This is a genomic window from Pleomorphochaeta sp. DL1XJH-081, assembly GCF_049310885.1.
Lineage (GTDB): Bacteria > Spirochaetota > Spirochaetia > Sphaerochaetales > Sphaerochaetaceae > CAYZJV01.
In genome coordinates, this window is the sequence record NZ_JBMDYO010000012.1 from 1 (window position 1) to 49,050 (window position 49,050).

General features: G+C 44.7%; 44 protein-coding genes. 17 read left to right on the forward strand and 27 right to left on the reverse strand.

Annotation, left to right across the window (positions count from 1 at the left end; translation table 11 throughout):
• Nucleotides 1-444 precede the first annotated feature (444 nt).
• The 16 genes from pgsA to groL form a co-directional block, all read right to left on the reverse strand.
• Complete coding sequence (gene pgsA, locus ACODJP_RS13015) at nt 445-1,041, reverse strand: CDP-diacylglycerol--glycerol-3-phosphate 3-phosphatidyltransferase (protein ID WP_422482206.1); 597 nt, start codon at nt 1,039-1,041, stop codon at nt 445-447.
• A 1-nt stretch (nt 1,042) separates the two neighbouring features.
• Complete coding sequence (locus ACODJP_RS13020) at nt 1,043-2,557, reverse strand: carboxypeptidase M32 (protein ID WP_422482208.1); 1,515 nt, start codon at nt 2,555-2,557, stop codon at nt 1,043-1,045.
• Nucleotides 2,558-2,569: 12 nt separating this feature from the next.
• On the reverse strand, nt 2,570-4,321 hold the full coding sequence (gene thrS, locus ACODJP_RS13025; RefSeq protein WP_422482210.1) for a threonine--tRNA ligase: 1,752 nt from the start codon (nt 4,319-4,321) through the stop codon (nt 2,570-2,572).
• 473 nt (nt 4,322-4,794) lie between these two features.
• Complete coding sequence (locus tag ACODJP_RS13030) at nt 4,795-5,298, reverse strand: GAF domain-containing protein (protein WP_422482212.1); 504 nt, start codon at nt 5,296-5,298, stop codon at nt 4,795-4,797.
• The gene (locus ACODJP_RS13035; RefSeq protein WP_422482214.1) at nt 5,291-6,757 is read right to left on the reverse strand and encodes a monomeric [FeFe] hydrogenase; all 1,467 of its coding nucleotides are present in this window, start codon (nt 6,755-6,757) and stop codon (nt 5,291-5,293) included. Before ACODJP_RS13035 ends, ACODJP_RS13030 begins: the two co-directional genes overlap by 8 nt.
• Nucleotides 6,744-7,013, reverse strand: a complete 270-nt coding sequence (locus tag ACODJP_RS13040; RefSeq protein WP_422482216.1) for a (2Fe-2S) ferredoxin domain-containing protein — start codon at nt 7,011-7,013, stop codon at nt 6,744-6,746. The genes ACODJP_RS13035 and ACODJP_RS13040 overlap by 14 nt, the downstream gene beginning before the upstream one ends.
• 22 nt (nt 7,014-7,035) lie before the next feature.
• Entirely contained in the window at nt 7,036-8,229 is a 1,194-nt protein-coding gene (locus ACODJP_RS13045; protein ID WP_422482218.1) for a SpoIIE family protein phosphatase, read from the reverse strand.
• On the reverse strand, nt 8,226-10,079 hold the full coding sequence (locus ACODJP_RS13050; protein WP_422482220.1) for a [Fe-Fe] hydrogenase large subunit C-terminal domain-containing protein: 1,854 nt from the start codon (nt 10,077-10,079) through the stop codon (nt 8,226-8,228). Before ACODJP_RS13050 ends, ACODJP_RS13045 begins: the two co-directional genes overlap by 4 nt.
• Nucleotides 10,072-10,335, reverse strand: a complete 264-nt coding sequence (locus tag ACODJP_RS13055) for an NAD(P)H-dependent oxidoreductase subunit E (protein WP_422482222.1) — start codon at nt 10,333-10,335, stop codon at nt 10,072-10,074. Before ACODJP_RS13055 ends, ACODJP_RS13050 begins: the two co-directional genes overlap by 8 nt.
• Nucleotides 10,336-10,452: 117 nt before the next feature.
• Complete coding sequence (locus tag ACODJP_RS13060; protein WP_422482224.1) at nt 10,453-11,097, reverse strand: redox-sensing transcriptional repressor Rex; 645 nt, start codon at nt 11,095-11,097, stop codon at nt 10,453-10,455.
• Nucleotides 11,098-11,937: an HAD-IIA family hydrolase gene (locus ACODJP_RS13065; protein ID WP_422482226.1), complete on the reverse strand. Its 840-nt coding sequence runs from the start codon at nt 11,935-11,937 to the stop codon at nt 11,098-11,100.
• Nucleotides 11,930-12,841, reverse strand: coding sequence for a hypothetical protein (locus tag ACODJP_RS13070; RefSeq protein ID WP_422482228.1), 912 nt, complete (start codon nt 12,839-12,841; stop codon nt 11,930-11,932). Before ACODJP_RS13070 ends, ACODJP_RS13065 begins: the two co-directional genes overlap by 8 nt.
• Nucleotides 12,842-12,906: 65 nt before the next feature.
• On the reverse strand, nt 12,907-14,214 hold the full coding sequence (gene secF / locus ACODJP_RS13075; protein ID WP_422482230.1) for a protein translocase subunit SecF: 1,308 nt from the start codon (nt 14,212-14,214) through the stop codon (nt 12,907-12,909).
• A gap of 2 nt (nt 14,215-14,216) precedes the next feature.
• Nucleotides 14,217-15,941 (reverse strand): protein translocase subunit SecD, encoded by a 1,725-nt coding sequence (secD, locus tag ACODJP_RS13080; RefSeq protein WP_422482232.1) that lies wholly within the window; start codon nt 15,939-15,941, stop codon nt 14,217-14,219.
• 27 nt (nt 15,942-15,968) lie between these two features.
• Nucleotides 15,969-16,484 carry a preprotein translocase subunit YajC gene (gene yajC / locus ACODJP_RS13085; RefSeq protein WP_422482234.1) on the reverse strand — a complete coding sequence of 172 codons (516 nt, stop codon included), beginning with the start codon at nt 16,482-16,484 and terminating at the stop codon, nt 15,969-15,971.
• Between the two features lie 201 nt (nt 16,485-16,685).
• The gene (groL, locus tag ACODJP_RS13090) at nt 16,686-18,332 is read right to left on the reverse strand and encodes a chaperonin GroEL (RefSeq protein WP_422482236.1); all 1,647 of its coding nucleotides are present in this window, start codon (nt 18,330-18,332) and stop codon (nt 16,686-16,688) included.
• A gap of 186 nt (nt 18,333-18,518) precedes the next feature.
• Between groL and ACODJP_RS13095 the strand changes: the two genes are divergently transcribed.
• The 4 genes from ACODJP_RS13095 to ACODJP_RS13110 all read left to right on the forward strand — a co-directional run bounded on the left by ACODJP_RS13095 (nt 18,519) and on the right by ACODJP_RS13110 (nt 21,109).
• A complete protein-coding gene (locus ACODJP_RS13095; RefSeq protein ID WP_422482238.1) occupies nt 18,519-19,463 on the forward strand; it encodes a DMT family transporter in 945 nt (314 codons plus the stop codon).
• A 77-nt stretch (nt 19,464-19,540) separates the two neighbouring features.
• Nucleotides 19,541-20,083, forward strand: coding sequence for a TlpA family protein disulfide reductase (locus tag ACODJP_RS13100; protein ID WP_422482240.1), 543 nt, complete (start codon nt 19,541-19,543; stop codon nt 20,081-20,083).
• A complete protein-coding gene (locus ACODJP_RS13105; RefSeq protein ID WP_422482241.1) occupies nt 20,041-20,205 on the forward strand; it encodes a CD1871A family CXXC motif-containing protein in 165 nt (54 codons plus the stop codon). Before ACODJP_RS13100 ends, ACODJP_RS13105 begins: the two co-directional genes overlap by 43 nt.
• Nucleotides 20,198-21,109 (forward strand): 4Fe-4S binding protein, encoded by a 912-nt coding sequence (locus ACODJP_RS13110; protein ID WP_422482243.1) that lies wholly within the window; start codon nt 20,198-20,200, stop codon nt 21,107-21,109. Before ACODJP_RS13105 ends, ACODJP_RS13110 begins: the two co-directional genes overlap by 8 nt.
• On the opposite strand, the gene ACODJP_RS13115 is transcribed toward ACODJP_RS13110, so the two are convergent.
• From ACODJP_RS13115 to ACODJP_RS13125, 3 genes are read right to left on the reverse strand one after another with little or no spacing between them, the layout of a single operon-like run.
• Entirely contained in the window at nt 21,063-22,196 is a 1,134-nt protein-coding gene (locus ACODJP_RS13115) for a glycerate kinase (RefSeq protein ID WP_422482245.1), read from the reverse strand. The genes ACODJP_RS13110 and ACODJP_RS13115 overlap by 47 nt on opposite strands.
• Nucleotides 22,197-22,208: 12 nt before the next feature.
• A complete protein-coding gene (locus tag ACODJP_RS13120; RefSeq protein WP_422482247.1) occupies nt 22,209-23,027 on the reverse strand; it encodes a DUF92 domain-containing protein in 819 nt (272 codons plus the stop codon).
• Nucleotides 23,024-23,692 carry a diacylglycerol/polyprenol kinase family protein gene (locus tag ACODJP_RS13125; RefSeq protein ID WP_422482249.1) on the reverse strand — a complete coding sequence of 223 codons (669 nt, stop codon included), beginning with the start codon at nt 23,690-23,692 and terminating at the stop codon, nt 23,024-23,026. The genes ACODJP_RS13120 and ACODJP_RS13125 overlap by 4 nt, the downstream gene beginning before the upstream one ends.
• 234 nt (nt 23,693-23,926) lie before the next feature.
• Here ACODJP_RS13125 and ACODJP_RS13130 point away from each other — a divergent pair, with 234 nt between their 5' ends.
• Nucleotides 23,927-24,202: an RNA recognition motif domain-containing protein gene (locus ACODJP_RS13130; protein ID WP_422482251.1), complete on the forward strand. Its 276-nt coding sequence runs from the start codon at nt 23,927-23,929 to the stop codon at nt 24,200-24,202.
• A 79-nt stretch (nt 24,203-24,281) separates the two neighbouring features.
• Here the strand turns inward: ACODJP_RS13130 and ACODJP_RS13135 are convergent, their stop codons facing one another.
• Both ACODJP_RS13135 and ACODJP_RS13140 read right to left on the reverse strand, forming a co-directional pair.
• Nucleotides 24,282-26,162 carry a DUF2207 domain-containing protein gene (locus tag ACODJP_RS13135; protein ID WP_422482253.1) on the reverse strand — a complete coding sequence of 627 codons (1,881 nt, stop codon included), beginning with the start codon at nt 26,160-26,162 and terminating at the stop codon, nt 24,282-24,284.
• A 9-nt stretch (nt 26,163-26,171) separates the two neighbouring features.
• Nucleotides 26,172-26,720: a LemA family protein gene (locus ACODJP_RS13140; RefSeq protein WP_422482255.1), complete on the reverse strand. Its 549-nt coding sequence runs from the start codon at nt 26,718-26,720 to the stop codon at nt 26,172-26,174.
• A gap of 179 nt (nt 26,721-26,899) precedes the next feature.
• Here ACODJP_RS13140 and ACODJP_RS13145 point away from each other — a divergent pair, with 179 nt between their 5' ends.
• Together ACODJP_RS13145 and ACODJP_RS13150 are read left to right on the forward strand one after the other, a co-directional pair.
• Entirely contained in the window at nt 26,900-27,370 is a 471-nt protein-coding gene (locus tag ACODJP_RS13145; RefSeq protein WP_422482257.1) for an arginine repressor, read from the forward strand.
• A gap of 79 nt (nt 27,371-27,449) precedes the next feature.
• Nucleotides 27,450-29,033 (forward strand): glucose-6-phosphate isomerase, encoded by a 1,584-nt coding sequence (locus ACODJP_RS13150; protein ID WP_422482259.1) that lies wholly within the window; start codon nt 27,450-27,452, stop codon nt 29,031-29,033.
• Nucleotides 29,034-29,137: 104 nt separating this feature from the next.
• On the opposite strand, the gene ACODJP_RS13155 is transcribed toward ACODJP_RS13150, so the two are convergent.
• From ACODJP_RS13155 to ligA, 5 genes are all read right to left on the reverse strand, one after another.
• Nucleotides 29,138-30,388, reverse strand: coding sequence for a hypothetical protein (locus ACODJP_RS13155; protein WP_422482261.1), 1,251 nt, complete (start codon nt 30,386-30,388; stop codon nt 29,138-29,140).
• 753 nt (nt 30,389-31,141) lie between these two features.
• Nucleotides 31,142-32,488: an ATP-dependent 6-phosphofructokinase gene (locus ACODJP_RS13160; RefSeq protein ID WP_422482263.1), complete on the reverse strand. Its 1,347-nt coding sequence runs from the start codon at nt 32,486-32,488 to the stop codon at nt 31,142-31,144.
• A gap of 23 nt (nt 32,489-32,511) precedes the next feature.
• Complete coding sequence (locus tag ACODJP_RS13165; protein WP_422482265.1) at nt 32,512-32,874, reverse strand: winged helix-turn-helix domain-containing protein; 363 nt, start codon at nt 32,872-32,874, stop codon at nt 32,512-32,514.
• On the reverse strand, nt 32,865-34,157 hold the full coding sequence (locus ACODJP_RS13170; RefSeq protein ID WP_422482267.1) for an aminotransferase class I/II-fold pyridoxal phosphate-dependent enzyme: 1,293 nt from the start codon (nt 34,155-34,157) through the stop codon (nt 32,865-32,867). Before ACODJP_RS13170 ends, ACODJP_RS13165 begins: the two co-directional genes overlap by 10 nt.
• Nucleotides 34,158-34,161: 4 nt before the next feature.
• Nucleotides 34,162-36,234: an NAD-dependent DNA ligase LigA gene (gene ligA / locus ACODJP_RS13175; RefSeq protein WP_422482269.1), complete on the reverse strand. Its 2,073-nt coding sequence runs from the start codon at nt 36,232-36,234 to the stop codon at nt 34,162-34,164.
• 107 nt (nt 36,235-36,341) lie between these two features.
• Between ligA and ACODJP_RS13180 the strand changes: the two genes are divergently transcribed.
• Genes ACODJP_RS13180 through ACODJP_RS13215 form a run of 8 tightly spaced genes read left to right on the forward strand, consistent with a single transcriptional unit; the run spans nt 36,342 to nt 47,354 of the window.
• Complete coding sequence (locus ACODJP_RS13180; RefSeq protein WP_422482271.1) at nt 36,342-38,318, forward strand: molybdopterin cofactor-binding domain-containing protein; 1,977 nt, start codon at nt 36,342-36,344, stop codon at nt 38,316-38,318.
• Complete coding sequence (locus tag ACODJP_RS13185; protein ID WP_422482273.1) at nt 38,315-38,827, forward strand: ferredoxin; 513 nt, start codon at nt 38,315-38,317, stop codon at nt 38,825-38,827. Before ACODJP_RS13180 ends, ACODJP_RS13185 begins: the two co-directional genes overlap by 4 nt.
• Nucleotides 38,811-39,701, forward strand: coding sequence for an FAD binding domain-containing protein (locus ACODJP_RS13190; protein WP_422482275.1), 891 nt, complete (start codon nt 38,811-38,813; stop codon nt 39,699-39,701). The genes ACODJP_RS13185 and ACODJP_RS13190 overlap by 17 nt, the downstream gene beginning before the upstream one ends.
• Before the next feature lie 53 nt (nt 39,702-39,754).
• The gene (dnaE, locus tag ACODJP_RS13195) at nt 39,755-43,252 is read left to right on the forward strand and encodes a DNA polymerase III subunit alpha (RefSeq protein WP_422482277.1); all 3,498 of its coding nucleotides are present in this window, start codon (nt 39,755-39,757) and stop codon (nt 43,250-43,252) included.
• A gap of 16 nt (nt 43,253-43,268) precedes the next feature.
• Nucleotides 43,269-43,871 carry a YggT family protein gene (locus ACODJP_RS13200; protein WP_422482279.1) on the forward strand — a complete coding sequence of 201 codons (603 nt, stop codon included), beginning with the start codon at nt 43,269-43,271 and terminating at the stop codon, nt 43,869-43,871.
• Between the two features lie 9 nt (nt 43,872-43,880).
• Nucleotides 43,881-45,962, forward strand: a complete 2,082-nt coding sequence (gene recG, locus ACODJP_RS13205; RefSeq protein ID WP_422482281.1) for an ATP-dependent DNA helicase RecG — start codon at nt 43,881-43,883, stop codon at nt 45,960-45,962.
• Between the two features lie 44 nt (nt 45,963-46,006).
• A complete protein-coding gene (gene rsmD / locus ACODJP_RS13210; protein ID WP_422482283.1) occupies nt 46,007-46,561 on the forward strand; it encodes a 16S rRNA (guanine(966)-N(2))-methyltransferase RsmD in 555 nt (184 codons plus the stop codon).
• On the forward strand, nt 46,551-47,354 hold the full coding sequence (locus tag ACODJP_RS13215; RefSeq protein ID WP_422482285.1) for an acyl-[acyl-carrier-protein] thioesterase: 804 nt from the start codon (nt 46,551-46,553) through the stop codon (nt 47,352-47,354). The genes rsmD and ACODJP_RS13215 overlap by 11 nt, the downstream gene beginning before the upstream one ends.
• Nucleotides 47,355-47,362: 8 nt before the next feature.
• Here ACODJP_RS13215 and ACODJP_RS13220 read toward each other — a convergent pair whose 3' ends face one another.
• Nucleotides 47,363-47,560: a SlyX family protein gene (locus ACODJP_RS13220; RefSeq protein ID WP_422482287.1), complete on the reverse strand. Its 198-nt coding sequence runs from the start codon at nt 47,558-47,560 to the stop codon at nt 47,363-47,365.
• Nucleotides 47,561-47,677: 117 nt separating this feature from the next.
• On the opposite strand from ACODJP_RS13220, the gene ACODJP_RS13225 reads away from it, so the two are divergent.
• Both ACODJP_RS13225 and rd read left to right on the forward strand, forming a co-directional pair.
• Nucleotides 47,678-48,655 carry a helix-turn-helix transcriptional regulator gene (locus tag ACODJP_RS13225; RefSeq protein WP_422482289.1) on the forward strand — a complete coding sequence of 326 codons (978 nt, stop codon included), beginning with the start codon at nt 47,678-47,680 and terminating at the stop codon, nt 48,653-48,655.
• Between the two features lie 76 nt (nt 48,656-48,731).
• Entirely contained in the window at nt 48,732-48,893 is a 162-nt protein-coding gene (rd, locus tag ACODJP_RS13230) for a rubredoxin (RefSeq protein WP_422482291.1), read from the forward strand.
• Nucleotides 48,894-49,050 lie beyond the last annotated feature (157 nt).

Below are 49,050 nucleotides of genomic sequence, written 5' to 3' on the forward strand. Positions count from 1 at the left end.
TCTCGCGGCACCTGCTCTCCAGCCGGCGCCTCAAACGTTAGCTTTCACTTCGTTCGTGAATTGACTTGGAAGCCCTTACACTTCCTGAACAACTTTCGTTGTTCGCATTCTGACCAACAACCTTTTCAGGTAATCGTCGTCATGCATATCCTTCCTTCTCTTCTCTCATATCTCTGTCAAAAAACCAGCCATTCAGGCTCACGATCCAAGGAGTTATCCTTGAAGCGCTCGACCTTTATAACAGATTTCAATTCTTAGTGTCAATACTGAATTTCCACTATTTCTGATTTTCATCTGTCATTCGTCAAAACCATCGTGATTGTCGATACAATCTTGAACTGTTTTGCCTGAGCAACGAGGGGGATACTACCCGTTTTATACAAATACGTCTAGGGGGTTTTACAAAAATTTAAAAAAAATCTTGCAAAAACACAAAACTCATGCTTATCGGCTCAGATGAGACAATGCTCCATTGGTAAAGATAGAAACAAGATAGGTGGCGAAAGAGGCTAAAGATGCCAAGGCTGCCAACGCGAATACAACCAACAGCAGCGGTTCTGCCCACACCATCCAATCTGAACTTTCCATGATTCTTGATGCTGAAACATAGAGAATCCCTACAATTCCAGAAATCGCATACATCACTGCCTTGGACTTACCCCAGATATTTGCTGCGACCGCTTTACCAGTTCCCATCATCAACATCCGGAGAAAAACTATTGAGAATTCCCGCCACATGATTATGGCGAAAGCCCACACTGGCATTATCTGGACTCCAAGGAAACAGACAAAATAGGTCAATCGACTTAATGTATCCGCAAATGGATCCATAACCTTACCAAGATCGGTCACAAGATGATATTTCCTTGCAATAATTCCATCGAGAAGGTCTGAAAGTTCAGTAAGCGCATAGAGAATGATCAACAGTACGACTGAAAGAAGGTCCAACTCTCTTCCAAACCATTCAGGAAGAAAAAAAACAATGAAAAACAATGGAGCCATAATCAGCCTGCTGATGGTAAGCTTATTCGGTAAATTCATCTTAGAGACCCCCTACATATTTTTCGGTAAGATAATCATTGAAGTGTCGGGCATCCAAAGCTGATCCCGTGACCTTCAATAGCAGCTCCTTTGGTTTATATAAAGCCCCGAAGCGAAGGATCTGTGTATCCAACCACTCTCGGATAGGAGTGAAATCACCGGTAGATACTGTGTAATCTACATCAATATCCTTTTTCATAGTATGGAGAATTTGTGCTCCATACAAATTACCCAATGCATACGTGGGAAAGTACCCCAATTCACCCATTGACCAGTGCACATCCTGCAATACGCCTTCACGATCAGTCTGCGGCCGGATTCCCAAAAGCGAAACCATGGCATCGTTCCAAGCTTCAGGTAGATTTTGTACTGCCAATTCACCAGATAACAATTTCCTCTCCAATTCAAATCGTAAAATGATGTGGAGGCCGTAAGTTACCTCATCGGCATCGACACGGATACATGAAGGTTTGACAATATTGATGGCATCGACAAAACCATCTAATCCAATTCCCTCCAGTTGAATAGGGAATATGTCCTTAAATCGTGGAAAAAAATGGCTCCAGAAAGCCTTGCTTCGACCTATCATATTCTCCCACAATCGACTTTGGCTCTCATGGAATGCAAGAGACGCCCCATTGGCAAGACATGTTCCCTTTGTCATTTCATTGGAGGCACCCATCTCATACAGAGCATGTCCTCCTTCGTGGATAGATGAGAATAGCGGACTGGTAACACTGGGCTCGGTATATCGCGTAGTGATCCGGATATCATCAGCTCCTAGGCTAATTGTATACGGATGAGCAGAAATACCAGAAATACCCCGATTCCAATCAAAGCCCATGGCATCAAGAACAACTTTTCCAAAAGAGGCTTGCTTATCCTGTGCATAGGTACTATAGAGAAATGTATCATCTATATTGCGCCTAGCATCACCTAACCGATCCAACACGACATGAATATCCCGTTTCATTTGTGTGAATAAAGAATCGACTTCAGCTGTAGTTGTTCCTGGTTCGAATACATCGAGAAGAGCATCATATGGATCATCGCTGTATCCATAACGGGAAGCTTTTTCTTGTACCATTGCGATTATCGAAGTTAGAGTCTCTTGATAAATGGAGAAATCATTCTCTTCCCGCGCCTTAGCCCACACATGGTGGGCTTTCCCTGTGAGTTCAGAAAATTTTTGCACAAAATCGCCATCCAGTTTCCTGTCACGGTTCCATGCCCGAAAATAGTTCCGCACAATGCCTCGGGAACGATCATCCAAAGATTCATCACCTTCATCGTCTGACTCAGAAGCACCTAAAGTCGAAAGAAGCTCTCCCATTTCATCTGAAGAAGTCAGCTCGTATATCTTTCTATCAATCAAACCGAGCTGTCTAGCCCGCTCCTCAGACCCCCCGGATGGAATTACATCCTGGTCCCAGACCAGCACACCATTAATGTGAGAAAGAAGAACCACTTCCCTATCGATCTCTTCCAGTCTCTTCAATGCGTTTTGTAACAACATAGGGCATCCCACCTACAACGACTGCTTGGTGCCAATACGCTCATGGAGCATTGACACATAAGCCGAGAGCTCTATCCCGTTCTCTTGCTTCCCGTCTCTATATCGTACAGAGACAGCCCTAGCCTCCTGTTCTCGTTCCCCAAGAACTAACATATGGGGAACCTTCATTTTCTGGGCATTACGGATCTTTGCATTCATCCGATCATCGCTATCATCCAAATAGACTCTGATACCTTGTGATTTCAATTCTTGGAGCACTTCATTGGCATAGCCGTTAAAGATTTCAGAGACCGGGATCACACAGACCTGTTCAGGAGCGAGCCAGAGGGGGAACGCTCCAGCATAATGCTCGAGAAGTACCCCGAAGAAACGCTCAATGGAGCCAAGGAGAGCTCGATGAATCATGTAAGGTCGTTTTTCGACTCCATCGGAATCTACAAAAGTCATATTGAAGCGTTCAGGCTCATTGAAATCGAATTGGATGGTAGACAATTGCCACTCCCTACCAATAGCGTCCTTGATTTTCAAATCGATCTTTGGTCCATAGAATGCACCACCACCTTCATCGACTCCATATTCCAACCCTTCTGCTTCGATTGCTTTTCTGAGCGATTCAGTCGCCGCATCCCAACGTTGTGGTTCTCCGACGCTTTTTTCCGGGCGAGTTGAGAGATAGGCTCCAATCTCCTCAAACCCAAAAGAACGGAGCATAAACAGGGAGAAACGCAACACTTCGCGGATCTCTGCATCCATCTGTTCGGGAGTGCAGAAGATATGGGCATCATCCTGGGTAAATCCGCGAACTCGGAGAAGTCCATGTAGCGCCCCAGCCTTTTCATAGCGGTAAACAGTTCCTAACTCAGCCCAACGGAAAGGCAAATCACGGTACGAATGCTTTGAATTGCGATAAATCATAATATGAAAAGGACAGTTCATAGGCTTTGCATAATAGTCTGCCTTATCCATCTCCATAGATGAATACATGCTTTCCTTATAAAATCCAAGATGTCCGGAAGTCTCCCAAAGCCACGCTTTTCCTACATGGGGAGTGTATACCATTTCGTACCCATTGGCGTAATGTTGATCCTTCCAGAAATTTTCAATCGCCATACGAATACGTGCGCCTCTGGGATGCCAATAGACCAGACCGGGGCCTGCCTCTTCGTGGAAGCTGAACAGGTCAAGTTCCTTTCCGAGCCGGCGATGGTCCCGCTTCTCGATTTCCTCGAGTTTCTGGAGATAGAGCCTAAGATCTTTCGGATTTGTCCAAGCTGTCGCATAGATACGGGTAAGCATTGGATTGGTCTCCTTCCCTCTCCAATAGGCACCTGCAGTGTTCAGTAATTTGAATGCTTCAGGATTGAGCTCCTTGGTGGATTCCACATGAGGCCCTCGACAGAGATCTGTAAAACCACCTTGATTGTAGAGAGAGACCTCCTCATCGGCTGGGATGGCATCAATCAACTCTTGCTTGTAAATCTGATCAGAAAACATTTTCTTTGCCTCATCCCTTGAGACTACAATTCTTTTGAATTCCTTATCTTCTTTTATGATCTGCTTCATCCGCTCAGTTATTTCGTCCAGATCTTCTGGTGTTAAAGCCCGTGGAAGATCAAAATCATAATAGAAACCGTTGTCAATTGCTGGACCGATAGCAATTTGTGCCGATGGAAACATCTGCAAGACTGCTTCTGCCATAACGTGAGACATCGAATGCCGTACACGATCCAGTCTCTCATTCGCATTCTCTTTATTCTTTGCCATATCAACTCCTCATGCCCCTTAGGGCTTCTATCCGTATGTATAAAAAGACCTCCACAGTCTTGTCCTATCCAACGTACACCCTCGGCGCACGATTTGGTAAGGACGAGAACATGGAGGCCATGTTTCCGCGGTTCCACCTTACTTCCCATAGCGATACAGTCACATCACTATGAGCACTCATTTCATCCTTGTTCGCCAGGACATACGGCAAGCCTACTTGGTAATATTACTGTTCGACTCACAGCTCCGGAGTGGTTTTCATCGACAACCGACAGACATCTCACACCCAACCGGAAACCCGGAAGGACATCCTCTCACAGACGGTTTGGTCCGATTACTCGTCTCCTTCTCAGCTACTAGACCAATAGTGTGGATGATTTGAAATAATGTCAAGCGGACACTTGGGTTAGATTTTTGATTTTGAGGAAACTTCCCAATGATTGGGAATTTTCTTTCAACGCGAAACCATTAGTCTAAGGATAGATGCGACTGATGATATTTGCGGCATCTTGAAAGAACTGGACATCCATATCTGTGAACCTATTAATGGTTGGGCTATCCACATCGAGAACTCCTACGACTTCATCATCAATAAAGAGCGGAACTACCACTTCACTCCTGCTGTTCGCATCACATGCTATATGACCAGGGAAAGTCGTTACATCAGCTACTACTATAGTCTTTTTTTCTTGCCATGCAGTTCCACAAACACCTTTCCCCTTTGTGATAGTGACACAGGCTGGAGCTCCCTGAAAAGGTCCAAGAACCAGCCTAGATTCTCCAAATTGATCATCAACCAGATAAAATCCTAGCCAGTTGATGTCATGCAGATACCACGTCAGAAGCGCACTCGCATTGGAAAGCGAAGAAATTCTTCCAAGAAAAGAAGAGTCCCTGTAAGTTACTAAGGATTCCAATTGATCCAAGATCTCGACATTATCGAATGAATCCTTCACCTTTTCCAATGGCTCAAACATGCTTTTTATCTCCCAAGGGTTTAGTCCCCACTGTAGCTACATTGGCACCTTGACGCAAGCGGGTAGCGATCTTGGGATTCACCAGGACGCCTGGCCCCGCAAGACAACCGCCTTCACAGCACATGACTTCCACGAGATCAGCTTCAGGAGGCCGTTTTATCCAAGTCTTCATGAGCCGAACGGTCTTTCTATCAACACCGTTGATATTCATAGTTCGTACTGATTCGTTTGAACGACGAATCACAGCATGGGCAACCCCAGAGGGAAGTGCGAATTCACGACAATCCGCATAGAGAGACTCGTCAGTGTAAGGTTTTGCAACAACCATTTCCTTAACATCGATATCACGTGCAACGAACAGTGTAGCCAGCTCAGCGAAAGTCAGGACCGCATCAATCGATGCTATATTGGCAGCCTCCACTTTTTTTGCAATACACGGCCCAAGAAACACCTGTCTTGCTCCTGGGAATCTCTCAGAACACATCTGTGCGGTATACCCCATAGGAGAAAGAGCCTTTGAACGTAATGGGCCAAGTGACGGTATATGAGTATCAACCAGTTGCATATAAGCAGGGCAACAACTGGTGGTCATGAATTTCTCACCCTCCTTCAGTCGTAGTTGTACCTCTTTGGCCTCATGTCCGGCGGTAATATGGGCTCCCTCGGCTACTTCAACGACATCATGAAATCCCAAAGCCAACAATCCTGCTTTGATCTGACCTAGGGATCCGGGAAATTGGCCTTCAATGGCTGGAGCAATCATCGCCACTACCCGTTCTTCTTCCTGAAGCATTCTTGCCACGTGCATCACGGCACTCCTCTCGGCAATAGCCCCAAATGGACACGACCGGGAGCAATGACCACAATTAATGCACTTGTCTCGGTCGATCTCCACATATCCATCGGCATTTTTATGGATAGCATCTACAGGACATACGGACTCACAAGGAACTGGAACATGAATTACGGCATGGAACGGGCAAACGTCGAGACATTTTCCACATTTTATACATCGTTGTTCATCAATTTTGGCTTTTCCATCAATGAAAACGATTGCCTCCTTTGGGCAATTAGCAAGACATGGTCGGGCAAAACAACCTCTACAGGAATCGGTGATGCGGTATTGTTCATCTGGACAACTGCTACATCCAGGTGTAATAGTGGTCAAAGTAGGTATCGGGTTATTCTCGCTTGCGAGTGATTCCTTGGCATACGAAGCTAAACTCTTGCATTCATCATCATTACGGTCGATATCGACACCCAACAGTGCCATGATTCGATAACGGACCATTGCCCGCTCTTTATACACACAGCAACGGTTGGGGTCCCTGTCTCGTGGAATTATTCGAATGGGAAGTGTGTCGATATCCTCTTCCAATTTTCCTGAAAAGTAGGCTTTCAATACCTCGGATGCAATTCTACGCTTCATCAAAGTATACTGATTGTTAATTTCGAGCATTCACAGCCTCCCAAAGTAGTTCAGCTAATTTACTTTGTGTCACATTTGGATGCACAATTCCTTCAATTTCAACAAAGGGTGCTTTCCAGTTCGGATCATCAGTCTTACATTTGCCAAGACACGAGGTTCCTTCTATATCGCACAACCCCAATAGTTGCGGATCAAGAAAATCTTCATAGAGAAGTAAATCGGCTCCTCCTTGGACAAAACATGCTGTACCCACACAAATTTTCACTTCTACTCGCTTCTGTCCCATTACACCCCTCCAAAATCCATGATTAGATATATTCTAATTCAGTCTCTTTCAAATACTGGTCTTCCAAAGCCTTCCTGATCCTTCCAACGATAGTTCTCCGAATTCCAATTTCCACAGGAATATTGGGATCCTGATGAGCTTCATTGATCTTTGTTCCTACAATGAAAGATACTTGGTCACTATCGAGCAATATAGAAAGATACCTTCTTACAGCGTCGTTTGGCATCGTATTAAGGGGCGTCTTCTGCTCCAACGCAAAGGCGACTTTTCCCAGCGTCAACATACCCTCAGTGACCAAGTCAACCCCTTCCATGATAGAAGCAGGAGGCACCCCTTCAGACCAAGAAGAAAGATCGACTCTCACACGTCTTTCGAGAATTCGAGAGACTATCTGTGCAGTCGTACCACCAGAAACGATTCGTTTCCCATTGAAGCGATTGATCCTATCAGCCAGATCCTCGTCCCGTTCTTTCTTATAGGGAGGACCTGTGACTATCAACGTCTTACGTGGACGCCGTACATACACGACAGCACAAGTTATATCATCCTTTGCGGCCATTCCATCTAATGCAAAAGCTTTTCGTGTAATCGTTGCTGACAGCTCACGTGAGGAGATGTCGGGGTTCGTTCGCAGGATTTCCTGGATATATCCAGAGACACCAGAGAGTCTCCAGCCTAAAGGATATCTTGTACCCATACCTGATTGTGTAACCCCATCGGTGAATATGATCAAACGATCCCCCATTTTGAGCTGGAATAGGGATTGCCTTATAACCTCTTCCTTGAAGGCGCCTTCACGCTTGAGATCAATATTCTTAGCCTCAATAGCAACTTTTGAATCAGCGGAAAAATGTAAAGCAGGTGGATTGTCATACTCCACTAGTTGGACAGTGATGGAATCCTCGTCTCCATACCGGATATCAGCAATAGTAAAGGTGGAATAGCTAATTTTCCTTTCACTACATACAGGCAAGGTATTCATGATGATTTTCGCAGACTTTGTCAGATGCATGGGACTGAATGAGAGTTTATGAGCCATATGAGCAGTAAGATTTGCCAAGACATTAGCCTTCACTCCACTGCCGAGCCCATCGGAGAGCGTACAGACTATCTGGTTTGATTCCACATTCTTCGACTGGAGAAAGACATCTCCCCCAATCTTCTGCCCCCCCTTGTATGTCTGGTGATAGTCCACATCAAGAAATATTTCCTTCACTGTTGCGTCCTTTGGTCTGAATCGGGAAGAAAACCATCTGCCGAGGAACTATCTGGGACTTGGAACGCATCAATCAGTGAATTCAATGTAATCTCTGTCTCCGCAGCATTCTCTCCAAGCAAGGAAGCTATCTGCTGGACTGTCTCCAAACTTTTCTTAATGACAGCATCGGCTTTCTTTACGACCGTTTCTCGTCTTATGGTAGGGGTTGTTATATCTTGGAACATTGCTCCGACCAAACGATGGTTCTCAATCGTAAAGAAAATGACCTTCAGGTACTTTCCTTTATAATGAAGCCGATACTGTCCTGTCTTGACTGGATTCTTGAATTGTTCAGAAAATTCGCCATGGAAGGGAACAAATCGATGGAGAGGCAATCCGACCACCCGCTCAACCGCCACACTTCCCAAATCACTATCCAGGTCAGCAAATAATGAAAGGAATGCACAATTACAGTCTGCTATCCGTAACTCCCGGTCTACAATGACCACACCCATGGGTAAAGTCCTCAGTAGCACATCTATCTTACTTTGAGCCAATTTTCTCATTTTAGTCACGCACATTTCGGGTTCTGCCATCCCTTCCAGAAATGCTACAGCCATATCCCTACAAGAATTGTAGCCACAGCCTCCACAGTTCAACTCATCTCCCAAAGAAGTCTTACCCATATCAATAAGTGCTTTGGTAATAGCCTCTTCCGTAAGTAATTTTTGTTTAGGGGGCAATATTGGTTGTGCCTTATGTTCTCCATAGGGACCGATATTGAGTAACCCATACCCCATGTCGACAATTTCTTGTACATACGACGCTGGGGGTATGAAAACTGGTCTAGAAGCCTTGATTCGGGCTTTCGTGAATTGTGAAGCTTTTGCTTTGCTCACTGCAGAGGACCTGAAGTTGGCTTTGCCCGGACCGTTTATACAGCCACCTTCACAGTTTAGCAGCTCTAGGAATGGCATGGATTCCGTTTCGGGGGCATGCTGCAGATCCATAAGCGTTTCGGTAACAAATTCTACACCCGATACCGAGACCGCCCTATCTTGGAAGACATCCTTCCCTATACCAAATGTTGCAACCATCCCCCCTTCTACAGGATAAAGCGTGCTCTCGCCGGCTTCGGCAGGAACCAACTGGCCAACAGTTTCCTCTGTTATGCCATGTTCTTGAATGGCCTTTAGATCAAGACCTTCTTGATCAAACCAGGTTCTCAACTCACGGAATGTCAATGCGACATCCGGAAAGCCTGGACTTTGATCTGCCTCCACTTTTTTTGCTATACACGGACCAATAAAGACAATTCCGATGTCATTGCCATAGAGCTGCCTAAGATAGGCACTATGACACTGCAACGGTGAAGGGATTGGAGCTAGATCCTTTATCAATTCCGGATGATACCGATATACCAACTCAACTACCGATGGGCAGGCAGTAGATATCCATGACCTACCAACATCCTTCTGCATATGACAATCGATAGCAGCAGAGACAAGGGAAGCCCCGATAGCAGTCTCTGAGATCGCTGAGAACCCTAATTTTCGTAAAGCGACCATCACCGCTTCAGGAGTTTGGGAAAATTCGGAAGCATACGAAGGTGCTAAGGACACGAAAACCTGATCCCTAGATCGTAATAGCTCTCTTGCGACCTCTACATCGTTACGGATTTTCTTTGCATGAGAGGGACAAGTATCGACACACCTACCACAGGAGATGCATCGATCCCTCACTACGACAGCACGAGCTTCTTTTACTTGAATCGATTTTACGGGGCAAGCCCGAACACATTTGTAGCAATCCCTACATTCGGTAAGTTCGGTATAGATGGGGTAAAGCTTTGCATTTCCATTACCCATTGGAAGTCTCCAGATTCTTGAGGGCTTCCTGGACCAAAGAGACAACGGAATCGGGATTTACGTTCTGATGTAAGGTTCCACCAATTTTTATATTAGGGCCGCCAGAGCAGGTCCCAAGACATAGATGTCCAGTAATATCAATACGCTCGGCAAGATTGTGTTTCTCGATATACGACTCCAGAAATCCGAGAGCCTTGGCGTTTCCTCTTGCAAAACAAGAACTTCCCATACATAGTTCAACAGTCAGATTGTTCATGTAAAAAAGGATAATAAACTATCGATAAAAAGTCAATTAATATCCCCCTAAGTGTATTTAGATAATACATTGAGGGGGATTATTGTATTATAATGTTCTTATTTTCACATTATTAAACTAATCGAGTTCTTGACAACCACATCCATCAGGTGAACGACGGCATTTAGCTGATAATACTGCAAAACTAGTGGCAAGATCTGTCCGTTGCAAGACGATAGTCTCAGGAAGACGAAGATCCTTCGGGGCAAAATTCCAAATTGCCCTTATCCCCGCTTCTACCAACCGATCAGCAACATCCTGAGCAGCTTCCGAAGGCACGGTAATTACAGCGATATTGATACCATGACGTTTCACATAATTTTTCATTTCATCCATAGGCAGTACTGTCGTCTTTCCGATAGGTCTACCAAATTTTTCAGGATCCTTGTCAAATACGGCGACAATCCGTAATCCATAACTAGCAAAACCTTCATACCTAGATAGTGCAACACCAAGATGCCCAGCCCCTATCAGTATAGCATCAGTAGTACTGTCCCACCCAAGGTTTTGAACGATAGCCAGAATCAACGCATCGATCTCGAATCCGACTTTTGGACGACCTTCAACACCAGTTCCGGCCATATCTTTCCGTACTTGAATAGGTGTTAAACCCAGTTCTCCAGCCAGCTTGGTGGCAGAAACCCACTGCATGCCCTCTTCCTTGTATTGCTGTAAGAGTCGAAGGTACGACGGGAAACGCTTGATTGTTGGGATTGAAATCATCTACTCCTCCTGAGTTTTAGTTAGTTGGTCTGGAACCAATGTCCCAACCGAATCGAGAACCAATAGTGGCCTATAGGCAAATCTTGCCGGAGTCTCTTTGTCTGATACCCCAGATAAGACGAGGACCGTGTCTATTCCACTTTCGATTCCACTTACCACATCCGTATCCATACGATCTCCAATGATCGCAGTATCTTCACGCTTGCGTTCCAAACGTTTCAGTGCTTGTCGCATCATAACAGGATTCGGTTTCCCGATAAAGTAGGGCTCAACACCTGCTGTTTTAGCTATGGGCAAAATTAGAGAACCTGTTGCAGGAACTATTCCTCCCTCGCTCGGGCCTGAGGTATCGGGATTCGTGCCTATCAGCCTAGCCCCGTTTCTTACCAAGCTGACAGCCTTGATCACTGTCTCATAATTATAGGTTTTAGACTCTCCTACCACGACATAATCTGGATTTATGTCATTCATGGAGTAACCGACCTCATATAGAGCATTGATGAGACCAGCCTCTCCAATAACGTAGGCAGTGCCTAGAGGTACTTGCGAGGCAAGAAATCCTGCCGTAGCCAATGCAGAGGTATAGAAGTGGTCTACATCGAGTTCCATCCCTAGCCTACGCATCTTCAATTTCAATTCCAATGGAGAACGTTCGCTTGAATTGGTCAGGAAGAGAAATCGTTTGTTCTCCTCCTTGAGCCAATCGATGAATTTTTTTACACCGGGTAATAGCCGGTTACCATGATAGATTACACCATCCATGTCACATATAAATGCTTGTTTGCTCCGAATCTGCTCAAGGAATTGCTCAGAAGAACAGTAACTCTGATCATTATTCATCACTTGCTCCCGATTTCAATGCGTCATATACGGCGTCGATATCTTCAGGCGGAGTTGATGTTCCAGCGGTAATTCCAACACGCTCATAAGTAAACACCTCCTGGGGAATCTCCCTCGCATCTTCGATATGCCAAACAGGTAAACCATTCTTTTCCACAACATGCACCAAAGCCATAGTATTGGCACTCATCTTCCCTCCTATGACAATAACTGCATCCACCTTTGTACACAAGATATTTATTGCTTCCAACCTACGGGAAGTAGTAGGGCATAATCGATTCCCCATCTGCAAACGAGTTCCATACTTGGCTTCCATATGGCCCTTTAATAAGTCGTATTGGATTATTGGAAAGGTAGTTTGAGTCATGAACATCACGGTCTCATTACCAAAAGAGGGCAAATTATCGACATCCTCAACTGTTTCTATGACAGAGACTGGGACGATCTCTTTATGGGAGTTCCATACATGGGAGAGCGCATCGACTTCACTATGTCCAGGTAAGCCTGCGATTACAACATGCCAATCAGGATTACTGGTCCTGATGATTCGCTGTGAGTAGGCAACCGTTCCACAGGTACCGTCCAACAACTTGAATCCTGCCTCGATGAATTCAGCTCTCAAAGGATCTCCGATACCATGTGCCCTAATCAGCGCAACCCCTGGACGGTTATCTTCGGGTCGATCAATATGTTGCATACCCGCATCGGCAAAACGTTTTACAACATTTGGATTATGGATAAACCACCCGATTGAATAGGCAGGAAGATTGTTCTCCTTCGCGATACGAAGACATTCTTGGGCAATCTCGATTACGTGGGCTACACCATTGCAATAACCCATGATAAGCGATTTCTCTATTACCAAAAGCTCCTCCAACAAAACAACCTTATAGGAAATAAGCAAGCCGCCAGCGTAGAGTTCCTACGAGGCGGCCGAGCTTGCTTTGCAAAACGAACAAATACTTCCTTCTACTTCTTCTGCTTTCGCTTGCCCTTCAACTTACGTTGGGCAGAAGGAATCTCAACCTCTTCCACTTCTGTAGCATCTGCAGGAACATCCTTTGCTGGTACTTCTTCGTGTTCGACAGGAACAGCATGACCATTATTCTGCTTCTTGGTAATCCAAAGCAAGAGCGATGGTGCAAGGAAGTTACAAGAGTATGCTCCAACAATAATACCAAAGACCATTTCGATGGCAAACAATTGAATTGCACCGGAGGCAAGAATCGCCAATGGAAGAATAGCGAGTATGGTCGTCAGTGAGGAGAACAGAGTTCTCGACAAGGACTGAGATACACTGGTATCGATCAACTGCATCATAGGAAGCTCTTTCAACATCGGACGGTTTTCCCTGATACGGTCGAAAATGACGATAACATTATTCAAGGAATATCCAATTATGGTAAGCAACGCAGCAATCGTAGTACTGGAGACTTCCAACCTAAACAGCGCGATAAAACCAATCAAAAGGAATGTATCATGCACCAAGGTAATTATGGCTGCCAAAGCATATGCAAGTTTGAACCGGAACCAGATATATAGAAGAATCAAGGCAATAGCTACAATGACAATCAAGATAGAACCGGATACGAGTGTTGAGGAATATTTTGGACCAACGAAGTCAGACTGTAGTATAACAACGTCATCTTCGCCAAAACTTTCCGCAAGGGCGTTTCCAACTTGATTGGAAATCTCTTCCTCACTCAAATTGTCGTCATTAGCCATTCTTAACTGAAAAACCTGACGATAGTCATCACCAACAACTTGGACCTGAGACCCTTCACCCAATGCTTCACGCATCTCATCTATCGATATGAATGTGGAACCTTCACTATTGGCACTATTCAAAATAAATGGAGTCGTCGACAATGTGGCAGGAAGGCCAAACCCTGTTATAAGATTGGCAGTCGGGAGTGATGTCTGTAAGGCTACAGCCGATACACCTTCAACAGAACCGTTGATAGCGCTGGCTAAGTCTCCAATGCTCGGGTACTCTGAAGGTGTAAATTCGACATACCGAGATCCTGCCGAATCCCGGGAAACAAGAGTCACCATTCCCCCGGTTACATTGAGAGTAACCGAATCAGATCCTTCATAGGTAAGGGAGATTGCCGCTGGAGCAATTTGGACACGCTGTGAAAAACCACTCTGGAAATCAATCCCCAGATTGAATCCTCCAAATGCGATATAGGAGACCAAACCCACCAACAATAGGAGTATGGAAACGACTACCGAAACAAATCGAAACTTTGTGATAGGATAAATCTTCTTAGCCATAATTACTTCCTCCTCCAGCCAATGCTCAGCCGAGGATGTTTACCGGAGAGGGATGCATCGTACATCAACTTCACCACAAACAGCGCATTGAACATCGAACTCACAATACCGACTGCGAGTGTATTCGCAAATCCCTTGACAGAACCCGATCCAAGTTGTGAAAGTACCAGGGCAGCTATTATGGTAGTGACATTGGCGTCCATAATTGTCCAGAAGGCTTTAGCGAAACCGGCCTTAACCGACGCCTCAGCACCTTTCCCATAGGACAACTCTTCCTTGATCCTTTCCAGGATAATTACGTTGGCATCCACAGCCATACCTACTGTCAACACAAGACCAGCAATACTGGTGAGTGTCAACGTAAGATTGAATGCGGACAGTACCGCCAATAAGATAACAAGATTAAACAGAAGGGCGATATCGGCAATGATTCCGCTTCCCTTGTAGATTACTACCATGAAGACAAACACAAGAGCCAAACCTATAAGGATGGCGATCAATCCAGCCTGTACAGTATCTTCACCGAGTGAAGCTCCAACACCCTGCTGGCTGACAACAATCAACTCAATCGGCAAGGCCGCAGTCTTCAGAACGATAGAGAGGTCTTGAGCTTCTTCGACGCCAAACCCGGTTATTTGTACACTATTCCTGATGGGCTCAGTAATAGTTGCCATGGCCTTGACTTTTCCATCCTGCACAACAGCCATCAGCTCACCAGTATTCGTAGAAGTGAGCTTATAGAACAACTCACCACCAGTTGAATCAAGTTCAAAATTGACAGTCGGTTGCCCTGTTATAGGATTTGTACCAACAACCGCATTTGCGATATGGATACCATCAAGTCCGATCTCTTCATTTAAAACCACGTAACTGGAAAGCTCATCCAAACCGTAATCATCATTTATATAATAGGCAGTTGCGACCTTTCCAGCAGGCAAGAACTCAGGCTGTTTGATCTGACCACCATCGGTGTAGACCTCCCCAGGGTTCTCAGTGAAATAAGCATTCAACTGATCGGTAAGAGCTTGATCGACAATCTGGAAAGTAAGGGACCCTTTTCCGCGGAGGAAAGAATTTACCCGTTCAGGATCGGCTGCTCCAGGAATTTCTATGAGAATCTGGTCGGAGCCTTGTATACGAATATCGGGTTCGGTGACTCCAAACTGGTCGATACGCTCATTCAGGATAGCAATATCTTCATTCAAGAGCGCTGTAACATCGGCTCCACCAAGGCGTGTGCCAGTCTTGGCTTCATAGGCTTCAGTATCAGCTTCAAGCAAAATACTCATACCACCACGTAAGTCCAAACCAAGCTGTAGAACATTTCCGCTCAAGGTCTTAATTTCGACCAACTCCGATCGGTAATGATTTTCCAGGGTATCGAACAGATCCTGTTCGTTGTAGAAGCCCCTGAATACAGCTTCAACTGTCCAATCGCGCGGGACATCGCGCTTCATGGCCTTGTAATTATCCTTGGCTATTGGCAATAGGAACTTATACTCATTCGGCAACGCTGTCGAAGGATCGGAAGCAATCAATGAATTGAGCTCCCTCAAATCCATTGTGGCTTTTCCTTGTGCGTACTCCCGAATCTGGACCATTGAGCCAGTCGCAAGATCTTTGGTCTCCTGCGGTACGAATCCGTACCATTTGACGGTGGGGAAAAGGAAAATCCCACATACCACCGCCACCAGGAGAACGATGAACAATCGCCCTCGTTTTTTCATGATGCTCTCCGTATGATATCGATGTCTTTACTTGGTCTCTTTATTGTCGGCGCCCTCTTCGGTACCAGCGGTTGTCTCTTCAACTACCACAGCATCCTCAACAGGTTCAGCCGGCTTTTTGGAAGTGCTTTTTTTCTTCTTTACAGGAGCTTCCACAGTCTCTTTCTTAGCATCGGCCTTGGCAGGTTTTTCTGCCTTGGCTGCACCAGCACTTTCAGCCTTCCTGTCTAGAATTTGGGCAATCGCGTTTTTAGAAAACTCAATTCTCGTGTTGTCATCGACTTTGACTACAACTGTAGTCTCCTTGACAATCACCACCGTGCCTCGAATACCACCGATGGAAACCACCTTATCACCCTTCTTCATGGAAGAAAGCATGTTCTTGGTCTCCTTATCACGTTTTTTCTGTGGTCTTATAATCAAAAAATAGAAGATTAAAATAATAAGACCGAACGTGATGAAGGTAGTGGTCATGGAACCGGTCGAACTCGCCGAAGTGGTTGCAGTCCCTTGGGTACCCAAGGTTGTCAGCAATGCATTCATACTAATATAACCTCACTCTAGGTTTTCGAAATTTTACGTACCGCTTAACGTACCACGTTACACTAAAGGTAGTCAAGTTTACCAGCTACCCCAAAAAATGGTATGGAAAGCACATAGAAACACATACGATGGTAAGTAAAACGGGTGGTCTCCAGGAGTTCTGGAAATCCACCCGCTAGGTTTCACCAAACCGGCGAAAGGCTACATCATGCCGCCCATTCCGCCCATTCCACCCATGCCGCCACCTGCAGGTGCTGCAGGCTCATCGGAAGGGAGGTCGGTGATCGAACATTCGGTAGTAAGAATCAGTGCAGCAATCGATGCTGCGTTCTGCAAGGCACTTCTGGTAACCTTGGCAGGATCGGTAATTCCTGATTCGAACATATTCACCCAATCCATCTTCGCAGCATCAAAACCGCGGTCGGCGGTCTCGTGCTTAGCCTTTTCAGCGATAATTGATCCATCCAAACCAGCATTCTGAGCAATCTGACGAATAGGTTCTTCAAGAGCTCTTCGTACAATCCTGTACCCGATAACCTCTTCTTCTGTCAGACCTGCTAGATTCTTATTTTCGAGAGCCTTAGCCGCCTGAATAAGAGCAACACCACCACCAGCGATAACGCCCTCTTCAATAGCTGCACGTGTAGCAGAAAGGGCATCTTCGACTCGATGCTTCTTTTCCTTAAGCTCGACTTCTGTTGCAGCACCGACATTGATCACTGCGACTCCACCTGCGAGCTTCGCAAGTCTTTCCTGCAATTTCTCTCGATCGTAATCACTTGAGGTGTCCTGGATCTGCACCTTGATCTGGCTAATGCGATCCTTGATATCCGATTGCTTTCCAGCACCGTTAATAACAGTAGTGTTATCCTTCTCAACCTTGACAGTCTTTGCTCGACCGAGTTGGGAAAGATCGGTATTTTCAAGCTTGAGACCAATCTCTTCAGAAATCACCTGCCCACCAGTAAGAATAGCGATATCTTCGAGCATAGCTTTACGACGATCACCAAATCCAGGAGCTTTCACAGCAACAGCATTAAGCGTACCACGGATAGTGTTTACGATAAGTGTAGCAAGAGCTTCACCATCAACATCTTCTGCAATAATAAGGATTGGCTTTCCAGCCTGTGCAACCTTCTCTAATACGGGAAGAAGATCCTTCATATTGGAAATCTTCTTATCATAAATAAGGATGTAGGGATCCTCGAGAATCGATACCATGGTATCCCGGTTTGTTGCGAAGTAAGGAGAAAGATAACCACGATCGAACTGCATACCTTCTACGAAGTCAGTAGTGGTTTCAATTGTCTTCGATTCTTCTACGGTTATTACACCGTCTTTCCCGACCTTCTCCATCGCATTCGCGATCTCGTCACCGATTTCCCTGTCATTGTTAGCACTAATAGTTGCGACCTGGGCAAGTTCTTCCTTGTCCTTAATCATTTTTGCTTGACGCTTCAACTCTTTGATCGTGTCTTCGACAGCTTTATCGATTCCCCTTCTAATTCCCATGGGATTGACTCCAGCCGCAACACTCTTCATGCCTTCTTTGGTAATTGAGTAGGCGAGTACGGTAGCAGTCGTAGTTCCGTCACCGGCAACATCATTGGTCTTTGTAGCAACCTCTTTGAGCAACTGGGCTCCCATGTTTTCAAATGGATCCTCCAATTCGATCTCACGAGCTACCGAGACTCCATCCTTGGTTACGGTAGGTGCTCCGAACTTTTTGTCGATAAGAACATTCCGTCCCTTCGGTCCGAGTGTTACCTTTACAGCCCTTGAAAGCTTTTCCACGCCAACTACCAACGCCCTACGGGCCTCTTCATTGAACTGCAGTTGTTTTGCCATAGTGTACCCCTCACTTGTATGTGTATTTCTTTTTTTTCTTTTGTAGCCTGTAAGCAGGCATAGGTGGACGAAAAACCCAATGTTTCCACCACCGATATGTAACATACAAATAAAAATCGTGAACAGCAACAACAAATTAAAAAAAATTTCATGTACATTTTTTCACTTCCATGGCAAAGTCTCGCAATGGATATAGACAGAACCTTAGCCCACGCAGTCGCCCTTGCTACGATTTTAGTATGGGGAACAACTTTCATCGCCACAAAAATCTTACTTTCCTCCTTCTCTCCCATCGAAATATTGGTCATCCGCTTCACCTTGGGATATGTGGGTTTGGCTATAGTGGAATACGCCACCCGTCGCGGTAAAGTCCGTACAAAGACTTCCCTTCACCAAGAGATTCTGTTCGCTGCTGCAGGACTTACAGGCGTAGTTATGTATTATCTCCTTGAAAATTTCGCACTTACTATGACATACGCCTCCAATGTGGGAATATTGGTCTCCATAGCCCCCCTTACCACTGCATTCATCGCACCTCTATTTCTAAAGGAGGAGCCGGTCCATTTTCGTTTGATTGTCGGTTTTACCATAGCCTCCCTTGGTGTAGCCTTGATCATGCTTAACGGATCAACTGATATCAATGTCTCCTTAAAGGGAGATTTTCTGGCTTTGGCATCTACTTTGGGTTGGGCTATCTATTCTATTATCCTTAAGAAGATCGACACCTCCCGTTTTAGCGTTCTCTTATACACAAAGAAAATCTTTTTCTATGGGATACTATTTATGCTACCATTCGCCGCAACAAGCGAATTCTCCCTTAGTCTCTCAGATTTTTCTCCGACCAATTCCATCCTACTAATTTTTCTAGGCTTGGGAGCAAGTGCGGCTTGCTTCGTAAGCTGGAATCATGCCGTACGAATTCTGGGAGTATTCAGGACCAGTGCATACATCTATCTTACACCACTCGTCTCTCTTTTCACCGCGGCTTTGCTATTAGGAGAACCTGTGACTCTGATGGCCATTGGAGGATGCCTACTGATACTGGCAGGCCTCTATTTGAGTGAAGGCAAACAATTGGCCTGGAGACCAAGAAAACCCGCCGCATGTGAAGGGACAGCTTCGGATTCCTAATATCCTAGGTCCAACAGCTTGCCAATTACATCAGCTACTGATACCTTTACTCTAATATATTAGTAATGAGGTAAAGTATGTCCTATCGTAAAAAACAAATTCTGACCATGGCTATCGTTCTTATGGTAATTACCGTCTCACTTTTTGCTGCAGGGACACCTGAGCAAGGACTCCAAGAATTCTGGACCCTAGACCTGAAGGGAGAAGAAATCTCCCAAGAGGTGTTTGCTGACAATAAGTTGAATATGATCAATGTCTGGGCAACCTACTGTAGTCCTTGCCTAACTGAAATGCCTGCCTTGGCTGAACTGCACGAGGAGTATGCCGACCAGGGCGTGAATATCATCGGATTAGTAACGGATATCAGTTTTACCGATCAGGAATCTTTCTCAAAGAGTATTGCAACAGCGCATCAGATTGTGCAGATGACCGGAGCAGACTACATGCATATGATCCCCTCAGAAGATCTCTACAATCTTAGGCTTAAAGATTTGCAAGTGGTCCCAGAGACGTTTTTTGTTGACAGTAAGGGTAATATCGTGGGAGAAACTCATTATGGAGCACGTGATAAAGAGGCATGGAAAAGCATAATAGAATCAACACTGGAACTTCTCGACTAATTTCTGGCTTGCTCATCGTAGTAGGACTGATAGCCATTGTAGTCGGTGTAGTCGAAGGCGAAGCTCTCATTGTGCTCAAGAAAGCTACCCTCATATGTCTGGAGTGTATCGGCCTTGGCTAGTGAAATAAAACAACACAGAAAACGCCGAAATCTCATTCAACTCATCGTTGCCATCATTTCAAATGCCTATATTGTCGGTTTCCTGGAAGGAAAGATCTATCGTGGGGATGTTAAGGCGTTTTGTGTTCCCGGTCTCAACTGTTACGCATGTCCAGGGGCTTTGGGTTCATGTCCCATTGGATCGTTACAAGCTGTGATAGGCTCTCGTGACAAATTCATTTCATGGTACGTTGGAGGATTTCTTGTTGCAGTTGGAGCTACACTGGGAAGGTTCGTCTGTGGGTGGATGTGTCCATTTGGTTGGTTTCAGGACCTTCTGCATCGAATCCCTATCCCAAAGGGTTGGAAAAGGCGAAGACGTCTTCCTGGAGAAAAATATCTCTCTTTAATTCGTTACGGCGTTCTCGTAGTATTGGTCATTTTATTACCCATGTTCTTAGTAGACATAATTGGACAAGGGAGTCCCTATTTCTGTTCATGGGTATGCCCTTCGGGAACCCTTTCCGGTCTATTCCTCCTTGCGGGTAATGTAGGGTTGCGTAGTGTGGCAAGTTGGCTGTTCGCTTGGAAGAATCTCATACTAGCGATCACCATCGTGGCCTCGATTGTAGTTTATCGACCATTTTGTCGCTACATCTGTCCACTAGGTGCGATCTATGGACTTTTCAACCCTGTATCACTGTACCGATTTTCCATCAACCATGATTCATGCACATCCTGCAAGACTTGCCAAAAAGTCTGCAAACTCGACATTCCCGTATTCGAAAAACCGAACAGCACGGCATGTATTCGTTGTGGGGACTGCATTGCAGCTTGCCCCCACGATGCTATTTTACATGGTTTCAGGCAACCACAAGTCAAACCTTCAACAGATGCAGGAACCTCATCAGATTATCCATCGTAAGGGCAAGATCTTGTGGTGCTCTAGCCATCACCTGTTTGAATTCCTTGGCAACACGGTTGATGCTGAAGATTGCAGACACCCCTCGATCATAGGCTCCATCTATCGGGTCACCGATATCGCCTACAATAGCCACCAGAGGAACATTCTTCTGTTTGGTGCGTTTAGCAATACCCATGACTACTTTTCCACGCAAACTCTGGCTATCAAGCTTCCCTTCACCAGTAAATACCATATCGGCATCGTCTAGCAATTCATCAAATCCAACGGTATCCAAAACTACCTCAATCCCCATTTCCAGTTTCGCATCAAAGAAGGCAACCATACCTCCTCCCATACCACCAGCGGCTCCTGCTCCAGGTAAATCCGATACGTTTTTCCCCAAGTTTTCCCATATCGCGTTACTGAGGCTACGAAGATTGCCATCTAAAAATTCAACCATCTTTTCATCAGCCCCTTTCTGGGGTCCGAATACATAGGCAGCGCCTTGTTCTCCGTAGAGAGGGTTATCTATATCACACATCGTGATTATCTCTACATCATCCAAAAGCCGATTCTTTTCAGATGCATCTATCGAGACAATATCTCCAAGAGTGCCCCCTGTCGGAATAAACTCTTGGCCATTTTTATTGAAGAATTTCACACCAATAGCAGCAGCAGCTCCAGCACCACCATCATTGGTCGCACTCCCTCCCAATCCGACGATTATCTTCTTGCATCCACGTTCTGCGGCAGCAAGAATCAGTTCACCAACACCGAATGTCGTACTCTGGTCCGGCCTTTTATCATCACCTACTAAGGGTAGTCCGGCACAAGCTGCCATCTCCACAACAGCTGTATCATCATTCACAACCCCAAAGAAACCCTCAACAGACTGAAAATAGGGTCCCGTAACGTCCAAGGTAACCTTCTGACCACCCATAGCAGCCAAAAAGGAATCGACACTTCCTTCTCCTCCATCTGCAACAGGAAGAGAAACAACCTCCGCATCAGGATAATAACGAAGGATCGATTGTTCCATAATGGAACAAATTTGAGTTGAACTCATGGTTCCCTTAAAGGAATCTGGAATCAACAGAAATTTCTTCATGTACACTCTCCATTACAATATGATAAGGCTTAAGCCCCAACCTAGCAGAACTGCTATTACATTACTGAGGAAATTAACTACATCGTTGTCTATCCAGCGTATTCCTCTACATAATTCCAACTTCTTACCGTTCCTCTGTTCGTGCTCGGTAATCCGCTTACTTTCCGGGTCATAGTAGTGACCTTGTATCGTTGCCCCAAAATAACTGTCAACCAAAGAACCCACCATTCCGGCTACCGCAATAATCGATGCAAGAAAGACCCAAGAGGAATCATTAAAGTCCGCAAACGTAGCATACCACGCTATCGCAATCAGAATGGAACCTAGCAGGCTACTCAATGTCCCTAGGAGACTCACACCTCCCGACATTCCAGTCGGAACAGGCTTGAAAGTCTTAATCGATATAGGTGGTTTCCGACTCAGTATTCCCGCCTCTCCAGCCCACGTATCCGCGGTACTGGCAGCTATAGCCGCGCCAAACATCACCAAGCCGAGACGGCCACCGTCGAGCCCATAAAGCAATGCGGCAGCCGCAGCTAGACCTCCATTGGCCATGACCTGTGCCCAATCCCGGGTACCGCCCTTCTTTTGGATACCATTGTCGATTGCCCTAGAGACTGCCCGGCTAACTTTTCCAAGAATATTGGCAGTAATGAAAAACAACATGAGTAATGCCCATCCTCCGAATCCGGTGAATCGATAGGTAAGGAAGCCCACCAATAGAGCAGAAACAGCACCTGATAAAGTTAACCAGTGAAGGATGTATGAAATTACAGCCAAGGCGATATTTGCAAATAACGGTATTAGTATTCTCCAGATATCTGTACTCATAGCACTCCCAAAAGGAAGAAAGCAAGGAGCGTAGTACCGATAGGAACTGTCAGATTATCGAGTCCGTGGGGCGTATATGCCTCTAATAGGCTTGCAACCACACCAATGACGAACAACGAGATCCACCATCCGAAACTCCATGTACCGGGTAATGAATAACCAATGGAAAACCCTGTAACGACCAGCACAGTAACCACAAACATTACCACAGTTCCGACAATCGATTTGTCTCCCATGATCTTTCTTTTACCGAAGCGCTTGCCCAGGATTGCAGCAAAACCATCTCCATACCCCATGGTGAGAGCACCCATCCCACAAGCCCACAAGGGGACCGTATCGGTGTAACCTAATAATACGAAAACCAGAAGTGAAATGGGGAAATAAACTAGACCGAGATTTCGTCTGCGATCACTGATTCCTAGTCTATTGGCAAAGCCTGTAGCTACAGCAGTCCCATTCATGATGATGAATAGAATTGGCCCAACTAAAGCAAGGCCTAATGTATCGAAACTGGCAATGAGGATAAACCACCAGTTGGAGACACCGATATGGATGAATTTGCGTACAAATTCAGGTGTGTAACGGCCCGACTTGGATAGAAGGAAACCGATTACAATGATTACCCCTACAAACACCAATGAAAGAACCAATCCTATCATATTCATTCGACCAATATAGGGTATAGCGTGCCATTGTTCAAGATATTGACAGATTGACAGACTATGTACCCCATGCTAATGTAATCTTGCTTTCGTTTTTGAGTTGCAGCTGTATCTTTTAATCTAGTTTTCTTCGAGCCGTTTTCATCGTATTCCAATAGACCGATTAAATTGAATCAAGCATGCCGCCAAATGAAGCAATTTTATGAAAACAGGCGTAGGACCTGTGGAGGATGCTTTATGGCAAAGAAAATCTATGTCGGCAACATGAGTTACGCCACTACCGAAGAAGAGCTTCGGGAATTGTTCGCCCAGTACGGTACCGTATTGAGCGCAAACATCATCATTGACCGTGAGACCCATCGACCCAAAGGTTTCGGTTTCGTGGAGATGGATGAGGATTCAGCTGCAGAAGCTGCGATTTCCCAGCTTGATGGCAAAGAATTCGGCGGACGCAACCTTCGTGTAAACGAAGCCATTGCGAAACCCAGACCGACTAGAAGCTATCGCGACTGATTCGAAGAAATCTAGGTAGAAGGACCTGTTGCCAGAATGGACAACAGGTCCTTTTTTTCGTACATAAAAGTGGCATGTCTCACCATGCACCGCCACCGCCGCCACCAAAGCCGCCACCAGAAAAGCCTCCTCCTCCAAAAGAGGAGCCTCCGAAACGACTTCCAGGGCTTCCACTCGACGGAGCTGTCGCAACAGCGGTGACCAACGAAGAATTACATCGATTCAACATTGAACTGACTACCATAGCATTCCATACCGTGTTGGGACCCACATACCATGAGGGTGGCTCGATAGCGAGTGATGCGAATTTCTTCGCCCACTTTCTCTCCAAACCCAAGACAATCGCGAATGATAGTATGTGATAGTAATATTCAGGGTCTGAATCGATCATTCGTTTGAGCTCTTCCATTTCAGCTGTGGCAATGAATTCACGTAAGCCCAAGACCTGTTCCAAGACCCTTCTACCATAATCACTCCGCTGGCGGGTAATAATAGCGAAGAAGGAGATGAGGGTGTTGGCTATTAGCAACACGGTACTGCCTAAGAGAATTGCATTAATAGGAGCGTCGACAAACCATCCCGCTAGGACTAGGATGAACCAACTCCCTCCAAGAACCAACAGGAGCACGAGAGTCCAAGCTAATTTCCCTCCAATCTTGCGGATATGCCATATCCGGAACATAAGATGCCAAACCAATAACAAAGCGATTGATTCTCCTATCCCAAGCACAGCTAAGACAATGGTAGCGACACCAGGATAATTACCAGTAAGGGATAGTGAGTATCCGATCGCAGGCAGCAGCATAGATAATGTCGTAAGGGCAGCCCTGTTTCGGGATTTGGCACTCGCCAGAGCTCTCTCTCCTCGATAATGAGAATCCACTGTTCCTTTCAACTTCTGGTATGCCCGAAAAAAATCACCCTTCAGATCTTTTGATTTAACCACACCATTGCTTCCTGCGGAGAAGAAAGCATCGAAGATTTGCTTTTCATGTTTGGACACATTCTTAGGATCATGCCCCTTGATGAAAGAGAACTCCTTTCCCTCCTCCACAATGGTCAAACACCCCATATCAGCCCAATAGAATATCATCGAGGTCACATCCTTGGGATCAAGAGACTCGTCAATGATGTATCCAACATCCAATGGACTCATTCCTTCAGGAGGTTCATGGTTCGGAACAATAATCAGATCCTTATCACGTCCATGACGGCTCCAAGTAAGCCACGCAAAACCTACCAAAAGGATTGATGCAACTATCAATCCAATCCGATAATAGAACTGATAGTCCGTCCTCTCATCATAGTAACCTTCAGGCATCTGGACACGGACAGTAACAGCTTCTCCAGGTTGTAGTGTAGTTGACCTTCCGTTAACCACCAATCCATCTGATGAGAGTTCCCAGGTAACACCTTCGGCAGATGTAGTTCCCCATAGGCCTCTTGAGAAGTTGATATCTCCTACGTCCACTGGTTTGGGAAATGTGATAGAAAATGAGAAAGATTCTATGGGAACTTCCCAATCCTCACCTACAATATTGTAATAAAACTCATCATAACCATCATTTGGATCAGACCCGATATCATAATGGTACGAAATCCCATAATCCTGGACTCCTATGACAGTGCGATTGGCATCCCCAACCCGAATGGTCACATAGTTCCCGTTGTATGAGACACTGAGTGTGTCACTTGCCTTGATTTTGGAAACTCGTACACGAACATCCTCGCGGGAACCATCTTCAAAGAGATATTCGACCGGAAGAACGCGATAGAATCCGTGCAAACGTTCGTGAAAGTCCATCACTATCTCTTCTTCGATCTCGTATACTCCTGTTGGAGATATAGTGATATCACTATGCAACGATTTGATAGAATACCCAGTCGCAGAGAAGAGAAATCCCGTTGTCAGTATTGTGATGATGAGAATGAAGAAGCCCCTTCGCTTTCGTTGTTTCATAGGGTACCTCTAGAACTTTACATCGACTCGACTGCGAGCTTCCTCTTCAATCGCAAGGTAGGGAAGCTTGGAAAAATGAGCCATTCCGGCTACAAGAGAAGAAGGTATCGATTGAACCATGGTATTGAAATCTCCCACTACAGCATTATAGTACTTTCGGGCATGTAGGAGATCATCTTCTATCTTTTGTAATTGGGACTGGAGGTCAAGAAACCCTTGATTAGCCTTAAGATCAGGATAACTCTCGCTGAGAGCAAATAAGCTCTTCAGTGTTGCGGAAAATGCATTAGCTGCATCATTCTTCTCAGTCAAAGTGGTTGCCTTCATCGCTGAATTCCGTGCTTCGATTACAGCAGTCAGAGTTTCGCTTTCATGTTTGGCATAACCTTTTACGGTCTCAACAAGATTTGGAACGAGGTCATATCGTTTCTTCAAGTTGGCGTCTATGGCAGCAGCCGACTCTTCACTCTGGTTCTTGAGTCGAATGAATTTATTGTATATTCCAACACCATACAGCAGAACCAGGACAACAATCGCAATAATGATGATAAGCGTCATTAAATACCCCCATACAGAAAGATTTTTGACTTTTGTGTTAGACACATGTGACAATAATATAACCACTTGTTCGGTTAGTCCAGTCAATATAAAACTACTGAAATATCCTTGCGCTAAAAGTGATAGTAATGTATATTCATACAAGTAATAAAGAATAAATATACCGTATGGAGATATTGATGAAAGAACGGCATACACGGCTTTCTGTGGTCAAGGAATTGATTAAGAATAACCGCATAGATAATCAGGATACATTACTCGAACTATTGGCCAAAGAAGGTTACAAAGTAACTCAAGCTACACTTTCCCGAGATCTTAAAATGCTTAAAGTCGGAAAGATTTCGGACGGTTGGTCGGGATACTATTATTCTCTTCCAGAAAACGACCTTATTTCGGAATCGGAAAAGAGCTATATCCAAGATGTAAGACGTGGAGTACTTTCCATCGAATTCAGCCATAATTTTGGTGTAATCAAAACGAGAAGTGGTCATGCAAATAGTGTCGCCTTCGCTCTCGACATCCTTGCTCTCCCAGAGATTCTCGGAACTCTGGCAGGAGATGACACCATCTTCGTCATACTTAGGGAAGGGATGTCAAAGGAAGATTTGCTGGAGAGTTTCAAGCTCCGGATCCCTGAAATCGAAGCATAACCGAAAATAGCATATTGCCGACGACATACTCCTGCTATACACTTCTTATACTCATATAGGTGCCTCAAGGAGTCGAGATATGCAATTCACAAACCTTTCAAAAACTTCAGCTTTCAAAAAACTTGCCAAACTCCGCCCATTGGAAGTGAAAGCTGAACTCAAAGCAGAACGAATACGTAGTGCAGCCGTTTCCATTGGAGCCGGACTCTCCTATAACTGGGCTGCGATGCCAATTGGGGATGATCATATCGCCATGCTGCAGGAGTTGGCTGACGAACAGCAACTTGCCGCTAAGTATGAAGCCCTGCTCTCAGGAGAGGTAATGAATACTGGGGAAAACCGCCTCGTCCTCCATCATCTTACAAGGGGAAGGGTTTTGGGTGATGACACATCCATCTTCGCCGATGAAGAGGAAAAAGGGGCTTTCTACCTAGATCAGTTGGAAAAGATTACTAAATTTTCCCAAGCTGTTCGAGAAGGCTTACTAGTCGGATCTACCGGAAAGCCGTTTTCTACCGTCGTACAGATAGGAATTGGGGGAAGTGATTTAGGACCTCGTGCCCTGTATATTGCATTAAAAGGCTGGGCTAAGGGTGCTTCAATCATGAAAAAAGAGGCTAGATTCATTTCGAATGTCGACCCTGATGATGCCGATGAGGTCTTTGAAGGTCTCGATTTCGAAAAAACACTCTTCATATTGGTCTCTAAAAGTGGGACCACCCAAGAGACGCTCACCAACTATGAACTCGTGAAACAGGCAATGGTAAATGCAAATATCAAAGGGATGGATCCCTCACAGCATATGGTCGCTGTAACTAGCAAATCCAGCCCTCTCGCCTCCTCTAAGGATTTTCTCCAGGCATTCTATATCGACGACTATATTGGTGGACGATACTCATCGTCCAGTGCGGTCGGAGCTGTAGTACTGTCCATTGCTTATGGATCTGAGGTTTTCCAACGCTTCCTTAATGGTGCACATGAAGCCGATAAAGCCGCCTTGGAACCTCAGATAACCCAAAATGCTGCCATGCTCGATGCGTTGATTGGAGTATACTTACGCAATGTCCTCAATCTTCCCTGCACTGCAATCCTACCCTATTCCCAAGGGCTCTCCCGTTTCCCAGCCCACCTGCAACAACTGGATATGGAGAGCAATGGAAAGCAGGTCAATCGAAATGGGGAACCCATCGACTATTCCACCGGGCCAATTATCTTCGGTGAACCGGGAACTAATGGACAGCATTCTTTTTACCAACTACTGCATCAAGGAACCGATACTGTCCCATTGCAATTCATTGGTTTCAGCAATTCACAGAGAGGTAAAGACATTGTCACCGCCGGATCCACGAGCCAAACCAAGCTGGTAGCGAATCTGATTGCCCAGATTGTTGCATTCGCAAAAGGGAAGGATGATACCAATGCGAATAAACGATTCCCAGGGAATCGCTATTCCAGCGTTATCCATGCAGATCAACTAAATCCAGAAACATTAGGAGCCCTTCTAGCTCACTATGAGAATAAGGTTATGTTCCAAGGATTCCTATGGAATATCAATAGTTTCGACCAAGAGGGAGTGCAACTAGGTAAGTTGTTGGCAAACAAGGTTCTTCAGGGAGGCGATGGAGATGAAGCCTTGCAAGGCTATATGGACCTACTTGAATAAACGGCTATAACTAATCCCAGTGCCCGAATAGAAACGAGGTACCAAGTTCATATTATTGATCTTGGTACCTCATAATTTATACAAATGTATTGACCTTCTGATAATTATTCTTCGAGACCTGTAACCTCCGCATCGAAGTGAACAATCAGATAATCCCAAGTATCTACGTAAAGACCTTCCTCATTATAGCTTTCAAATTTGTACGGAAAGTTGCCAGAATTGGGTCGTCTATCGGGTATCTCTTCATATCCATTGATTTTTATAGGTTCGTCAACACCTTGCAATGACATGTTCTCACCAAATGTGATAGATAAAATCCCAGCTTCTTTAGCATACATCACGTATGCTCCCGGCACTATTTTCTGACCCGCGTAGATTGCAAATTGGGTACCTTCATCAAAATCATCAGCCGAGGCGTCAATGTAGTACCACCAGCTGCTTCCATCGCCAGCAGTGTTTCCCGCATAGGCGGTTTCTTCATCCAAGTTGACTACATCATCATCACCATCACCATCACCATCGCCAGAATTATCCAACTCAACAATAATCGGTTCGAAATACGGTACAGCGCTATAACTGACTACGTAGAACCAGGCGCCTTTCCCGTTAAAATCGGGAAGATCTTCTCCAGCAACATATGCGGTTTCACCAGCTAAAGAGGTTTCTGAGCCTCCTTCAGCATCGTCGGCCAATGCTGCATGGATAATAAAGTAGTAGGTAGTATCTACGGTTCCTCCAAGTTCTTCAAAAGAGAAGAAAATCTCAAAGGAATCTGCATCAAGGCCTTCAACCACATAAGGAGCTTGTCCTGGAGCCGGACGCTTATCTGGAAGGTCTCCCTCACTGGTATATGTGTAGATGTGATACTCTGCAATATCTGCAGAACCAGTAGTGTCCACCGAGAGGGTCACTCCATCCAATCCATTGCTGATAGTCACATCTCCAGCAAAATTATCTTGTCCAGCCCAAAGACTGAAAGTACTTGAATAGTATCCAATAAACTTCTCTCCGACTAAAGCGTGTGTGGCATTTTCAGTAACCACTTCCCAAGCTTCTACGATTCCATCGTCATTGGTGTCCGCAAGGAGTCTATACCTTGGATCCCCTTCTTCCCATCTTGTCTCATATTGATCTGTACTATCTACCGGAATTACTTCTCCCTCGGCGCCACTATAGATAACCGGTGGGATTGGCTCATCCTTAGGAGCCTTTGTGCTAGCCGCTGGCTTCCCCCTGCTCAACACATCGGTATCCTCTGTTATGTCATAACCAGCTAAATCACATCCAACGAATGCAATCAAAGCCAGCAATGAAACAATAATCAAAAGTCCATTCGCTGCTTTTCTTGGTCTCATAAAATTCCTCCTACGTAAATTCATTTTTTTACGTATCCTAATAATTACACCTATAATTAAAACATGTCCACTTTTCTTTGTCGATTCTATCGTTATTTTTAATTATTTTATAATATTGACCATACATATGTATACTATATTACAGAGAGACACAATTGAAGAACTTCGATACACAATATTAATTAGCATTTTTTTGCTTTCTAAAGCATAAAAATCAAAGGGGAGACTTCTATATGAAACCCCTCTATTGTCTTATGTCATAATCATGCAGGGGTAAAGAATTAGAAGTCACAAATCGTACTGTCCAGCTCGGAACAGCCTATTCAGCGGGGATCTCAAGGAGAGGACAACAACCTGAAAAGACAAAGAAAACCCCCTGGGGAAAAGGAGGTTAAACCCAGGGGGAACAAAAAGGAGGTTATGAAAAGTCAATTGAATGGAGTCCATGTTATCGGAAGGAATCGTCCATTCGTTTTTCCTTTCGATGGCAATTTACCGAGAAAGTGAAAAAGAATCAAGTACATTTCATGAAAATTTAGAATTTTTATCAAATCATATGAGGATGCCGAGATTGCAGAAAAAGAAAACGATTACATTTACACATCAAACTAGTATTAACCCTTATAATATCCGTTTCATCACATATTAATGGTTTTTATAAATATTAATATGAAACATCGTTCTTGATTTGCCTTATCAAAAAGGCCTCGGACGGTTAATGTCCGAAGCCCTAGAATTCTTACAGCGTAAATCTTATCTATTCACCATGGATGCCGGCTGTCTGGTATTTTCAAGAACGTCCCTCCAAAGGCTACCTTCGGTATTTACATGGTTACGTTCTGCAACTGCTACTTTGATGGGGATATGGACAAACTTGTTATTAACCAAAGAGATGAGAGCTTGTGTCTTTCCTGTCATAGCGGCATGAACGGCATGGGCACCAAGCCGGGAACAATATATGGAATCATTTGGATTAGCCTGTGCACTGCGGATGATATAACTGGGGTCAATATACTTCAAACTCATTTCTACCCCTTCTTCCTTGAAATACTGCTTAATTTTATCTTTGAGGAAAATCCCAATATCGGTAAATTTCACATTACCCGATGCGTCCTTTTCTCCAGTGAGAGGGACCAGGTTTTGTCCAGCTCCTTCAGCAATAAGAATTACAGCATGCCCTCGATCTAGAATGCGCTTTTTCAAGTGAGTGAGCAAACCATTTGGACCTTCCAAATCGAAAGGACTCTCTGGAATCAAACAAAAATTAACATCTGCCATCGCTAGAGCGGTACTCGCTGCTATGAAACCAGACTCACGCCCCATGACCTTTACCAAACCAATACCATTCACTGAGGCTTTTGCTTCGGTGTGGGCTCCTCTGACCGCAGGAACAGCATGCGCCACGGCTGTATCGAAACCAAACGAGATCTGGATGAACGAGAGGTCATTATCAATCGTTTTTGGAACTCCGATTACTGCAATCTTCAATCCCCGTTTCTTGATTTCCTCACCGACTTCCCATGCACCGCGTAAAGTTCCATCGCCACCTATGGTAATAAGGATGTTGATATTCAATCGTTCCAACGAATCGACAATCTCTTCTACCCGGTCACCACCACCCCGGGAACTACCAAGGATTGAACCGCCTTTCTCCTGGATGTCATCCACCACATCGGGATCAAGATCCATCAGCGGATACGGGGACCCTTCCAACAACCCGCGATATCCAAACTGGATACCTGAAATACGACGAACTCCATACCTATACCAAAAACACCTGACAACAGCACGAATCACATTATTAAGTCCAGGACAGATACCGCCACAAGTGACTACTGCAGCATGTACATGAGCTGGGTTGAAATAGATCTTTTCTCTAGGTCCTGCAACCTCAACCGTATCATGGAATTCAGGAACTTCTTCCCCTTTATCATTTATCTTGGCATCTATACCAAAATAGACACGTTTGTCTTCACTTACATAATCAGCAAGACCATCATTAATCGTTGAAGACATCTTAATAGGTGAATTGATTTTCGGCTTTCCCAGGTTGGGGATGGTAAAATCGTATTTCTTCTTATTCAGATTGATTTCGTTCATGGACTGACTCCTTTTCATCTTCTTTAGGAATATTCTTCTAATAATTTTTCAAAATCGCGGGAGAATACAGCAAAAGGTTCTACTAAACGTTCTTTAGCATCTTTTTGGAACTGGTCATACAATAAAATGAACTGTTTCCCGAAAGCTGTTAAAGAAGAACCTTCATGCTCCGATCCTCCTCTCTTCCTATCCACGACAGGAACACCAACTTGCTCTTCCAAATTACGCACCATGTTATAGGCTTTGGAGTAGGAGATACCCAGAGACAACGCAGCTGCCCGAAGGGATCCAGCTGAACTGATTCTCTTCAATAACCAGAGGACACCAATTCCCATGAATTTATCCCCATTACTATTTACCAAATACAGTTTAGTCTTCACATCCATAATGCTTCGGCGCTCCGATACACCTTATCAATCAAATCAACAAGTCTATCGCGATCAACCCCGGAATAGGCAATCCGTAAGATATGTTGTCCTATGGACACAGTACCGATTCCATGGTGCTCCAACAAGTACTTGCGCAATAATTCAGCATCCTTGGAACATGATAAGGTACAAAAGTATCCCGAGTTGAACGGATAAGGCTGTAGAATATGGTGCCTATCCCTCTTTCCAACCTCATACTTAACTATATCATATCTTTTTGCCATTTCTTGCGAAACTTTCGCTGTTTCAGCTAGATACTCTGGTCTTCTCATGGCAGAAAGAAGGAGAGATTGGCTAACCCGGGAGCAACTGGATACCGATGAACGAATCGCTCCCATAGTCTTCTGTACAAGCGCATCGTAGTGCTGCTTTGAGAGACCGCGTGCTCCATACGTAAGAAAACCTATACGAAAACCCCAAACCATCGATTCTTTTGTCGCAGCATCACACTTAATCGCAAGGAGATTTTCATGGGCATTACACAAGAGGGAAAAAATCGAGTGTTCATAGACTCCCTCTTTTTCGTGGAATAGTCCGAAATAGGCATCATCGATATATACGACAACCGTCCTTCCCTCTTCCGCTTTTTGAATCAATAGACTAGCCAGTGCATACATTTGGGATTCCGATGGTGTATATCCAGTTGGGTTGTTGGGGAAATTGAGCAAAACGATAATCTTCCCGGAATCTATGTCTTCCATCGCTTTTGCAATCGATTGGATTGAAAACCGCTTTTCATGATCGAAGAGACTGGGAGATAGTATTCGACACCCCTTGCGTACAGCAAAAATCTGCTCATAGTTATCCCAACATGGAGAGGGGATGATTATGAAATCCTCTTGATCGACAAAAAGGTCGGCACTAACAGAGAGGGCATGAGTAAGGCCGGAAGTAACTACAGGTAGGGAACAATCACTTTTATCAAGCGTTGGATTCTTACGCATCATTTCACTCCACCATGCTTTTCTCAACTCCAAATCCCCCGCTGTTGGGGCGTAAGAAACCATATCGTCGACCGTAACGACAGATCCAAATGCTTCGAACAAATGATGAGAGAGATGATGTTTGCCAGAAATAGCAACACCCGCAGTCGCATTTATAGTATGGGCAAGTCTTGCAGCCTCTTGGCTTTGGGAGACAATCCCTTTAGGAAAATACGCTCTCTTGCCATATGAAGAGAGTGCTTTGTCAATGATGGAATCTTTCAACACTTCGTTCAAATTTTCTGCAATGGGATCCATGCGACTACTCCTTTTCCAACATAGCGATAAACTTTTCCTCAGATACAATGGTTGTACCGAATGCAATGGCTTGCTGCAGTTTGGACCCTGCCCCCGAACCGGCCAAAAGATGCGTAGTCTTTCTCGTTACTGATCCGGTGGTCCTGCCTCCTCTTGCTTCAATTTCCTTCAACGCTAATGAACGGGGTTGGTATCGTTCGAAACTACCCGTCACACACCAAGTCTGTCCCGAAAAAGTTTGGGGAACCCGATTATCATTTGCAGTAGATTCTTGTGAGAAATTTAGCCCCAAGTCTCTCAGACGTGCAATCCTGTTACGCAGCTGTTCGTCCTTTAGATAGGAGAACAACGAATCCACTGTCTTTTGACCAAAGCCCTTGATATCAAGTAATGGCCTCTTATTATCAGAATCAACAAGAGTTTCCAACTGCTCCATACTCGTTATTCCCGCAGCAATCAGTAGGTCTACAGCTTTCTTACCAAAATCGGGAATCCCCAAAGAGACCATCACAGTACTGAAAGGCTGATCTTTGCTTTTCTCAACTGCTTTCATAAGAGAGTATGCTTTCTTCTCTCCGAAACCGACTTCACCAACCAAAGATTGATAGTCGACCGTATAGATATCAGGAATATCATTGATCATATTCCTCTGCATCAAGAAAGAGACAGTTTCAGGTCCAAAGCCCTCAATATCCATCTGGTTTCTCCCTACAAAGAAAATTACCCGACCCATGATCTGATCAGGACAATCTGCAGAATTCGGACAAAAAGTGTGTGCTCCAACCCTACACAGTCGAGTATGGCATGAGGGACAATATTCTGGCATGAGCCAAGTGGAATTTTCATCCTCATTCTTCTCCACAACACGTTCAACTGCAGGAATTACATCACCTCTTTTCGCAATTGCTACGGTATCTCCGATAGCTAATTCAAGCATGTTGATATAATCTTCATTATGCAGAGTAACATTAGAGACCATCGAATTCCCAACCCGAACTTTCACAACTCGTGCGACAGGAGTAATTCGTCCGGTTCTCCCCACCTGCACATCAATATCAGTAACGACGGTCTGTGCTTCAGGAGCATCAAACTTGTAAGCCAAAGCCCATCGTGGATGGTGTCCTGTATATCCAAGAAAATCTCTCACACCCAATTCATTCACCTTAACGACCAGACCATCGATTTCATATGGGAGTGACGATCTTCTCTCATCCATTGATCCAATATATTCGACTAGTTTGCCAAAGTCTCCAGAGACTACATCGGGGATATGCAACTTATTTGCCATCTCTTGTGCACGGAGAGCATTCTCGGCAAAAACGGCAAGTCTTGGATTTACTAGGAAACCAAGATTATCCAACAACTTAAGAACTTCAACATGATTCTCCGCATTTTCTCCATTTCCTGAAATATAAGCGTCATAAACATACATCCGCAATGGTATTCGAGCAGTTTCACTACTTTTGATTCTCCTGATAGACCCGGCAGCCAAGTTCCTGGGGTTGGCATAAGGGACCTCCATAGTAAGATTCAATCGCTCAAAATCATCCTTGGTTAGGAAAACCTCGCCTCGGACTGCAATATCCAGGGGTTGCGTCAACCGTAATGGAATAGATGTAATGGTCTTTGCATTCGCTGTTACATCATTCCCGACAGACCCGTTCCCCCGCGTTACGGCACGCACCAGAAGACCATGTTCATAGTAAAGCACCAAAGAGACACCATCCATCTTCTCTTCAACCACAAAAGACAATCGCTGTTCGCCACGCTTTCCCAAGCGTTCTATCCACTGTAATATGCTCTCTGTTGTATAGGCTTTGTCCAAGCTCAAGACTGGAACCGAATGTACGACCTCTGGAAATGATGAACCGAGATCGCTACCTACTCGCTGGGAGGGGGAATCTGGCAATTTCAACTCTGGAAAGCGACTTTCCAAGTCTATCAAACGATCGATCATTCTATCATACTGCAGGTCACTGATTTCTGGCTTTGCCTCCACATAATATCGATACTGATGCCTACGCAGCTCATTCGAGAGTTCCGAAATCTCCTTTTTTGCCTGATCAAATCCATCCATACTTGACTCCTATGCCTTTCCAGTATAGCCGCTTTCTTATCTTTTGCCATTGCGGACACAAGGGTAAAATGGTATTTTTACCCTTGTAAGGATGGCGATAAGACTTCATGGCAGACAAAACGGTCAAACCGAACGATCAAGATCAGACAATCCACGGAATCGTAATACGGTCAAGTGTTGATTCGGGCTCCATCATCGGGATAACCCCACCCAAACAAGACAAGAGATTCTTCCTGCTCGGTCCAAAGGATATAAAGGGAGAGAATCGTATTGAAGTTTTTGGTGATGAGCTTCCACTCTTCGCTTCAACCGATATCTCTTATCGTGGTCAACCAATTATTGCACTGTTTGGACCAGATGCTGAAACGGTAGAGGTAAAATCCAGAGAAATTGAGATAGATTTCCAATTGTCGGCAGATGTAAAACCGTATCACCATAAGCACAAACACTCCCCTATCGTATATAGGTGGGGAGACCTCACATCGGGGTTTGAGCAGTCGGCATCTACATTTGAACGAACCTATGTTGATAGACGGGTATGGACACGTGAGGACACTATCACTCGAGTAACTACATGGATGGAAGATGGTCTTTTGAAAGTACAAACACCCACACAGTGGCCTTTCCATGTACGGGACACGGTCGCAGAAGTCTGTGGGAAGACAAAAAGAAGTGTGGTTGTCTATCCTTTGCCGCATTTTTCACCAAAGGATGAGAAGCTCATCAACCCCTCAATTCTTTGTGCCATTGCAGCATTGGCAACCCTGCGTAGTGAGAAAAAAGTACAATTAGCATCACGATTCCCTACCTATAAAAGTCCTCTTACCATCACAAGAAAAACTGCGTTAGATGAAAAAGGCAAACCTATCGCAGAAGAGGTGAAGGCTATTGTTGATCAAGGTGCATTTCCACTTTTCACAGCCCAGCTGTTCAAACAAGTCCTTGCGGGTTTGGTTCCACTGTATGCTCTGGATGCGTTTTCTGCGACTGTAACGATTGTGGAGTCCCATATGCCTCCATCTCATTTTTTTGGAGAACTCGGATACAGCTCTGCCCTCTTTTCTACTGAAGCACACACTTCAGCATTGGCAAGAAATAGGGAATCGAACCCCTCTAATTGGAGAATCAAGCATTATATTGATTCTCCAGAAAGGAGCGGAGTACTGGAGACTCTGCCAGTCTCCAAAATGAAAGACCTGATAACCGATACGTGTAATGTATCCGATTTCTCCCGTCATTATGCCGTATACGAACTACAGCGTAAATCTAAACAAGCCATTTCCACATTCCTGAATTATAGCCGTGGTATCGGCATGGCTTGCGGAGCCGGCATCAGTGGATTTTCTATTAATTCTCCTCTCCATAGCGCAGCGAAAATATCGATAACTCTCGATGCCAAAAATCGTGTCCTGATAAACAGTAGTTATTTTGCAAGCAGAAAAACAACCTCATTATGGCGCTCGATAGTCGCAAAAGAGCTCTCTGTAGAGAAAGAAAACATTGTTTTCATTGAACCGAATACTTCAGAGATGGTTGATACAGGTCCTGAAGTTCTCTCTTTGGATGTAGAACGATCGGTAATGATGATTTCCCAATGTTGTTCAGCAATAAAAGCAAAACGATTCCAAGAGCCCTTACCCATAACAGAATCGGTAACGGCAAAAAGTGCACTTCCCAATATTTCATCACCTATGTTCTCCAGCAAAAATTGGGGTTGTCTCATTCTTGAATTGGGAGTCAATACAATTACGCTTGAAATTGAAGCTCGGCGGGTCTGGGGAAGATTTTCTTTTAAAAACGTCCCCGATATTGATCGATTAAGAGTGAAATTCCGTCATATAATCAATACCATCCTCCATGAATGCAATATCATTCCCGTCCACAGAGATGGCGTTTCACCGTTGATGGATATAGCGGTGGATACGCTAGGCGCCGATTCCTATCCTTCATCCGCAACCTCAGCATTACGTGCTATGGTAATGGCAGCTTGTTCTGCTGCATTATCGCAGGCATTGAACTGTGATGCGACAACCATGCCTATTACCAGTGAAGATATCATCGGTTATATCAGGAGGGAAGGATGAAGATAGAATGTACGATCGATAACAAACATGTGCTTCTTACAGTCAATTCCAACAAACCCCTAAACTTGATATTGATGGATGAATTTGAAAGTCCTCTCATGGACGCGCGATGTAGGGACGGAAACTGCGGTAACTGTGTCGTATTACTTAATGATGAAGCCGTTCTATCCTGTCTGGTTCCCGCCTTCCGATTGAAGGGTGCACGTATTCTTACATTCGAAGGCTATAAGAAATCACGTTTTTGGCACGATCTAGAACGGGCTTACGAAGATACGGGAAGCCACCCCTGCCCGCATTGCTATGCTTCGAAGACTCTTATCTTTGAATCACTGCTACAAATGGTGGTTAAATCGGAAGCAGGGACTCCCCATGATGAGGAACCGGACGGGGAGACCATTGTTCGTGAAATCGGGCTGAACCGCTGTCCTTGTCTCGATGCCCACGAGATGTTGGATATTTTCAAAGCTGCCGCAGCCTACAGAAGGAGGAGACGTGTACGAAGGTATTAGATCACCTGCAGTCCATATGCCGAAGACCATGAGTGACCTCGTTTCTGCCTCCACACGTTTCCCCAATGCAACGTTCTGGGCTGGGGGAACCTACATAATGAGTAGGCATGAGTATTACCCAACGAAAAACAGCAACGATATCATCTATCTCGCACAAGTCCCTGAACTTAAGAGAATCAATCGAACCGACCGTTATCTGGAAATCGGATCGATGGTTACTTTTGAACAGATGCTCACTGTTGGAAAACAGGTTCTACCTGGACTTCTCTACACTACCTTGGACCGCTCGGCAACGATGATTGTGCGTAAACAGATGACGAGCGGAGGTGCTATTTGTACTAACGAGATACGTCTTGCATTACCCTGTACGCTTATGGCCTTACAAGCTGAAGTTGAGATAAAGACTTGCCTTGGCCCTAAAACCGAAACGAAATGGCTCGATATTCATCGGCTATATACAAGGCAAGGTCGATTACAATTAAAAAAGAATGAACTGGTTACCCGTATCCGCCTCGGATTCGAGCGGGAAAATTTCTCCTATTTTATCTCATCTGGAGACCCGATGCAGAATCCACATGAATCTGTGATCCTCTCTTTTGCCTGTTTCTATAACCAGTCGGTAATCAATCGATTCCGCCTATGCCTATCTTTCCCTACATCACTACTTCTTGTTCCTCAAGAGATTGATATGATGATGCAGGGGACGCTCCTACCTCTCTCCTCATCCCAGATTGATCGGGTCGTCAGAAGTGTCATGGAAGAAATTCTTGCCTCAAGTGAACATGAAATACCACCAATCCAGCTTGAACGGGCAAGAGGATTCGTCGAATCGGCAATGCACGAACTGAATGCGCAAAGTCTATCGGAGAGATAGGCTACGAATTAATTTCCCCTTATGGTACAATATGCCCCACAAAGGAGAAATGCATGCCTGATTTCGTACATCTGCACAACCATACCGACTACTCATTACTTGATGGAGCTGCTCCTATCCATAGATATGTCGCAAAAGCGAAAGAGTATGGAATGAATCACCTAGCGATTACCGATCATGGGAATATGTTCGGGGCGCTCAAGTTCTATAATGCGTGTAAAGCAAACGATATAAACCCAATCATTGGTTGTGAATTTTATGTAAACCCAGAGTCACATACAGCAAAATCGACAACCATGAGTGGAAGCAGATATTACCATCTTGTCCTCATTGCTATGAATGAACAGGGATACAAGAATCTCATGGTTTTGAATTCAAAATCCTATACTGAAGGATACTACTACAAACCACGAATAAGCGACCAACTGCTGGAAGTCCACAATGAAGGCCTTATTTGCCTATCCGCATGCCTTGCTGGTGAAATACCTCAACTCATCCTCAACAACAACTATGATGGAGCCAAGGAAAGAGCTTCGTATTATGCTTCAATTTTCGATAATGAGCGATATTATCTGGAACTCCAGGATCATGGACTTCCGGAACAGAAATCGGTAAACCCACAGATCGTCAAATTGGCTAGAGAGTTGAATATCCCTCTCGTAGCTACCAATGACATCCACTATATCGAGGATTCAGACGCGAACGCACAAGACATTGTCCTTTGTATTGGAACCAACAAGAAAAAGAACGATCAGGACCGTATGCGCTTTGACTCACAGGAATTTTTCATGAAAAGTCCCAGTCAAATGCAGCAACTTTTCGATTGGATACCAGAAGCCATTGAAAATACCCTAGAGATCGCAAAACGATGCAATCTCACAATCAGCCAACCGGGACCACTGCTACCAGCTTACGAAATTCCACCTGAGTTCGACAACCCAGATGAATACTTGCGCTATATCGCTCAGGAAGGTTTACAAAAACGATACCCGATAGTTACAGAAGATTTGCAAAAACGTTTGGACTATGAATTGGATGTGATTATCAATATGGGGTTTACCGGTTATTTCCTCATAGTCTGGGACTTCATCTTCTGGGCAAAGAAACACGATATCCCTGTTGGACCTGGACGAGGCTCCGGCGCCGGTTCATTGGTTGCCTACTCCATGACTATTACCGATATCGATCCTATAAAATACAACCTTATCTTCGAGCGCTTTCTCAATCCAGAACGCGTATCGATGCCGGACTTCGATATAGATTTCTGTTACGAACGCCGACAAGAGGTCATCGATTATGTAACAGCCAAATATGGAACTGATAGGGTTGCTCAGATAGCGACGTTCGGTACATTGAAAGTAAAGGCTGTCATAAAAGACGTAGCCCGGGTATTGGATATTCCCTTTGCTGAGGCTACACGTATTGTAAGCCTTATTCCCGATAGTCTGCCTGATGATGAGACTACAGGGAAAGCAAGGAAACTTACTGTTCAAGGTGCGATTGACTTCACACCCGAACTACAGGAGTTGGAACAACGTGGCGGTGTATATGCTGAATTGTTCGATGTGGCGAAGCGACTGGAAGGGTTCAATCGACATACATCCACCCATGCAGCAGGTGTAGTGATTGGCCAAAGCATTCTAACTGATTATGTCCCCCTCTACCGAGATGCCAAGACTGGTGCAATATCCACCCAATATACCATGGACATGCTTGAGGGATGCGGATTGGTAAAAATGGACTTTCTTGGTCTGAAAACCCTTACGCTTATCAAACACACCGAAGAACTCATACAGAAGACCCATCCTGACTTTTCAATAGAAAACATCGATGAGGAGGACCAAGAGACCTTCTCAATGCTTGGGAGGGGCGATAGTGCCTGTATATTCCAATTCGAGAGTGCCGGAATGCAGAGAGTTCTCAAAGATGCCAAGCCAAATTCGATAGAAGACTTGGTCGCATTGAATGCATTGTATAGACCAGGACCGATGGCCTATATCCCAAAATTCATCGATTCGAAGAACGGCCGTACTGCGATTGAATATTATCACCCAGACTTGGAAGATGTATTGAAGACAACCTATGGAGTCATCGTGTATCAGGAACAAGTCATGAAGGTTGCCCAAACTATCGCAGGCTATTCCATGGGAAATGCAGACCTCTTAAGACGTGCTATGGGTAAGAAGAAAGCCGATGTCATGGAACTGGAGAAGCAGAACTTCATAGAAGGAGCCCGGAAGAAAGGCTACTCGAAGGATATCGCAAAAGGGATCTTTGAAATGCTTCTCCCCTTCGCAGGATACGGATTCAATAAATCTCATGCAGCAGCCTACTCGGTCGTCGCATACCAGACTGCATACCTGAAAGCAAATTACCCTGCAGAGTTCATGGCGGCGAATCTGACCAATGAAATCAATAGCCCTGATAAGTTTGCCCAATATCTCGCAGAAACAAAAAGCATGGGTATTGAGATCACGCCTCCTTCAATAAATAAATCAGATAAACATTTTACCGTTGTCGAAGGAAAAATTGTCTATGGGTTACAAGGAATCAAACATGTGGGAGAAGCGGCTGTAGAAAGTATACTTCGGGAGAGGAATGAAAATGGCCCCTTCAAGAACTTTCTTGACTTCCTTTTCCGAAGCGAATCACGGGCTTTGAATTCAAAACTTCTGGAATCCCTTATCCAATCAGGAGCCTTCGATGGACTGGGAGACAATAGGCCAACATTGATGGCAAATATGGAATCGGCACTCAAATATGCACAAAAGAGAAAAGAAAGTGAAGCTTTTGGCCAAGCATCTCTTTTCGACGCCGAAGAAGAAGCAGCAATGGAGACCTTTGAAATGGAAATCCTTCCCGATTCCACACTCCTTGAGAAACTGGAAATAGAAAAGGATCTATTGGGTTTCTACGTCTCAGGACACCCAATGGATATGTACAAAGACGTATGGAAGCGTTCAATAACTGTAGACCTAGGACAGCCAGAGAGGCTTCCTCTAGGCCGACCAGTCAATCTGGTAGCCATGGTTACAGGATTACGGGAAATAACCACTAAAGGTGGCGCTGGTGATAGAATGGCATTCCTCCAATTGAGTGATTTCAATGGAGCAGTTGAAGCTGTTGCATTTCCAAAAGTCTGGAAGGAGTGCGAAACGTTGGTTCGCCCGGATGGCATCTATGGCTTCAAAGGCAAACTCGAAACTCGACAAGATAAGATCTCCTACATACTTGAATCGGTAGTGGATCCAAATTCTCTTGAACCGCAAGCCTTGAAAGAAGCCCATATGGTATTGGTAAAGGATTTGTGTACCCAAACGACTTTACGGAATATCGTTGATACGTGTATCACCTATCGTGGACCTTGTTCACTCATGATTCATTTATTAGAGGACAATTCGGTTGCTGAGGAGTCCGTAGAGGAATCAATGGAAAAACAACAGGCTGAGACGATGATTAGGGCTGGAAGGGAATTTTCGGTAACCTATAGCGATGAATTCATTGCGTCCCTCAGAGAACATCAAGCCGTTTCAGATATTTGGTTCAATTGACCGAGGAGGAATTGGTATGAGAGAATTTGCACGGCTACTCTCCGTTTTGCTCTCAATCTACAATATGCTGATAATCATTAGGATTATTCTGCAGTGGTTCAATCCCATGAGATTACAAGGCTCCGAAAATAGCCTTACCGGAATTCTGGCAAAAATTGTCGATCCCTATCTCAACCTCTTCAAGGGTATTGGAGCCTTAAGACGGGGGAGATTGGACTTTACTCCCTTGGTAGCGCTCATAATCATTAATATCGTCCAACGAATACTACAGACCTTCGCGTATACTGGACAGTTCTCACTTGGATACACCCTCGCAACAATTGTCCAATCTCTCTGGTGGTCCATCGGATCCTTAATCCTTGGAATTTTCGCAGTACTTTTAGGAGTTCGCCTCTTTTTCGCCTATAGAAGGACTCCAAACTCCATCCAATACATATCGATGTTGGATTCTTGGCTTATGAAGCCATTGGACACTATCCATTCATGGTTCTTCAGAGGCCGAGAAGTCTCCGACCGCATGCTCCTATGGACGGCGATAACAGTTACTATCATCACGTATGTTGGTATAGCTATTTTGGTCAACCTGCTTGTGCAATGGTTGGTCAACCTGCCTTTCTAGGAGGCGTCGGTGTTTGTCCGGGAACTCACGGATTCGATAACTACATTAAGAGGAGTGGGAAAGCGATTGGCCGAAAACTATGCCAATCTTGGAATCGCGAATATTGGCGATCTCCTTCTGTTTGCTCCGCGAGCCTATGAGGATCGCTCCCAATTGGTTCCCTTGAAAGGTTTGGAATCTGGAACTTATGCCAATACGATTGTTGAAGTTATATCCAAAAGTTATTTTGGAGGAGGAAAGAAACGGACTTTGAAGGTCATGGTCCGTGATATCAGTGGAGAAGGTGATGCCAAGGCAGCCCTACTCTGTTTTGGCAGGAATTTCTTGGAGCGGGTCTTTCGTGTAGGATCGCACTTCTATCTGTATGGTCAATTCCAACAGAATTTCCACGAATTGCAAAGCAGCCAATTCGAGATGCTTCCATTACGGGCTGACGGATCATTACCTGGCAATTTTGGAAAGTTACTTCCTATCTATCCCCTATCCGGAGAACTAACGCAGCGGATAATCAGAAGAGATGTCTCTTCAGTATTAGATAGCAATCGAAATTTTTCAGATGAGTTACCTAGAGAAATAATGGAACGACATGGCCTCATTCCCATGGATGATGCCATTAGAAAGCTCCATCACCCAAAATCACTTTTTGAAGCACGGGAAGCACAACGAACGCTCGGATTTATTGAATTGTTCTATCTTTTACTCATGACGAGACGGAGAAGTGGAACCACTGTTACAGATACAGTCTCCATATCCTTTCATTTTTCCGAACTCCAAAAAAAATTCATATCTCAATTGCCCTTTGACCTCACAAAAGATCAGCACACGGTACTTAGAGAAATTTGTTCCGAATTAGGTCAAGCTGCCTCTATGAACAGATTGCTGCAAGGAGATGTGGGGTCAGGCAAGACTTTAGTTGCATGGATATCAGCCCTTCAGGTAATCGGTGCTGGAGGTCAGGTCGCATTTATGGCGCCAACAGAACTCTTGGCGAGACAGCATGCAGAAAAGGCAGCACAATGGCTGGAACCACTGGGAATCCGTTTAGCCTTCCTTACCGGTTCGGTGACCGGAAAATCAAGGCGACTTCTGCTTGAAGCTCTTTCTCATGGAAAAATCGATATCATAATCGGTACTCATGCTCTGTTCTCAAGTGAAGTACAGTTCAATCGATTGCGCTATATTATCATCGATGAACAGCATAGATTCGGAGTTGCTCAACGAGTATCACTTTTGCAGAAGGGGCAAGCACCTGATGTCTTGATGATGACCGCTACACCCATTCCCAGGACACTCGCACTCACTGTTTTTGGGGATCTGAATATTTCAACGATCAGGACAATGCCAAAAGGTCGACTCCCGATTACGACCTACCTTGTTGCCAATGAGAGTCGACAAAGAATGTATTCGGCGATAGGTGTTGAATTCTCCAGAGGACACCAGGCCTATTTTGTCTATCCAAGGATTGATGATAAAGGTGAATCGACCCTTCGTGACGTGGAGTCTATGTTTAGCCTGCTTTCTTCGAAAATGTATCCTGGAGTTCCAGCGGCTTTGATCCATAGCCGATTACCAGAGGAGGAAAAGGTATCTATCCTTACACGATTCAGGAATAAAGAACTCTCGTATCTAGTATCCACGAGTGTCGTTGAAGTGGGCATCGATATTCCCAATGCTACATGCATGATTATCGAACATGCCGAACGTTTCGGACTCTCCGCATTACACCAGTTGCGAGGACGTGTTGGGAGAAGTGACTTGCAATCATACTGCTTTCTCGTTTATGAAGCAAATCTCAGCGAAGATGCCAAAAAGCGAATCATGGTAATGAAAGAATCCAATGATGGATTTCATATCGCCGAACAGGATTTGCAGATACGAGGGCCAGGGGAAGTAGCAGGAACCAGACAGTCGGGATTCCTAAAGTTACGTTTTGCGAGTCTAACCGAGGACTTTGACCAGATAGAAGCTGCAAAGAACGAGGTTGACGCTCTTCTTGCTACCGATAGCGGACTCGTAGATCTAGCTCATTCAACCGTTCGTGAAGTCTTGTTGAAAGCTCCTCCATTTGAAGATAAGGATATGGAGATATAATTCATATCATTGCAATTTCCCTCTGTAAACCGTATGGTAAAGGTATGAGAATAACTGGAGGCCTCTATCGTGGGAGAGTGATAACCTGTCCACCAGGTGTAATCCGTCCTGCGATGGATAGAATGAGAGAATCTCTTTTTTCTATTTTACAGGATATTTCTAACCAATCTTTCCTAGACCTTTTTTCTGGAAGCGGTCTGGTAGGTATAGAAGCCGCTTCTCGAGGAGCATCCCCGGTTCATCTTGTTGAAATGGATGGCGGAAAGCGTTCAACGATCTTACGCAATACAAGTTTCGTTGAATCGGAGATCAAACTGTTCATAGCCAATGTATTGAGATTCTTGCCCCAGGCAAAGCTGCAATACGATATCATATATGCTGATCCCCCATTCCCGATGAAAAACAAGTTGGCCATAGCGGAATTGGTGGCAAAACATCAGGTATTACAACCTGAAGGTCTCTTTATTATCCATTATCCGGCAGAAGAGCAGAAATCATGGCCAGAACAGATCGGTAGCCTCAGTTGGATCGACGAACGAAAGTATGGGAGATCACTACTCCGATTCTATAAGGAGACTAGACAAGAACATGCAAATTAATGATGGAATATATCGTGATAGTTTTATTATGGATAGTTATGAGGTCGATCCATTCTACTCGGCACAGACAGCTTACTATTTTCGTGTCATGCAGGAGGCTGCAGGAGCCCATGCCTATCATAGGGAGTTGAGTATTCCTCATTTGCAGCGTGAAGACAAGACATGGGTAGTGACTCGGACAAAGATGTCCATTGACCATTATGCTACTTGGCCAAATACACTGACAGTCGAGACATGGCCACAAAAACCTTGGAAACTCTATTTCCCTAGGGCGTGTCGTCTTTATGATTCGGAAAATCGCAGGTTATTCCAATCACTTACCCATTGGGTGGTCATGGATATGGAAAAACAACGACCTATCAAGCCTACGAGCATCGCAGACCGATTCGAGATGGTCGAGACGAATTCCGTAATTGACCCGGACCTTGGACGGAGAGTTTACTTCGATAGCTCTTCTTTCGAAAAAATCATTCCCTACGAGCCGAGAATCTTGTATTCAGACTGCGATTTCAATAATCACGTGAATAACGTCATATACCTTGAGTGGATGTTGGATTCATTGCCTTTTGCTTTCCGGGATACACATATTGTTGTAGAAGTTGATATCTCCTATCTTGCTCAGACTTATCGCGATGACACAGTCTTTGTCCAGACAGGAGTTATTGACAAAACAGATATGGAGAAGGATGAAGTGCTCCTATTCCATGAAGTTGTTCGAAAATCTTCTGGCAATGAAGTACAACAAGTCAGCGTAGCCTCCACCAAATGGAAAAGGAGACCTGTAGAAAGCTAAGCTATTACTTAATAATGGGGAGGTTTTCTCTGGGGTATATCGGACTCCATACCAGCTAATTCCGCAATCCGTGTCTCCAACCGCTCCTTACTGGAATGTAAGAGGTCGATTTCTTTTTGCTGTCGGATTACCAGCTCATTTAAGGTCATCACCATATCTTCCAAGTAAGCGATCTTAGTCTCTACGAGTGTCAATCTTTCATCCATGCGGCATTGTATCCCTACGTTGTAAGATTTTGCAACAGGATTTACTTGTCTTACCCCCGATACATGGTATACTGAAACGTATTTGTTGCGTTTTGGTGCGTAAAAAGGGGTTTTTCTATGAAAGGTGAACGTGTAGCACAGCTTGACTTATTATTACACTCCCATCCTGAAGGATTACGTAGGTCAGAAATCGCCCGTAGACTTGGAGTCCATCGATCGACTATCAGTAGATATATCGATGAATTGAAACAGTACATTGATATCTATGAAGACAATAATCTCATAAAGGTACAACCGAAAGAAGGTGATGAGAACATCTCTCTTAGCGTCTATGAATCTCTAGCATTCAACCTTTCAGCTGAGATTTTAGCCACCAGTAGTGAGTTTCAAAATCCGCACTTGGCATCAGGATTACGAAAGATTGCTATGAACATGCGTTCCTACGCACCAAAAATTAGTGATAACATCATAGGCTTGGCCGAATCCATAGACCAACAGGTCCATTTGAAGAGAGATAAGAACGGTCAGTATAATACAGTACTCGAAGCCCTCATAGATAGTTGGGTATCGGGAAAAATTGTCCGTATCCAACATTTAGTGGATGGTGATATCCAAGAGACCGAATTCGCTCCATACTTCATTGGTTTTAGGGAAGAGGAAGATGGTCGAAACCCCATCAGCGTCACCGGCAGACTCCGCCATACTGCCGCAATCACCACTATTGATATCGGAACGATAACATCGGCTACAATCCTTGATGAGACATATACGATTCCTGATAACCTTAAACCATTCCATAAGCAGCAGGATGAACAAACGTATGATAGTATTGATTTCATACCTTTGGTCATGAAGCTGAATTCAAAATCGGCACTCAATTCCTTCCGCCAGATTAACCATGGAACACCTCGGTTCGAAAAGAATGGAAAAGGTGAAACCATCTGCAGGATGGAGGCTGAGAATTCCATCGAACTGTATCTCAGAATTATCCAATGTGAAGATACCGTGGAAATCCTCGAACCTCTGTCTTTCAGAAGGAAATTGAAAAAATTGTTGCAAAAGGTACTGGATATATATGAAGATGGTGGAAAATAGAATGAATTCTATTTTGCATTGCATTTTTTACTGTGTCACGGTATCCTTACCATAAGATTCCAAATGGAGGAACAACATGAAAAAGTATGTTTGTGATTTGTGTGGTTATGTGTACGACCCGGCAGAGGGCGATCCGGATAATGGCGTTCAACCCGGAACAGCCTTTGAAGACATTCCAGAAGATTGGGTTTGCCCTCTCTGTGGAGCAGCCAAGTCGGACTTCTCTCCAGAAGACTAAGACTCAGGTGCTACAGGAATCCAGGACCGTCATTGAACGGTCCTTCTTTATGTTCGGACAGAATATTCATCTTCAATTATGGCTCAGTGCAAAAATCTGGGGGAACGAGGCTTGTAGTAGGGTCTCCTGGAAGCAGCCATGAGCTTGAGGAAGAAGT

Coding starts and splice junctions, on each gene's coding strand:
- pgsA (WP_422482206.1), bottom strand. CDS start 1,041: ATGAATTTACCGAATAAGCTTACCATCAGCAGGCTGATTATGGCTCCA.
- ACODJP_RS13020 (WP_422482208.1), bottom strand. CDS start 2,557: ATGTTGTTACAAAACGCATTGAAGAGACTGGAAGAGATCGATAGGGAA.
- thrS (WP_422482210.1), bottom strand. CDS start 4,321: ATGGCAAAGAATAAAGAGAATGCGAATGAGAGACTGGATCGTGTACGG.
- ACODJP_RS13030 (WP_422482212.1), bottom strand. CDS start 5,298: ATGTTTGAGCCATTGGAAAAGGTGAAGGATTCATTCGATAATGTCGAG.
- ACODJP_RS13035 (WP_422482214.1), bottom strand. CDS start 6,757: ATGCTCGAAATTAACAATCAGTATACTTTGATGAAGCGTAGAATTGCA.
- ACODJP_RS13040 (WP_422482216.1), bottom strand. CDS start 7,013: ATGGGACAGAAGCGAGTAGAAGTGAAAATTTGTGTGGGTACAGCATGT.
- ACODJP_RS13050 (WP_422482220.1), bottom strand. CDS start 10,079: ATGGGTAATGGAAATGCAAAGCTTTACCCCATCTATACCGAACTTACC.
- ACODJP_RS13055 (WP_422482222.1), bottom strand. CDS start 10,335: ATGAACAATCTGACTGTTGAACTATGTATGGGAAGTTCTTGTTTTGCA.
- ACODJP_RS13060 (WP_422482224.1), bottom strand. CDS start 11,097: ATGATTTCAATCCCAACAATCAAGCGTTTCCCGTCGTACCTTCGACTC.
- ACODJP_RS13065 (WP_422482226.1), bottom strand. CDS start 11,937: ATGAATAATGATCAGAGTTACTGTTCTTCTGAGCAATTCCTTGAGCAG.
- secF (WP_422482230.1), bottom strand. CDS start 14,214: ATGGCTAAGAAGATTTATCCTATCACAAAGTTTCGATTTGTTTCGGTA.
- secD (WP_422482232.1), bottom strand. CDS start 15,941: ATGAAAAAACGAGGGCGATTGTTCATCGTTCTCCTGGTGGCGGTGGTA.
- yajC (WP_422482234.1), bottom strand. CDS start 16,484: ATGAATGCATTGCTGACAACCTTGGGTACCCAAGGGACTGCAACCACT.
- groL (WP_422482236.1), bottom strand. CDS start 18,332: ATGGCAAAACAACTGCAGTTCAATGAAGAGGCCCGTAGGGCGTTGGTA.
- ACODJP_RS13095 (WP_422482238.1), top strand. CDS start 18,519: ATGGATATAGACAGAACCTTAGCCCACGCAGTCGCCCTTGCTACGATT.
- ACODJP_RS13100 (WP_422482240.1), top strand. CDS start 19,541: ATGTCCTATCGTAAAAAACAAATTCTGACCATGGCTATCGTTCTTATG.
- ACODJP_RS13105 (WP_422482241.1), top strand. CDS start 20,041: ATGGAAAAGCATAATAGAATCAACACTGGAACTTCTCGACTAATTTCT.
- ACODJP_RS13115 (WP_422482245.1), bottom strand. CDS start 22,196: ATGAAGAAATTTCTGTTGATTCCAGATTCCTTTAAGGGAACCATGAGT.
- ACODJP_RS13120 (WP_422482247.1), bottom strand. CDS start 23,027: ATGAGTACAGATATCTGGAGAATACTAATACCGTTATTTGCAAATATC.
- ACODJP_RS13125 (WP_422482249.1), bottom strand. CDS start 23,692: ATGAATATGATAGGATTGGTTCTTTCATTGGTGTTTGTAGGGGTAATC.
- ACODJP_RS13130 (WP_422482251.1), top strand. CDS start 23,927: ATGGCAAAGAAAATCTATGTCGGCAACATGAGTTACGCCACTACCGAA.
- ACODJP_RS13135 (WP_422482253.1), bottom strand. CDS start 26,162: ATGAAACAACGAAAGCGAAGGGGCTTCTTCATTCTCATCATCACAATA.
- ACODJP_RS13140 (WP_422482255.1), bottom strand. CDS start 26,720: ATGACGCTTATCATCATTATTGCGATTGTTGTCCTGGTTCTGCTGTAT.
- ACODJP_RS13145 (WP_422482257.1), top strand. CDS start 26,900: ATGAAAGAACGGCATACACGGCTTTCTGTGGTCAAGGAATTGATTAAG.
- ACODJP_RS13150 (WP_422482259.1), top strand. CDS start 27,450: ATGCAATTCACAAACCTTTCAAAAACTTCAGCTTTCAAAAAACTTGCC.
- ACODJP_RS13155 (WP_422482261.1), bottom strand. CDS start 30,388: ATGAGACCAAGAAAAGCAGCGAATGGACTTTTGATTATTGTTTCATTG.
- ACODJP_RS13160 (WP_422482263.1), bottom strand. CDS start 32,488: ATGAACGAAATCAATCTGAATAAGAAGAAATACGATTTTACCATCCCC.
- ACODJP_RS13165 (WP_422482265.1), bottom strand. CDS start 32,874: ATGGATGTGAAGACTAAACTGTATTTGGTAAATAGTAATGGGGATAAA.
- ACODJP_RS13170 (WP_422482267.1), bottom strand. CDS start 34,157: ATGGATCCCATTGCAGAAAATTTGAACGAAGTGTTGAAAGATTCCATC.
- ligA (WP_422482269.1), bottom strand. CDS start 36,234: ATGGATGGATTTGATCAGGCAAAAAAGGAGATTTCGGAACTCTCGAAT.
- ACODJP_RS13180 (WP_422482271.1), top strand. CDS start 36,342: ATGGCAGACAAAACGGTCAAACCGAACGATCAAGATCAGACAATCCAC.
- ACODJP_RS13185 (WP_422482273.1), top strand. CDS start 38,315: ATGAAGATAGAATGTACGATCGATAACAAACATGTGCTTCTTACAGTC.
- dnaE (WP_422482277.1), top strand. CDS start 39,755: ATGCCTGATTTCGTACATCTGCACAACCATACCGACTACTCATTACTT.
- ACODJP_RS13200 (WP_422482279.1), top strand. CDS start 43,269: ATGAGAGAATTTGCACGGCTACTCTCCGTTTTGCTCTCAATCTACAAT.
- rsmD (WP_422482283.1), top strand. CDS start 46,007: ATGAGAATAACTGGAGGCCTCTATCGTGGGAGAGTGATAACCTGTCCA.
- ACODJP_RS13215 (WP_422482285.1), top strand. CDS start 46,551: ATGCAAATTAATGATGGAATATATCGTGATAGTTTTATTATGGATAGT.
- ACODJP_RS13220 (WP_422482287.1), bottom strand. CDS start 47,560: ATGGATGAAAGATTGACACTCGTAGAGACTAAGATCGCTTACTTGGAA.
- ACODJP_RS13225 (WP_422482289.1), top strand. CDS start 47,678: ATGAAAGGTGAACGTGTAGCACAGCTTGACTTATTATTACACTCCCAT.
- rd (WP_422482291.1), top strand. CDS start 48,732: ATGAAAAAGTATGTTTGTGATTTGTGTGGTTATGTGTACGACCCGGCA.